This window comes from Sphaerisporangium sp. B11E5, assembly GCF_039871875.1.
Taxonomy (GTDB): Bacteria; Actinomycetota; Actinomycetes; order Streptosporangiales; family Streptosporangiaceae; genus Sphaerisporangium.
This window is the reverse complement of record NZ_JBDPMD010000064.1, coordinates 1-48,368: the sequence shown is the minus strand read 5'-3', so window position 1 is coordinate 48,368 and position 48,368 is coordinate 1. Positions and strand designations below refer to the sequence as shown.

The 48,368-nt window shown below is 70.8% G+C and carries 42 protein-coding genes and 1 tRNA gene; 24 read left to right on the top strand and 19 right to left on the bottom strand.

Annotation, left to right across the window (positions count from 1 at the left end):
* The first annotated feature begins 20 nt into the window (after positions 1 to 20).
* The 3 genes from ABGB17_RS35220 to ABGB17_RS35210 all read left to right on the top strand — a co-directional run bounded on the left by ABGB17_RS35220 (position 21) and on the right by ABGB17_RS35210 (position 7,189).
* Positions 21 to 6,083, top strand: coding sequence for a hypothetical protein (locus tag ABGB17_RS35220; protein WP_347638010.1), 6,063 nt, complete (start codon positions 21 to 23; stop codon positions 6,081 to 6,083).
* Positions 6,084 to 6,128: 45 nt separating this feature from the next.
* Positions 6,129 to 6,575, top strand: a complete 447-nt coding sequence (locus ABGB17_RS35215; RefSeq protein ID WP_347638008.1) for a hypothetical protein — start codon at positions 6,129 to 6,131, stop codon at positions 6,573 to 6,575.
* A 146-nt stretch (positions 6,576 to 6,721) separates the two neighbouring features.
* Complete coding sequence (locus ABGB17_RS35210) at positions 6,722 to 7,189, top strand: helix-turn-helix transcriptional regulator (RefSeq protein WP_347638007.1); 468 nt, start codon at positions 6,722 to 6,724, stop codon at positions 7,187 to 7,189.
* 14 nt (positions 7,190 to 7,203) lie between these two features.
* On the opposite strand, the gene ABGB17_RS35205 is transcribed toward ABGB17_RS35210, so the two are convergent.
* On the bottom strand, positions 7,204 to 7,662 hold the full coding sequence (locus tag ABGB17_RS35205) for a hypothetical protein (protein WP_347638006.1): 459 nt from the start codon (positions 7,660 to 7,662) through the stop codon (positions 7,204 to 7,206).
* Between the two features lie 303 nt (positions 7,663 to 7,965).
* On the opposite strand from ABGB17_RS35205, the gene ABGB17_RS35200 reads away from it, so the two are divergent.
* Both ABGB17_RS35200 and ABGB17_RS35195 read left to right on the top strand, forming a co-directional pair.
* Positions 7,966 to 8,604 (top strand): NAD(P)-binding domain-containing protein, encoded by a 639-nt coding sequence (locus tag ABGB17_RS35200; protein ID WP_347638004.1) that lies wholly within the window; start codon positions 7,966 to 7,968, stop codon positions 8,602 to 8,604.
* A gap of 27 nt (positions 8,605 to 8,631) precedes the next feature.
* Positions 8,632 to 9,666 (top strand): LLM class flavin-dependent oxidoreductase, encoded by a 1,035-nt coding sequence (locus ABGB17_RS35195; RefSeq protein WP_347638002.1) that lies wholly within the window; start codon positions 8,632 to 8,634, stop codon positions 9,664 to 9,666.
* Between the two features lie 38 nt (positions 9,667 to 9,704).
* Here the strand turns inward: ABGB17_RS35195 and ABGB17_RS35190 are convergent, their stop codons facing one another.
* Positions 9,705 to 10,961 (bottom strand): ROK family protein, encoded by a 1,257-nt coding sequence (locus tag ABGB17_RS35190; RefSeq protein ID WP_347638000.1) that lies wholly within the window; start codon positions 10,959 to 10,961, stop codon positions 9,705 to 9,707.
* A gap of 547 nt (positions 10,962 to 11,508) precedes the next feature.
* Here ABGB17_RS35190 and ABGB17_RS35185 point away from each other — a divergent pair.
* The 3 genes from ABGB17_RS35185 (at position 11,509) to ABGB17_RS35175 (ending at position 18,402) form a co-directional block, all read left to right on the top strand.
* Positions 11,509 to 12,678 carry an ROK family transcriptional regulator gene (locus ABGB17_RS35185; protein WP_347637998.1) on the top strand — a complete coding sequence of 390 codons (1,170 nt, stop codon included), beginning with the start codon at positions 11,509 to 11,511 and terminating at the stop codon, positions 12,676 to 12,678.
* Between the two features lie 718 nt (positions 12,679 to 13,396).
* Positions 13,397 to 16,216 carry a PQQ-dependent sugar dehydrogenase gene (locus ABGB17_RS35180; RefSeq protein ID WP_347638012.1) on the top strand — a complete coding sequence of 940 codons (2,820 nt, stop codon included), beginning with the start codon at positions 13,397 to 13,399 and terminating at the stop codon, positions 16,214 to 16,216.
* An 83-nt stretch (positions 16,217 to 16,299) separates the two neighbouring features.
* Positions 16,300 to 18,402 carry a ThuA domain-containing protein gene (locus ABGB17_RS35175; protein WP_347637996.1) on the top strand — a complete coding sequence of 701 codons (2,103 nt, stop codon included), beginning with the start codon at positions 16,300 to 16,302 and terminating at the stop codon, positions 18,400 to 18,402.
* A gap of 155 nt (positions 18,403 to 18,557) precedes the next feature.
* On the opposite strand, the gene ABGB17_RS35170 is transcribed toward ABGB17_RS35175, so the two are convergent.
* Together ABGB17_RS35170 and ABGB17_RS35165 are read right to left on the bottom strand one after the other, a co-directional pair.
* On the bottom strand, positions 18,558 to 19,016 hold the full coding sequence (locus ABGB17_RS35170) for a hypothetical protein (protein WP_347637994.1): 459 nt from the start codon (positions 19,014 to 19,016) through the stop codon (positions 18,558 to 18,560).
* Positions 19,017 to 19,110: 94 nt separating this feature from the next.
* Entirely contained in the window at positions 19,111 to 19,728 is a 618-nt protein-coding gene (locus ABGB17_RS35165) for a hypothetical protein (RefSeq protein WP_347637992.1), read from the bottom strand.
* A gap of 142 nt (positions 19,729 to 19,870) precedes the next feature.
* On the opposite strand from ABGB17_RS35165, the gene ABGB17_RS35160 reads away from it, so the two are divergent.
* Entirely contained in the window at positions 19,871 to 21,217 is a 1,347-nt protein-coding gene (locus tag ABGB17_RS35160; RefSeq protein WP_347637990.1) for a ferredoxin reductase family protein, read from the top strand.
* Positions 21,218 to 21,266: 49 nt separating this feature from the next.
* Here ABGB17_RS35160 and ABGB17_RS35155 read toward each other — a convergent pair whose 3' ends face one another.
* Complete coding sequence (locus tag ABGB17_RS35155; protein WP_347637988.1) at positions 21,267 to 21,923, bottom strand: helix-turn-helix domain-containing protein; 657 nt, start codon at positions 21,921 to 21,923, stop codon at positions 21,267 to 21,269.
* A 106-nt stretch (positions 21,924 to 22,029) separates the two neighbouring features.
* On the opposite strand from ABGB17_RS35155, the gene ABGB17_RS35150 reads away from it, so the two are divergent.
* Complete coding sequence (locus tag ABGB17_RS35150; protein WP_347637986.1) at positions 22,030 to 22,614, top strand: TIGR03086 family metal-binding protein; 585 nt, start codon at positions 22,030 to 22,032, stop codon at positions 22,612 to 22,614.
* An 86-nt stretch (positions 22,615 to 22,700) separates the two neighbouring features.
* On the opposite strand, the gene ABGB17_RS35145 is transcribed toward ABGB17_RS35150, so the two are convergent.
* From ABGB17_RS35145 to ABGB17_RS35135, 3 genes are all read right to left on the bottom strand, one after another.
* Positions 22,701 to 23,462 (bottom strand): antibiotic biosynthesis monooxygenase, encoded by a 762-nt coding sequence (locus tag ABGB17_RS35145; protein ID WP_347637984.1) that lies wholly within the window; start codon positions 23,460 to 23,462, stop codon positions 22,701 to 22,703.
* Between the two features lie 254 nt (positions 23,463 to 23,716).
* Positions 23,717 to 23,790, bottom strand: a tRNA-Pro gene (locus ABGB17_RS35140).
* Between the two features lie 32 nt (positions 23,791 to 23,822).
* Entirely contained in the window at positions 23,823 to 24,758 is a 936-nt protein-coding gene (locus ABGB17_RS35135) for a metallophosphoesterase (protein WP_347637982.1), read from the bottom strand.
* A 108-nt stretch (positions 24,759 to 24,866) separates the two neighbouring features.
* On the opposite strand from ABGB17_RS35135, the gene ABGB17_RS35130 reads away from it, so the two are divergent.
* Positions 24,867 to 25,322 carry a GatB/YqeY domain-containing protein gene (locus ABGB17_RS35130; protein WP_347637980.1) on the top strand — a complete coding sequence of 152 codons (456 nt, stop codon included), beginning with the start codon at positions 24,867 to 24,869 and terminating at the stop codon, positions 25,320 to 25,322.
* Positions 25,323 to 25,433: 111 nt separating this feature from the next.
* Here ABGB17_RS35130 and ABGB17_RS35125 read toward each other — a convergent pair whose 3' ends face one another.
* The gene (locus ABGB17_RS35125; RefSeq protein WP_347637978.1) at positions 25,434 to 27,686 is read right to left on the bottom strand and encodes a transglycosylase domain-containing protein; all 2,253 of its coding nucleotides are present in this window, start codon (positions 27,684 to 27,686) and stop codon (positions 25,434 to 25,436) included.
* Between the two features lie 268 nt (positions 27,687 to 27,954).
* Between ABGB17_RS35125 and ABGB17_RS35120 the strand changes: the two genes are divergently transcribed.
* The gene (locus ABGB17_RS35120) at positions 27,955 to 28,251 is read left to right on the top strand and encodes a WhiB family transcriptional regulator (protein ID WP_184978494.1); all 297 of its coding nucleotides are present in this window, start codon (positions 27,955 to 27,957) and stop codon (positions 28,249 to 28,251) included.
* 89 nt (positions 28,252 to 28,340) lie between these two features.
* Here ABGB17_RS35120 and ABGB17_RS35115 read toward each other — a convergent pair whose 3' ends face one another.
* Entirely contained in the window at positions 28,341 to 29,483 is a 1,143-nt protein-coding gene (locus tag ABGB17_RS35115) for an ArsA family ATPase (protein ID WP_347637976.1), read from the bottom strand.
* A complete protein-coding gene (locus tag ABGB17_RS35110; protein WP_347637974.1) occupies positions 29,480 to 30,484 on the bottom strand; it encodes an ArsA-related P-loop ATPase in 1,005 nt (334 codons plus the stop codon). Before ABGB17_RS35110 ends, ABGB17_RS35115 begins: the two co-directional genes overlap by 4 nt.
* Positions 30,485 to 30,608: 124 nt before the next feature.
* Here ABGB17_RS35110 and ABGB17_RS35105 point away from each other — a divergent pair, with 124 nt between their 5' ends.
* The 4 genes from ABGB17_RS35105 to ABGB17_RS35090 all read left to right on the top strand — a co-directional run bounded on the left by ABGB17_RS35105 (position 30,609) and on the right by ABGB17_RS35090 (position 33,329).
* Positions 30,609 to 30,764, top strand: a complete 156-nt coding sequence (locus ABGB17_RS35105) for a DUF4177 domain-containing protein (RefSeq protein WP_184978497.1) — start codon at positions 30,609 to 30,611, stop codon at positions 30,762 to 30,764.
* Positions 30,761 to 31,222 carry a RidA family protein gene (locus ABGB17_RS35100; protein ID WP_347637972.1) on the top strand — a complete coding sequence of 154 codons (462 nt, stop codon included), beginning with the start codon at positions 30,761 to 30,763 and terminating at the stop codon, positions 31,220 to 31,222. Before ABGB17_RS35105 ends, ABGB17_RS35100 begins: the two co-directional genes overlap by 4 nt.
* Before the next feature lie 254 nt (positions 31,223 to 31,476).
* Entirely contained in the window at positions 31,477 to 32,397 is a 921-nt protein-coding gene (locus ABGB17_RS35095; protein WP_347637970.1) for an NUDIX hydrolase, read from the top strand.
* Positions 32,394 to 33,329, top strand: coding sequence for an MBL fold metallo-hydrolase (locus ABGB17_RS35090; RefSeq protein ID WP_347637968.1), 936 nt, complete (start codon positions 32,394 to 32,396; stop codon positions 33,327 to 33,329). The genes ABGB17_RS35095 and ABGB17_RS35090 overlap by 4 nt, the downstream gene beginning before the upstream one ends.
* A gap of 37 nt (positions 33,330 to 33,366) precedes the next feature.
* Here the strand turns inward: ABGB17_RS35090 and ABGB17_RS35085 are convergent, their stop codons facing one another.
* Positions 33,367 to 34,065: a Crp/Fnr family transcriptional regulator gene (locus ABGB17_RS35085; RefSeq protein WP_347637966.1), complete on the bottom strand. Its 699-nt coding sequence runs from the start codon at positions 34,063 to 34,065 to the stop codon at positions 33,367 to 33,369.
* Between the two features lie 166 nt (positions 34,066 to 34,231).
* Here ABGB17_RS35085 and nth point away from each other — a divergent pair, with 166 nt between their 5' ends.
* Positions 34,232 to 34,888 (top strand): endonuclease III, encoded by a 657-nt coding sequence (gene nth, locus ABGB17_RS35080; protein WP_347637964.1) that lies wholly within the window; start codon positions 34,232 to 34,234, stop codon positions 34,886 to 34,888.
* A gap of 62 nt (positions 34,889 to 34,950) precedes the next feature.
* Positions 34,951 to 35,598 carry a CoA pyrophosphatase gene (locus ABGB17_RS35075; RefSeq protein ID WP_347637962.1) on the top strand — a complete coding sequence of 216 codons (648 nt, stop codon included), beginning with the start codon at positions 34,951 to 34,953 and terminating at the stop codon, positions 35,596 to 35,598.
* Between the two features lie 44 nt (positions 35,599 to 35,642).
* On the opposite strand, the gene ABGB17_RS35070 is transcribed toward ABGB17_RS35075, so the two are convergent.
* On the bottom strand, positions 35,643 to 36,239 hold the full coding sequence (locus tag ABGB17_RS35070) for a HEAT repeat domain-containing protein (RefSeq protein WP_347637960.1): 597 nt from the start codon (positions 36,237 to 36,239) through the stop codon (positions 35,643 to 35,645).
* A gap of 61 nt (positions 36,240 to 36,300) precedes the next feature.
* Here ABGB17_RS35070 and ABGB17_RS35065 point away from each other — a divergent pair, with 61 nt between their 5' ends.
* Complete coding sequence (locus ABGB17_RS35065) at positions 36,301 to 37,491, top strand: MarP family serine protease (RefSeq protein WP_347637958.1); 1,191 nt, start codon at positions 36,301 to 36,303, stop codon at positions 37,489 to 37,491.
* Here the strand turns inward: ABGB17_RS35065 and ABGB17_RS35060 are convergent.
* From ABGB17_RS35060 to acs, 4 genes are all read right to left on the bottom strand, one after another.
* Positions 37,488 to 37,961, bottom strand: a complete 474-nt coding sequence (locus ABGB17_RS35060; protein ID WP_347637956.1) for a DUF309 domain-containing protein — start codon at positions 37,959 to 37,961, stop codon at positions 37,488 to 37,490. The genes ABGB17_RS35065 and ABGB17_RS35060 overlap by 4 nt on opposite strands.
* Positions 37,961 to 38,884 (bottom strand): alpha/beta hydrolase, encoded by a 924-nt coding sequence (locus tag ABGB17_RS35055; RefSeq protein ID WP_347637954.1) that lies wholly within the window; start codon positions 38,882 to 38,884, stop codon positions 37,961 to 37,963. Before ABGB17_RS35055 ends, ABGB17_RS35060 begins: the two co-directional genes overlap by 1 nt.
* Entirely contained in the window at positions 38,881 to 39,348 is a 468-nt protein-coding gene (locus ABGB17_RS35050; RefSeq protein ID WP_347637952.1) for a phage holin family protein, read from the bottom strand. The genes ABGB17_RS35055 and ABGB17_RS35050 overlap by 4 nt, the downstream gene beginning before the upstream one ends.
* Before the next feature lie 164 nt (positions 39,349 to 39,512).
* On the bottom strand, positions 39,513 to 41,489 hold the full coding sequence (acs, locus tag ABGB17_RS35045; RefSeq protein ID WP_347637950.1) for an acetate--CoA ligase: 1,977 nt from the start codon (positions 41,487 to 41,489) through the stop codon (positions 39,513 to 39,515).
* Positions 41,490 to 41,863: 374 nt separating this feature from the next.
* On the opposite strand from acs, the gene ABGB17_RS35040 reads away from it, so the two are divergent.
* The 3 genes from ABGB17_RS35040 (at position 41,864) to ABGB17_RS35030 (ending at position 45,666) form a co-directional block, all read left to right on the top strand.
* Positions 41,864 to 42,676, top strand: coding sequence for an oxidoreductase (locus tag ABGB17_RS35040; RefSeq protein WP_347637948.1), 813 nt, complete (start codon positions 41,864 to 41,866; stop codon positions 42,674 to 42,676).
* A gap of 804 nt (positions 42,677 to 43,480) precedes the next feature.
* The gene (gene ssd, locus ABGB17_RS35035) at positions 43,481 to 44,515 is read left to right on the top strand and encodes a septum site-determining protein Ssd (RefSeq protein WP_347637946.1); all 1,035 of its coding nucleotides are present in this window, start codon (positions 43,481 to 43,483) and stop codon (positions 44,513 to 44,515) included.
* Positions 44,512 to 45,666 (top strand): TadA family conjugal transfer-associated ATPase, encoded by a 1,155-nt coding sequence (locus ABGB17_RS35030; protein ID WP_347637944.1) that lies wholly within the window; start codon positions 44,512 to 44,514, stop codon positions 45,664 to 45,666. The genes ssd and ABGB17_RS35030 overlap by 4 nt, the downstream gene beginning before the upstream one ends.
* A 164-nt stretch (positions 45,667 to 45,830) precedes the next feature.
* Here ABGB17_RS35030 and ABGB17_RS35025 read toward each other — a convergent pair whose 3' ends face one another.
* Positions 45,831 to 46,160, bottom strand: coding sequence for a hypothetical protein (locus tag ABGB17_RS35025; RefSeq protein WP_347637942.1), 330 nt, complete (start codon positions 46,158 to 46,160; stop codon positions 45,831 to 45,833).
* Between the two features lie 171 nt (positions 46,161 to 46,331).
* Between ABGB17_RS35025 and ABGB17_RS35020 the strand changes: the two genes are divergently transcribed.
* Together ABGB17_RS35020 and ABGB17_RS35015 are read left to right on the top strand one after the other, a co-directional pair.
* Positions 46,332 to 47,126 (top strand): type II secretion system F family protein, encoded by a 795-nt coding sequence (locus tag ABGB17_RS35020; protein WP_347637940.1) that lies wholly within the window; start codon positions 46,332 to 46,334, stop codon positions 47,124 to 47,126.
* A 512-nt stretch (positions 47,127 to 47,638) separates the two neighbouring features.
* Complete coding sequence (locus tag ABGB17_RS35015; protein WP_347637938.1) at positions 47,639 to 48,214, top strand: type II secretion system F family protein; 576 nt, start codon at positions 47,639 to 47,641, stop codon at positions 48,212 to 48,214.
* On the opposite strand, the gene ABGB17_RS35010 is transcribed toward ABGB17_RS35015, so the two are convergent.
* The coding region (locus ABGB17_RS35010; protein ID WP_347637936.1) for a hypothetical protein at positions 48,188 to 48,368 on the bottom strand (181 nt) is incomplete at its 5' end. The genes ABGB17_RS35015 and ABGB17_RS35010 overlap by 27 nt on opposite strands.

Sequence of the window (48,368 nt, the reverse complement as noted above, 5' to 3'; positions counted from 1 at the left end):
CGACGTGCACCGGCACCTATGTGGTGACGCAGGCGGACATCGACGCGGGTTCGGTGGTGAACACCGCGGTGGCGTCCGGCACTCCGCCGTCGGGTCCTGCGGTGTCGTCCGCCGCGTCCACCAACACAGTGACGATCACGTCCGCGCCGAGCCTGTCGCTGCTGAAGACCTCGTCTCCCACCACGGTGACGACGGCGGGTCAGACGGTCACGTACTTCTATCAGGTGGTCAACACCGGCAACGCGACGCTGACCGGTGTCTCGGCGGCGGACACCTCGTTCTCCGGTACGGGGACGCCGCCGGTGATCAGTTGCCCGGTGACGACGCTGGAGCCGCAGGAGTCGACCACCTGCACCGGCACCTATGTGGTGACGCAGGCGGACATCGACGGTGGCTCGATCGTCAACACGGCGGTGGCGTCGGGTACGCCGCCGTCGGGTCCTGCGGTGTCGTCGGCTGCTTCGACGAACACGGTGACGAGTGTCCAGGCGCCGAGTCTGTCGCTGCTGAAGACCGCCTCCCCGAGTGCCGTGGTGGCGGCCGGTCGTACCGTCACCTACTCCTACCTGGTGGTCAACACCGGGAACGTGGTGCTGACCGGGGTGGGTGCCACGGACACCTCGTTCTCGGGTACCGGGACGCCTCCGGTGGTCTCGTGCCCGGTGACGACGCTGGCCCCCCAGGAGTCCGCGACGTGCACCGGCACCTATATGGTGACGCAGGCGGACATCGACGCGGGTTCGGTGGTGAACACCGCGGTGGCGTCCGGCACTCCGCCGTCGGGTCCTGCGGTGTCGTCCGCCGCGTCCACCAACACGGTGACGATCATCCCGGCGCCGGGCCTCTCGTTGCTCAAGACGGTCGCGCCGGCCACGGTGGCGGAGGCCGGGGTGACGCTCACCTACTCCTATCAGGTGGTCAACACCGGCAACGCGACACTGACCGGCGTCTCGGCGGCGGACACCTCGTTCTCGGGTACCGGCACGCCTCCGGTGGTCTCGTGCCCGGTGACGACGCTGGAGCCGCAGGAGTCCACGACCTGTACCGGCACGTACGTGGTGACGCAGGCGGACGTGGACGCCGGTTCCGTCGTCAACACGGCGGTGGCGTCCGGCACCCCGCCGTCGGGGCCGGCGGTGTCGTCCGCGCCGTCGTCGGCGACGGTGACCATCGTGTCCGCGCCGAGCCTGTCGCTGCTGAAGACGGCTTCCCCGAGTGCCGTGGGGGCGGCAGGGCGTACGGTCACGTACTCGTACCTGGTGGTCAACACCGGGAACGTGGCCCTGACCGGTGTCTCGGCGGCGGACACGTCGTTCTCGGGTACGGGGACGCCGCCGGTGGTCTCGTGCCCGGTGACGACCCTGGCCCCGCAGGAGTCCACGACCTGCACCGGTACGTATGTGGTGACGCAGGCGGACGTGGACGCGGGTTCGGTGGTGAACACGGCGGTGGCGTCCGGCACGCCGCCGTCGGGTCCTGCGGTGTCGTCCGCCGCTTCGACGGTGACGGTGACGATCGCGTCCGCGCCGAGTGTGTCGTTGCTGAAGACGTCGTCCCCCACCACGGTGGGGGCGGCCGGTCGTACGGTCACCTATTCCTACCTGGTGGTCAACACCGGTAACACGACGCTGACCGGTGTCTCGGCGGCGGACACGTCTTTCTCGGGTTCCGGCGCGCCGCCGGTGATCAGTTGCCCGGTGACGACACTGGCCCCGCAGGAGTCCACTACCTGCACCGGCACGTACGTGGTGACGCAGGCGGATGTGGACGCGGGTTCGGTGGTGAACACGGCGGTGGCGTCGGGTACGCCGCCGTCGGGTCCTGCGGTGTCGTCCGCCGCGTCCACCAACACGGTCACCGTCGCCTCCGCCCCGAGTCTGTCGTTGCTGAAGACGGCGTCGCCGAGCACGGTGGGGGCGGCAGGTCGTACGGTCACGTACTCCTACCTGGTGGTCAACACCGGCAACGCGACGCTGACCGGTGTCACCGCGGCCGACACCGCGTTCTCGGGTACCGGCACGCCGCCAGTGATCTCGTGCCCGGTGACGACGCTGGCCCCGCAGCAGCCCACGACCTGCACCGGCACCTACGTGGTGACGCAGGCGGATGTGGACGCCGGTTCGGTGGTGAACACGGCGGTGGCGTCGGGTACCCCGCCGTCGGGCCCTGCGGTGTCGTCCGCCGCGTCCACCACCACGGTGACCATCGAGCCGGCGCCGGGCCTGTCGCTGCTGAAGACGGTCGCGCCGGCCACGGTGGCGGAGGCCGGGGTGACGCTCACCTACTCCTACCAGGTGATCAACACCGGCAACGCGACCCTGACCGGCGTCACCGCGGCGGACACCGCGTTCTCCGGCACGGGGACGCCGCCGGTGGTGACCTGCCCGGTGACGACCCTGGAGCCGCAGGAGTCCACGACCTGTACCGGCACGTACGTGGTGACGCAGGCGGACGTGGACGCTGGTTCGGTGGTGAACACGGCGGTGGCGTCCGGCACCCCGCCGTCGGGCCCGGCGGTGTCGTCCGCCGCGTCCACCGCCACGGCGACGGTCACCTCGGCGCCGAGCCTGTCGCTGCTGAAGACGGCCTTCCCCGCCACCCTCACGGCGGCCGGCCGGACCGTCACCTACTCCTACCAGGTGGTCAACACCGGCAACGTGGCGTTGACCGCTGTCACCGCCACGGACACGTCCTTCTCCGGGACGGGAACGCCTCCGGTGGTCTCGTGCCCCGTGACGACCCTTGAGCCGCAGCAGTCCACCATCTGCACCGGCACCTACGTGGCGACGCAGGCGGACGTGGACGCCGGTTCGATCGTGAACACCGCGGTGGCGTCCGGCACCCCGCCGTCGGGTCCGGCGGTGTCGTCCGCGGCGTCCACCAACACGGTGGCGATCGAGCCGGCGCCGAGCCTGTCGCTGCTGAAGACGGCATTCCCCGCCACCCTCACGGCGGCCGGACGGACCGTCACCTACTCGTACACGGTCACCAACACCGGGAACGCGACGCTGACCGGCGTCACCGCGACGGACACGGCCTTCTCCGGCACGGGGACCCCTCCGGTGGTCTCGTGCCCGGTGACGACCCTTGAGCCGCAGGAGTCCACGACCTGCACCGGCACGTACGTGGTGACGCAGGCGGACGTGGACGCCGGTTCGGTGGTGAACACGGCGGTGGCGTCGGGTACGCCGCCGTCGGGTCCGGCGGTGTCGTCCGCGGCGTCCACCAACACGGTGGCGATCGAGTCGGCGCCGAGCCTGTCGTTGCTGAAGACGGCGTTCCCCTCCAGCGTGGCGGCGGCGGGCCGTACCGTCACCTACTCCTACCTGGTGGTCAACACCGGCAACGCGACCCTGACCGGCGTCACCGCGACGGACACCGCGTTCTCGGGTACCGGGACCCCTCCGGTGGTCTCGTGCCCGGTGACGACACTGGCTCCCCAGGAGTCCACCACCTGCACCGGCACGTACGTGGTGACGCAGGCGGACGTGGACGCCGGTTCGATCGTCAACACGGCGGTGGCGTCGGGCACGCCGCCGTCGGGTCCTGCGGTGTCGTCCGCGGCGTCCACCAACACGGTGGCGATCGAGCCGGCGCCGAGCCTGTCGCTGCTGAAGACGGCATTCCCCTCCAGCGTGGGGGCGGCGGGCCGTACCGTCACCTACTCCTACCTGGTGGTCAACACCGGCAACGCGACCCTGACCGGCGTCACCGCGACGGACACCGCGTTCTCCGGCACGGGGACCCCTCCGGTGGTCTCGTGCCCGGTGACGACCCTTCAGCCGCAGGAGTCCACGACCTGCACCGGCACCTACGTGGTGACCCAGGCGGACGTGGACGCCGGTTCGGTCGTCAACACGGCGGTGGCGTCGGGTACGCCGCCGTCGGGTCCTGCGGTGTCGTCCGCGGCGTCCACCAACACGGTGGCGATCGAGCCGGCGCCGAGCCTGTCGCTGCTGAAGACGGCCGACCCGGGCACCCTGACGGCCGCCGGCGAGACCATCACCTACTCCTACCTCGTGGTCAACACCGGCAACGCGACCCTGACCGGCGTCACCGCCACCGACACCTCCTTCTCGGGCACGGGCACACCGCCGGTGATCGCCTGTCCGGTGACGACGCTGGCCCCGCAGGCCTCCACGACCTGCACCGGCACGTACGTGGTGACCCAGGCGGACGTCAACAGCGGCGCGCTCGTGAACACCGCGACGGCGTCCGGCACCCCGCCGGCGGGCCCCGCGGTGACGTCCGCCCCGTCGACCAACACGGCGGCGTCCACGGTGATCGCGAACCTGGCGGTGCTGAAGGCGGCGGTGCCGAGCGCGGCGTCGGCGGCCGGTCAGACGATCACCTACCGGCTCGACGTCATCAACACCGGGAACGTCACCCTCACCGGCGTGAGCGCGGCGGACACCGCGTTCTCCGGCACAGGAACGCCGCCGGTGTTCACCTGCCCGGTGACGACACTGGAGCCTCAGCAGGCGATCACCTGCACAGGCGCCTACGTCGTGACGCAGGCCGACGCCGACGCCGGCTCGATCGTCAACACCGCGACCGCGTCGGGCACGCCGCCCGGCGGCCCCGCCGTGACGTCCGCCCCGTCCACCGCGACGGTGGCGATCGACCCGGCGCCTGGCTTGTCGCTGCTGAAGACGGTGACCCCGGCCGAGGTGACGGCGCCCGGGGACAGGCTCACCTACTCCTACCTGCTGACCAACACCGGGAACGTCACCGTGAGCACCGTGAGCGTCACCGACATCTCGTTCACCGGCTCGGGCTCGCCCCCGGTGGTCACCTGCCCGGTGCCGGCACTGGCGCCGCAGGAGTCCACGACCTGTACGGGCACCTACGTGGTGACCCAGGCGGACATCGACGCGGGAACGATCGGCAACATGGCCGCCGCCTCCGCCACGGCCGTGACGGGCCTGCTCGTCACCTCCAACACGTCGATCGCGGTGGTCATCGCCCCGCCCGTCGTGGGGCTGACCCTGCGCAAGACGGTGTCCCCCGACACGGTGACGGAGGCCGGGCAGCGGATCACGTACTCCTACCTGCTGACCAACACCGGGGAGAGCAGCCTCCGCGGCCTGACCGTGGCCGACACCTCGTTCACCGGCACCGGAACCGCCCCGTCGATCACCTGCCCGGTGACGACCCTGGCGGCGCAGGAGTCCATTACCTGCACGGCGACCTACGTGGTGACGCAGGCGGACCTCGACGCCGGTTCCGTCGCGAACACCGCGACCGCGGCCGGGAGCGCGCCGTCGGGGGCGACCGTCAGCTCCAACGCCTCCACCGCGACGGTCGCGACCGCGGGCACGCCGCTGCTGACGCTGGCGAAGACCGCGACCCCGGTCCTCGTCACCGCGGCCGGGCAGAGCATCACGTACCGGCACTTGGTCACCAACGCGGGGAACGTCACCGTGCGCGACGTGCGCGTGGCCGACGTCTTCTTCACGGGTGCCGGGCCCCGCCCGGCCGTCACGTGCCCGGCGACCACCCTGGCGCCCCGGGCGTCCACCGCGTGCACGGCGACCTACGTGGTGACGCAGGCGGACGTGGACGCCGGCGGGGTCTCGAACATGGCGGCCGCGTCGGGCACCGCGCCGTCGGGTGCGGCCGTCAGGTCGAACGACTCCACCGCGACGGTCGCGGCCACGCTGACCGCGTCGTTGTGGCTGCTGAAGACCGCGACGCCGAACAAGGTCCGGTGGCCCGGCAAACAGGTCACCTACCGGTACCTGCTCACCAACACCGGCAACGTCACCCTGAACAAGGTCCACGTGGCCGACAGGACATTCACCGGCAAGGGCCGGCGCCCGGCGGTCACCTGCCCGACGAGAACCCTGGCTCCCCAGGCGTCGGTCGTGTGCACGGCCAGGTACACGGTGACGTGGGCCGACCTCTGGACGGGCTCGATCGTGAACACGGCACGGGCGTGGGGCGTCCTGCGGTCGGGCGGTACCACCGTCTCGAACGCCTCGACCGCGACGGTCCACACCGGCCGGGGCCTGTTGCGAGGAGAACATCGGCCAAGCCGAGGTAATCGATGGACGGTGACCAAGGTCGGCTACTCAGAGTAGCCATATGATCACCGTATCCACCATTGATATCGCGGGAGTCGTCGAGTGAACAGGAAACATGCCGCATCCACCCTGGTGAATGCCGCGACAGTAGCCGTGCTCACCTCAACGGTGGTCGCCGGCTGCTCGTCCGGCAATGAAGCCCCGGAGAAGGCGCCCGCCCGCCCCTCGGTCGCGGCCCCCGCCCCGGACCACCCGGTCCCCACGAAGATCGCCAATGACCCCGACATCCGCGACAACATCACCCAGACCAAGTGCGCCGCCATCCCCGGCGGCTGGTCCGCCCAGGGCACCGCGAAGAACCCCGGCAGAAAAGAGATCACCTACAAGATCATCGTCCACTTCACCACCACCAAGGCGACCACCCTCGACTACGCCCAGACCCGCGTCACCGTCCCCCCGGGCGAGACCACGAAATGGAGCGCGGAGAAACACTTCGCCGCCCAACGGGAAATGCTCTGCCCCATGCCCGGCATCAGCATCGTGAGCTGATCCCCACCTGGTGAACCCCCGGCGCCACCCGGCCCGGGGGTACCGCGCGAACCACGGGTGCGGGGCCCTTTTCATCACTGCGCGGACAGGAGAAAGTCTCCGCGCTGGAACTGGGCCGGGGAGGCGTGGATTCGTACGGTCCAGGCATGCCCAGGGTCAGAGTTCGATCCCACGTGCGCAGGCTGAGCGACGGCAGTGTGACCAGGGTCCGGGAGCATTTCCGGGGAACGCCGTCGCCCGCGGCCATGGTCGGAGCGGGCGGAGCCGCCCTGGTGGTGCTGATCATCGTCGGCCTGATCTTCCTGTGGCCGAACTCCCCGGACCCGCAACCGGCGCTCTCCGCCCAGCGAACCGCCGCACCTCCCACGTATCGCGCGGGAGTGGACCCCCGGCTGGCGACGTCCTTGCGTGAGGTGCGGCGGAGCGCGGGGGTGTCACTGGAGGACGCGGCGGCACGATCAGGTGTCCCGCGGTCGAGGATCACCAGGTTCGAGAGTGGCTCCGCCTTGCCCGACGCACGCGAACTCGACGCGCTCTGCCGCACGTACGACCTCACACCGGAGGTCCGGAACGAACTCATGGACCTTCAGTGGAACGCCGCCAACCGGGGATGACCCCGGCGGCCCTCTCAGAAGAAGTAGCGGTACGTGCCCCAGTCGTAGTGGCCGCGGGTGCCCTCACCGACCCGGATGCGGAACTTGTCGAAGCTGCCCTTGCGGAACTTGCCGAAGAAGTGTGAGGAGCCGAAGCGGTCGCCGCGGTAGGTCTTCTCGTGCCAGCCGCGGTTGTCGTGCCACTGGAAGGAGACGTAGGAGTACTCGCGGTCACGGTCGCGGTCGAACAGGTTGCCGTCGAAGTAGTAGTAGCCGTTCTTGGAGTACCAGTAGCCCTTGAAGTACGACCGGTCGCCGCGGCTCTCGTGGCGGCCGTAGCCGGACCAGACGGGCCCGAAGCCGTGGCGGTCGAACGCGGCCTTGGCGGTGGCGGCGGTCGTGGTGGCGGCGGCCTGGGCGGGGGTGGCGGCGAGGGCTCCGGCGAGGGCTCCGGCGAGGACGGTACCGGTGAGAACGGTGCGGATCTTGCCCATTGTGGTGCTCCTATGGGGAGGTCCCGTGGGGGACGTCGTTGGCTTCCGATGTCCGGGAGAGCGGGTGCTCGTTCCGGACGACGCTTACGTTAGGAGCGGGCCAGGGGCTGTTCTGCGTACGAATGCACACTCGGCGCTGAGCGTGCAATACGCCACAAAACAGACATGAGCCCCGTCGCCAACTCCTTGCGGCTGTCAATATTTGACGTGTCAAGCATATGGGCTATGCTTGACGCGTCAAGTACATGGGGGTGCAAGGTGATGGTGCCGGTGAGCGAGGGGGCAGGACCGGGGGAGGCGTCGATGACGCCGCGGATCGCCGTGCTCGGCGCGGGGCATGCCGGGCCGGCGATCGCGCGGGTCGCGATCGCCGCCGGGTACCCCGTGTCCGTGGCGGCCTCCGGGGACCCCGAGAAGATCGCGCTCATCACGAGCGTGCTCGTGCCGGGGGCCGAGCCGCGGTGGGCGGCCGACGCCGTGCGGGACGCCGGTGTCGTGGTGTTGTCGATACCGCTGCACAGGTTCGCGGCGTTCGATCCCGGCCTGGTGGCGGGCAAGATCGTCATCGACGCCATGAACTACTGGCCTCCGATCGACGGCGTGCAGGAGCTGTTCGACGACCCCCGGTACGGCAGCAGCGAGATCGTCCAGCGCCGGCTGGCCCGCTCGATGGTCGTCAAGACCCTCAACCACATCGGCTATCACGAGCTGGAAGAGGAGCTCCGCCCCGCCGGCGCCCCGGACCGCCGCGCCCTCGGCGTCGCGGGTGACGACCCGGGTGCCGTTGCCGTCGTGGCGGACGTCGTCGAGCGCATCGGTTACGACGCCGTACGGCTGGACGGCCTGCGGGAAGGCCGCCGTCTCCAACCCGGCGGGCCCGTCTTCGGCGTCTCGCTGAGCCGGGGCCAGTTCGAACGCGCGCTTGGCGCGGAAGCTGCCTGAACCCTACACATCAGAAAGCCGGACATCATGACCACGTTCCCTCTCGTGCTCGGCCTCGACACCTTCGGCGACGTCACCGACGACGAGGACGGCCGGCCCCTCTCCCACGCCCAGACCATCAGGAACCTCGTGGAGGAGGGCGTGCTCGCCGACCAGGTCGGGGTGGACTACTTCGGCATCGGCGAGCACCACACCGGCGACTTCCCGTTGTCGGCCGCCGACGTCGTGCTCGGCGCCATCGCCGCCCGCACCACCCGCATCCGGCTCGGTTCCGCGGTGACGGTGCTCAGCTCGGACGACCCGGTGCGCGTGTTCCAGCGGTACTCCACCCTGAACGCCATCTCCTCCGGTCGCGCGGAGGTCATCCTCGGCCGCGGCTCCAGCATCGACTCCTTCCCCCTGTTCGGGTACGACCTCGCCGACTACGAGACCCTCTTCGAGGAGAAGTCCCACCTGTTCGCCGAGCTGCTCAAGGGCGGCCCCGTCACGTGGCGCGGCACGACCCGCGCCGCACTCACCGACCAGGACGTGGTGCCGCACGTCGAGGGCCCGCCGTTCCCGGCGTGGATCGGTGTCGGCGGCAGCCCCCAGTCGGTCATCCGCGCCGCCCGGCACGGCTTCTCGCTGATGCTCGCCATCATCGGCGGCCCGCCCGCCCGGTTCGCCCCGTTCTCTGAGCTCTTCCAGCGGGCCCTGGAGAAGTTCGGCCGTCCCGCCCTGCCGGTCGGCGTGCACTCGCCCGGCCACGTGGCCGCCACCGACGAGCAGGCGCTCGAGGAGTTCTGGCCGCACTACCTGGACGTCTTCGGCCGCGTCGGCAAGGCCCGCGGCTTCGCCATGCCGACCAAGGAGTCCTTCCTCCGCGAGACCGGCCCGCACGGCGCCCTGTACGTCGGTTCCCCGGAGACCGTCGCGCGGAAGATCGTCACCAACCTCAAGCTGCTGGGGGCCACCCGGTTCGACCTGAAGTACGCCATGGGCGGCCTGTCCCACAAGGCCCTCATGACCAACATCGAGCTCTACGGCACCGACGTCATCCCCCGGGTCCGCGACCTCATGTGATCATTCGCCGGGGGGATCTCGGCGTTGTTCACCGCGTTTCAGGTGGAGTAGACGTGGTCGCTGATCAGGCGGGCCGCCCCCACGATGCCGGCGGTGTCCTCCAGTTCCGAGAGCACGATGGGCAGGTTGCCGGTCGCCAGGGGCAGTGACCGGCGGTAGACGACGCTCCTGATCTCCGCCAGGAGCACGTGGCCCAGCCGGGCCACCCCGCCCGCGATGATCACGAGCCCGGGGTTGAAGAAGCTGACCAGGCCCGCGAGGACCTGGCCGACGCGGCGCCCGCCGTCGCGGATGAGCTGGACGGCGGCCGCGTCGCCCTGCGTGGCCGCCGCGGCGACGTCCTCGGCGGTGAGCGTGCCGGTGGCCACCAGTCGTTCGGCCAGGTAGGGCGAGGCGCCGGAGCGTGCCGCGATGTGAGCCTGGGCGGCGAGGGCGGCGCCGCCGAAGTAGGCCTCCAAGCAGCCGGTGTTGCCGCAGGCGCACTGCGGGCCGAGCTCGTCGACGCGGATGTGGCCGATGTCCCCTGCGCTGCCGGAGACGCCGCGGTAGATCTTGCCGTCGACCACGATGCCGCAGCCGATGCCGGTGCCGATCTTGACGAGCAGGAAGTCGTCGACCTGCCGGGCGAGGCCGGCGTGCAGCTCGCCGAGGGCCATGATGTTGACGTCGTTGTCGAGCATGGCGGGGCAGCTCAGTTCCTGGCTGATCATCTCCCGCAACGGGTAGCGGTCCCAGCCCGGCATGATCGGCGGCACGACGGGGACGCCCTCGGCGAAACTGACCGGGCCTGGCACACCGATCCCGGCGCCGTGGAGCTGGGTGAACAGCCCTTGCTCGCGCAGCTTGCCGGTGAGGGTGAGCACACGGTCCAGCACGTGGGCCGGGCCGCGTTTGATGTCGCACGGCTCGCTGATGTGCCCGAGCACGGTGAGTTCGCCGTCGGTCACCGCGATGTCCACCGAGGTGGCCCCGATGTCGATCCCGGCGAAACGGATGTCGCGCGCCAGGCGTACCCGGCCCGAACGGCGCCCGCCACGTGAGGCCGCCAGCCCGTCGGTCTCGACCAGCCCGAGCTCCACGAGCCGGTCCAGCTCGGCGTTGAGCTTGGACCGGGACATCCGCCAGGGGGCTTTCCGCCAGGGATAGGGGTACGCGGCCCCGGGCGGCAGCACGGGGGAGACCGCGGTGACGGGCTCGGCGGTGATGTCCGCCAGCGCGGCCCGCGAGCGTGGCCCCTCCTGCAACAGGCGCAGCAGGGCCGCTTGATGCGGGGTCTCCGGCCGGTTGCTCTTCACCCACCACTCCCTCGATGCGGCGCTTGATCGGTTAAGCCGTTTGGCGTGGACCGTACCGTGCCCTGGACGCCCTGGGAAGAGCTTCTGACTATTTTCGCCGTCATTTTGTTGAAATCACGAAAAGTGGGAAGTAACGAGGTCGGACGTAGATCCCTGCCGCCCGTGTGCTCGCCACGCTGTCTCCCCAGGTAGACGCCCATGCTACTGGACCCTCCCCGGCCCGCCGGGCGCCGCGGTCGGGCCCGCGTGAGCCGGTCCCGTTTCGCCGCGATGATCAAAAGTGCCGGTCAGGCCCACGGGAGCGGTCATGCCTGCGGCCTGGCAGCGGAGATGCGGGTGAGGCGACGGCTGCGGTCGCGGCCCGCTGGCGCCGGCGGACCCGTCATACGACGCGTTGTCGGCGAAACCGGACAAATTTCAACTTTCGCCTAGATAAGACAAAAGTTAAGACTGCCTTGCCGTAACATCTAGACAGCCCGTTCGTAACATTCTACTGTTCGATCACAACTAGCCGCACATCTGGCGAAAGTGCAGGAGGTGCAGCGATTTGACCCCCAAGCACCGCATACTCCGCCTCCTGCGCGACGAAGGGCCGCTGTCAAGGGCGGAGCTGGGCGACCGGCTCGAACTCCCCCGCACGCGCGTGGCCGTCGAGCTGGAGCGCCTGATGGCCGTTCCGCTGGTCCACGAGGCCGGTCCCGCCGCCTCCCGCGGCGGACGGCGCTCCACCCTCGTCGAGCTGCACCCCGGCATCCGGTTCGCCGGCATCGACCTCGGTGTCACCTCGATCGACGTCGAGATCACCGACGGCCGGCTGGAGCCGGTCGCCGCCTTCAGCGAGGCCTCCGACATCAGGTCCGGCCCGAAGACCGTGCTGAGCCGGGTCGGCGAGATCCTGGTCAAGCTCAAGGACGAGGGGGCGTACGAGCGCCTGAACGGCATCGGCATCGGCGTGCCCGGGCCGGTGAGCTTCCGTGACGGCGTGCCGGTGTCGCCGCCGATCATGCCGGGCTGGGACCGTTATCCGGTCCGCGAGCTGCTGACTCGGGAGTACGGCTGCCCGGTGGTGGTGGACAACGACGTGAACATCATGGCCATGGGCGAACGGTGCGCCGGCGTCGCACGCTCGGCCGAGAACGTGCTGTTCGTGAAGATCGGCAGCGGTGTCGGGTGCGGCATCTTCATCGGCGGCGAGCTGTACCGGGGCCCGGACGGTTGCGCCGGCGACATCGGCCACATCCAGGTCGAGCCGGACGACCCGATCTGCACGTGCGGGAACATCGGCTGCCTTGAGGCGCTGTTCAGCGGAATCGCCCTGGAGCGGGACGCCACCGCGGCCGGCCGCTCGGGCACCTCGCTCGCCCTGGCGCAGCGGCTGGCCGCCCAGGGTTCGGTCACCGCCAAGGACGTGGCCGAGTGCGCGGCCGATGGCGACACCACCGCCACCCGCCTCATCCGGGACGGCGGCGGCCGTCTCGGCGGCGTGCTCGCCGGCCTGGTCAGCTTCATCAACCCCTCGATGATCGTGATCGGCGGCGGCCTGGCGGGCCTCGGGCACGTGCTGCTCGGCGAGGTCCGCAGCGCGGTGTACCGGCGCTCGCTGCCGCTGGCCACCGGAAACCTCCCGGTCGTGCTCTCCGAGCTCGGCGCACGCGCCGGCGTCGCGGGCGCGAGTTTCCTCGCGAGCGATTTCGCCTTCGCCGAGGCGGCGTCATGACCGGCCGTATGTCTCTCCACCACCGGACGCGGGCGCGTCGATTCGACGCCGAATATGACGATCCGCGGCGGCCCTACAGAAACGCGGGGTGAATCGGCGAGGACTAATTCACTGCGCACCTTTGGACGACCCCGGTGACCGGAGCCGATCGGTTCCGCGTTCTGGGGGAGAGCGGGGCCGGCTGGGCGGACGCCGACCACCCTGCCGGCCCGGCCCCGCTCGCCACGTCGGCGGAGGCCGTCGGGCGCTGACGGTACCGGCGCCCGGCGGGTACCGACTCCGCAGGCGGGTGAGCGGGGTGCCCCCCCGGTGCATTCATGGTCACTCATGAAACCCGCGGCGGCCATACCGAAACAGCGAGTGAATCGACGACAACCCCATATCAGTGGCGAACCCCGCCCTCGTACGGGTCGCGGGGTCATCGGCATTGGCGCGCTTTTCCCTTTCTGGATGCCGGCGCAGAAGTATTGGTAATCACACCAAAAGTATGGACAGTCCGATCTGAAGCTCTTACTGTGTCGCTCATCACAGCAAGTGTTTCATTCACGTTTCCAATCGGCGTGGAGACGGGGATGGCGACCGTGATCGCCCGTGGCACCCCCCATGGCTCCGGCGCGACGGCGCGCGCCCTGCCTGGCATGTTCAGTCAGGAAGGGACACGATGGATTCACAACGCTCCACACGTCGATGGCGGACGATCGGAGCAGCCTTGTTGCTCGTGGCGGCGAGCCTCACCGCCGCCACCGCTTCGATCGTCACGACGGCCGGGCCCGCACAGGCACACCCGATCGTCGCCACCCAGTTCCAGCAGGTCACCCTCGCCAAGGGTGTGGCCGACACGGGCGAGCCGATCTCGATGGCGGTTCTGCCCGACCGGTCCGCCCTGCACACCTCCCGCGACGGGGCGCTGAAGCGTACCGACGTCAACGGCAACACGACGCAGATCGCGAAGCTCGCCGTCTACACACACGACGAAGAAGGACTGCAGGGCGTCGGAGTGGACCCGGGCTTCGCCACGAACCGGTACATCTACCTCTACTACGCGCCGCCCCTGAACACCCCCGCCGGCGACGCGCCCGCGTCCGGCACCGCCGCCACCTGGGCCACCTGGACCGGCGTGAACCGGCTGTCCCGCTTCACCCTCAACGCCGACTACACGGTCAACATGGCCAGCCAGGTCAACATCCTGGACGTGCCGGCCAACCGCGGCATGTGCTGCCACGTCGGCGGCGACATCGACTTCGACGCGGCCGGCAACCTGTACCTGTCGACCGGCGACGACACCAACCCGTTCGAGTCCGCCGGCTACTCCCCGCTGGACGAGCGCACGGAGCGCAACCCGGCCTACGACGCGCAGCGGAGCGCGGGCAACACCAACGACCTGCGCGGCAAGATCCTGCGGATCAAGGTCAACGCCAACGGGACCTACTCCATCCCCGCGGGCAACCTCTTCGCGCCGGGCACCGCGAACACGCGGCCCGAGATCTACGCGATGGGCTTCCGTAACCCGTACCGGATCAGCGTCGACAAGGCGACCGGTGTCGTCTACGTGGGTGACTACGGTCCCGACGCGGGCACCACCAGCGCGACCCGCGGCCCGTCCGGGCAGGTCGAGTTCAACCGCGTCACGAGCCCAGGCAACTACGGATGGCCGTACTGCACGGGCTCCAACAGCACCGCCGAGACCTACAACGAGTGGAACTTCGCGACCAACGCCACCGGGCCGAAGTACAACTGCGCCGGCGGCCCGACGAACAACTCGTTCCGCAACACCGGTCTGCAGACGCTGCCCGCGGCGCGGGCGGCCTGGATCCGCTACGCCGGCGACGCCGGTTCCCCGCCGGAGTTCGGCGGCGGCAGCGAGTCGCCGATGGGCGGCCCGGTGTACCGGTACGACGCCGCCAACCCCTCGACCAGCAAGTGGCCGGCGGAGTTCAACGGCATGTTCTTCGCCGGTGAGTTCGGCCGCGGCTGGATCAAGCCGATCCACCTCAACACCGACGGCTCCCCGGGCACGATCGACACGTTCCCGTGGAACGGCAAGCAGGTCATGGACATGGCCTTCGGACCCGACGGCTCGCTGTACGTGCTCGACTACGGCACCGGTTACTTCAACGGCGACGCCAACTCGGCGCTGTACCGCTACGACTACGTGGGCGGCGGGAACCGCGCCCCGATCGCCGTCGCGGCCGCCAACAGGACGTCGGGCGCGGCGCCGCTCGCGGTGACCTTCTCGTCGGCGGGCTCCAACGACCCCGACGGCGACCCCATCACGTACTCGTGGGCCTTCGGCGACGGCACCACGTCGACGGCCGCCAACCCGACGAAGACGTACTCCGCCAACGGCAACTACACCGCGGTCCTGACCGTGCGCGACAACAGGGGCGGCGTGGGCACCGCGAACGTCACCATCACGGTCGGCAACACGGTGCCGACGGTGACGATCAACTCGCCGCCGGCGGGGCAGCTCGTCTCGTTCGGCGACAGCGTGCCGTGGAGCGTGACCGTCACCGACCCTGAGGACGGCACGATCGCCTGCTCGCGCGTCACCATGTCGTACGTGATCGGCCACGACCAGCACGCGCACCACATCACGTCGCAGAACGGCTGCTCGGGCACGATCACGATCCCGCCGGACGGCGAGCACGACGACGCGGCGAACCTCTTCCCGGTCTTCGACGCGAGCTACACCGACAACGGCGGCCTGGTCGGCAGGTCGCAGCACCTCCTGCAGCTCAAGAAGCGCCAGGCCGAGCACTACCGCACCTCCTCCGGCGTCGGGCTCTTCAGCAAGACGACGGCCGAGGGCGGCAGGACCGTCGGTGAGATCAACAACGGCGACTGGATCCAGTTCGACCCCTACCGGATCAACAACGTGACGTCGTTCACCGCACGGGTCTCCTCGGCCGGCTCGGGCGGCACGGTGCAGATCCGCACCGGCTCGCCGACGGGCACGGTGCTCGGCTCCGCGACGGTGACACCCACCGGCTCGTGGGAGACGTTCACCAACGTCACCGGCACGGTCAACGGCGCGGCCGCCTCCAGCACCTCGCTGTACATCACCTTCGCCGGCACGGGAACGGGCGCGCTGTTCGACCTGGACAGCTTCACGTTCACCACGGGCACCACGCCGACACCCACCCCCACCCCGACCTCTTCCACCCCCGGGACGATCAAGGGGCTCGGCGGCAAGTGCCTGGACGTGCGGGGCGCGTCCGCCGCCGACGGCACCCAGGTCCAGATCTACACCTGCAACGGCACGGCCGCCCAGAACTGGACCCGCACCGGCCAGACGTTCCGGGCCCTCGGCAAGTGCCTGGACGTCTCCGGCGCCAGCGCCGCCGACGGCGCCAAGGTCCAGATCTACACGTGCAACGGCACGGGCGCCCAGAACTGGACGGTCAACGCCGACGGCACGATTCGCAACGCGAACTCCGGAAAGTGTCTTGAAGTGACAGGGAGCAACACCGCGGACAGCACGCCCGTGCAGCAGTGGACGTGCACCGCGGCCGCCAACCAGAAGTGGACCGTGTCCTGACCCTCGCTACGGTGGGCGCCCGTGCCCGCACGGACGCCCGCCCCCACAGCACCCCCCAGTGCTGCCGTAACCGGAGAGGTTCCATGCGCAGACTCCTGGCGGGCGTGGGCGCCGTCATCGCCCTCACCGTCCCCATGCTCCAGGCGTCCGCGGCCCAGGCCGCCGACGCTCCCTACGACGTCCTCGTGTTCTCCAAGACCGCCGGGTTCCGTCACGACTCGATCCCCGTCGGCATCCAGACGATCCAGCAACTCGGCGCGGCCAACAGCTTCACCGTCACCGCGACCGAGGACGCCGCCGCGTTCACCACGGCCAACCTCGCGCAGTACGAGGCCGTGGTCTTCCTCAGCACCACCGGTGACGTGCTCAACGCGACCCAGCAGACCGCGTTCGAGTCCTACATCCGCGGCGGTGGCGGCTACGTCGGCGTGCACGCCGCCGCCGACACCGAGTACGCCTGGCCCTTCTACGGCCAGCTCGTCGGCGCCTACTTCGCCAGCCACCCCGCGATCCAGCAGGTCACGTCGAGGACCGAGAACCGGGCCCACCCGGCGACGGCGCACCTCGGGCAGACCTGGACCCGCACCGACGAGCTGTACAACTACCAGACCAACCCGCGCTCCACGGCCAGGGTGCTCGCGACGCTCGACGAGTCGACCTACTCCGGCGGCTCGATGGGCGGCGACCACCCGATCACCTGGTGCAAGACGATCGACAGCGGGCGGTCGTTCTACACCGGGTTCGGCCACACCCAGTCCTCCTACTCCGAGGCCGCCTTCCGCAGCCAGCTCCTCGGGGGCATCCGGTACGCGGCCAAGCGCGCCAAGGCCGACTGCCGTCCCGAGAGCGGCTACACCACGCTCTACAACGGCTCCACCACCGGCTGGTCGCAGGCCGGCCCGGGTGGCTTCACCAGCACCGACGCCACGCTGAACTCCACCGGCGGCATGGGCCTGTACTGGTACAGCACCAAGCAGTACACAGGCGGGTACTCGCTGAAGGCGGACTGGAAGCTCACCGGGGACAGCAACTCCGGCATCTTCGTCGGCTTCCCCAACCCCGGCACCGACCCCAACGTCGCGATCAACCAGGGTTACGAGGTCCAGATCGACGCCAGCGACACCGCCGACCGCACCACGGGCTCGATCTACTCGTTCAAGTCGGCCGACATCGCCGCGCGTGACGCCGCGCTCAACCCGCCAGGCGAGTGGAACACCTACGAGATCCTGGTGGAGGGCCAGCGCATCCGTGTCTACCTCAACGGCTCGCTGATCAACGACTTCACCAACACCGACCCGGCCCGCAACCTGGACGGCTACATCGGACTGCAGAACCACGGCACCGCCGACCAGGCCGCGTTCCGCAACGTCCGCATCAAGGAGCTCGGCACGCAGCCCGGCGCCGGCCTCGTCCAGGCCGAGTCGTTCAGCTCCGTCAACGGCGCGCAGGCGTTCACCAAGGCCGGTGCCAACGGCGGCCAGACCCTCGGCTACATCGACCCCGGCGACTGGGCCGGCTACACCAACGTCAACGTCGGCGGCGCCACCTCGCTGCGGGCGCGGGTCGTCTCCGGCGGGCCGGGCGGCCAGATCCAGGTCCGCACCGGCTCGCAGACCGGCCCCGTGCTCGGCACCGTCAACGTGCCGAACACCGGAAGCTGGGACACGTTCGCCAACGTGACGGCGCCGCTCAGCAACGTCCCGGCCGGCAACGCCACCGTGTTCCTCACCTTCACCGGCACGGGAACCGGCCTGTTCGACGTCGACGAGTTCGAGTTCGTCACCACCCAGCAACCGTCCACGAACCTGGCCCTGAACAAGCCCGCCACGGCCTCCAGCACCGAATCGGGCGCCTACCCCGCCTCCAACGCGGTGGACGCCTCGACGACGACCCGCTGGTCGAGCGCCTTCTCCGACCCGCAATGGATCCAGGTGGACCTCGGCGCCACCTACACCGTGAACCGGGTGCGCCTGGTCTGGGAGGCCGCGTACGCCACGGCCTACCAGATCCAGACCTCCCCCAACGGTTCCACGTGGAGCACGGCCCGGTCCGTCACCGGCGGAAACGGCGGTGAGGACAACAACACCGGCCTGAGCGCCTCCACCCGCTACGTCCGCATCTACGGCACGACCAGAGCCACCCCGTACGGCTATTCGCTGTTCACCTTCGAGGTCTACGGAAGCTGACATGCCAAGGCCGGCCGGGAGCACGAACTCCCGGCCGGCCGCACTCATCGGGAATCCGGCAGCGAGACCCCGCGCCGCCGTGCCCGCCTCGCCCGGCGGGACACGTGAAATTTCCTGCACCGGAGCCGCCCGCCCCCGGGCGGCGCCTCAGCCGTTCACGGCGACGTCGCGCGGGCACTCGCCCGCGCATGCTGCTCGCCGGTCATGCCGCCGCCCGCGTCCGGGTGGTTCCGATGCAGGTCGTAGCGATCGTCCGCCCACTCCTGGTACTCCCGGCGCACGTCCCGCTCGTCCCGCCCGGTCGCCGCGGCCACCTGCCGCCAGGTCACCCCCGCCTGCAGCGCCCGGTCGACGTGGCCGGGGTTGCGTACACTCCGCGCGATGGACTCCCCGAGCGCCAGCAACTCGACATACTCGTCCACGGTCAGCGGCGGGTACCCGCCGGCGTCGCCGTACCGCCCGGGGTCGTAGTCGCCCCGCGCTTTCAACGTCTCGATCGCCTGCACGTGCAGGTCACGCCCGGTCAGTTCGAGCCAGCGCTCCACCCGCGCCGACACCGGCACATCGGACAACTCATGCGGACCGGCGGGGCCGCCGGGGAAGGGGGTGGACATCTGGTCTCTCCTGACCGGGGAATGTGCTGACTCGGTATGGCCGATGGCCCGGCACCAGTATGTCGGCCGCCGTCCCCTGACCCGCGGCGGGCATTCACTCAGAGAACCCGCCGTCCCTGCTCCACCGCAACGTGAACGAGTTCCGCCGGAAGGTGACCGTCTTCCCGCCGTCACTGGACGAGACCCGCCCCCAGCCGTCGAAGCTCCTCGTCAGATGGTGGTCCCACCTGCTCAGGTCGCCCACCCCCACAGCGGCGATCGACTCCATGGGCGGCTCGCCGTCCGCGCAGTAGCGGCCGAAGTCCGCGATGGCCGTGACGGTCCCCCCGAACGCCCGCAGATGGACCCCCTGACACGCCTCGGTCTTCGTGCCGTAGATCAGCCTCGGCCTCGTCCACCCCTCGGCCTGTGAATCGGAGTGCTGCTCGTACAGCCCTTCGCCCCGCCGGTAGTGCATGGCCACCCGCCGCCCGTCCTTCAGCACGACCAGCGCGTTGAACGGATCCCCGCCGCCGTTCCAGGAGATGTCGCTCCTGCGCGGCTCGCGCGCGTCGTCCTCCGTGGGGGTCGGTGACGCGGGAGTCGCCGGCGCCGCGGCCGTCGCGGGCGCCGGAGAACCGGGAGTCGCCCGCACGGCCGCCGGCCCGCCGCACCCCGCCACCGTCACGAACAGCACCATCCCGAACGGCCCCGCCGGCCACTTCATCCGCATGACGGCATTCTCGCTCTACAAGGCGCGTTTCGCTGCGATTGACGTCTTGACTACGCAAGGATGAACCACCACAAACGGCCCGCCACGCGGACAAGACGATCACCGTGGCGTGACCATTATTCGATAGTGGCTGGAGGTTCGGATGACGGCTGCTGTCGAGCGCCGGCCGGGACGCGCGGTCGTACCACCCGGCACGGTGGCGCGGTCGGTGCTGGCGGCCGTCGTGGTGGTGAACCTCCTGATCGTGGAGGTGCTGTTCCTCACGTCAGGGGGCGGGAAGAACTCGTTGTTGTCCGTCGCCAAGTTCTTCGGGCTGCACGTCGCCTTGATCATGATGCTGCAACTGACCCTGGTGGCGCGCCTGCCGTGGCTGGACCGGCGGATCGGCATGGACCGGCTCACCTCCTGGCATCGCTGGGTCGGCTTCTCGCTGCTCTGGACGGTCGTGCTGCACGCGACCTTCGTCGTCGCCGGGTACGCGACCCTCGACGGACGGCCGATGGCGCGGACGTTCCTGAGCCTCGCCGCCGTGCCCGCCTCGCTGCTCGGCATGTGCGCCGCCGCCGTCATCATCGCGATGGCCACCGTGTCGGTGCGCTACATCCGGCGCCGGCTGCGGTACGAGACCTGGCACGCGCTCCACATGCTGATGTACCTCGCCCTCCTGCTCGGCCTGGTGCACCAGTTCCTGGAAGGCACCACCTTCACCTCCTCCGCCCTGTCGACCGCCTACTGGTGGACGTTGTGGGCACTCGTCGTCACCGCCCTGATCGCCGGCCGGGTCATCGTGCCGCTGCGGCGCAACGCCTACCACCGGTTCCGCGTGGCCGCCGTCGTGCCGGAATCGGGCGACGTCGTATCGGTCCACGTCACCGGCCGCCACCTCGACCGCCTGCCTGCCCGGGCCGGTCAGTTCTTCATCTGGCGCTTCCCCGGCCACAACCACTGGACGCACGCGAACCCCTTCTCCCTGTCGGCCGCACCCGACGGCCGTTCGCTGCGCCTGACCGCGAAGGCCGTCGGCGACACCAGTGCCGGCCTGCGCCACCTCCCCGTCGGGAGCCCGGTCTTCGCCGAGGGCCCGTACGGCGCCTTCACCACCCTTCACCAGGTCAAGGACGCCACGCTTCTCATCGCGGGCGGCGTCGGCGTCACCCCCGTCCGGGCGCTGCTGGAGGAATCGGCAGGCTCGGTCGTCGTGCTCTACCGCGTCCACACCCTCGAGGACGCCGTCCTCCTCTCGGAGTTGCGCACGCTGGCACAGGCCCGAGGCGCCCGGCTCCACGTCCTGACCGGACGCACCGGCGCCGGCTCCCCACCCAACACACCGTTCGCCCCGGCCGGCCTCATCGGCCTCGTCCCCGACATCCGCGACCGGGACGTCTACGTCTGCGGGCCCCCGGCCATGACCTCGGCCGTACTGAGAAGCCTCCGTGCCCTGGAGGTGCCCCGTTCCCAGATCCACGCCGAGAGGTTCAGCCTCGCCTGACCCGGACCATGACGGCGGGGTCCGGCACGGAAGCGGCCCGCAGCGCCGGTCAGCGGCGCGGCGGGGGCTGCGGGGAGCGGGGTGACTCGGTCTGCCGCCAGCGCCGGCCGAGCTCCTCGCCGGTCGGCGGGGAGGCGGGGAGCGCGGTGACCTGCGCGCCGGCGCGCAGGCCGTCCAGCAGCAGGGTCAGGTAGCGGTGCCGCAGCTCGGCGGTGCGACCGGCGTCGCCGGCACGGATGGCGGTGATCTGATCGAAGATCATCGTCAGGTCCTCGGCCTCCACGTCCGGCCGCAGCGCGCCGGCGTCCTTGGCGTGGCGCACGACGCGCGCGGCGAGCGACCCCGAGTGCGCGGCCAGGTCGTGCATCTGCGGCGTGGGGGTGAACGTGCCGGCCAGGTGCACGGTCAGCGAGTGCACGTCCGAGTCGATGACCTCACGCAAGAACGTGGCGAAAGCCTCCCAGGGCTCACCGTGCCTCGCCAGCGCGGATTCGGCGATGGCCGTGAACCGGCGCAGACCGTCCTCGCACAGGGTGCGCAGCAGTTCCTCCTTGCCGGTGTAGCGCCGGTACAGTGCGCCGACACCCACACCCGCCTCCTGCGCCACCGCCGAGATCGGTGCCTTGGGGTCGGCGATGAACACCGCTCGGGCCGCGTCGAGGATCGTCCGGTCGTTACGCGCGGCCTCGGCCTGACGTCCTCTCATGGACGCTGTCCTGGGCTCCATGTTCCCCATCATAGCTTGAACGGAAGGCTCTGTTCCGATATAGTTTGAACAGAACGATCCGTTCCGCTCTAACCCGGAGGCTCTCATGTCCGTCACGTCCTGGTCGCTGCTGGAGCAGGCCCACAACGCCCTGCGCACGTCCGTCGCCGAGATCACCGACGCCGACTGGTCCGCCAAGACCCCGTGCGAGCAGTGGAACGTCGCGCAGGTCCTGCGCCACGCCGCAGGCGACCAGCGCGCCTACGCCGCCACGATCACCGGCACCGGCGGCCCCGAGGAGAACCCGTTCGACCCGACGGCGCAAGCCCCCGCCGACCCCAGGGACCTGCTCGAGAGCGCCCTGACCGCCTCAGCGCAGGCCTTCGCCACCGTGCCCCCCGACGCGTCCGCCGTCCCGACCCCCCTGCCCCAGGGCGAACTGCCCGCCGAGATCGCCGTCGGCGCCGCCGCCCTCGACGCCGCCGTACACGCCTGGGACATAGCGGTCGCCACCGGCCACCCCTCCCCCCTGACCACCGACCTCTCCGAACACCTGCTCCCGACAGCCCGCACCCTCGCCGACCCCCTCCGCGGCTTCGCCTACGCCCCCGCCCTCACCCCCCACCCGACCGACGACGCCACCGCCACCCTCCTGCGCTACCTCGGCCGCGACCCCGAGTGGACCCGCTGACCCTGCCCCCCCGCAGCGAAACGGCCGCCCCTCGCGCACGCGAGGAACGGCCGTCGAGCGGCTGACCGCCGGCATGGACGTCGTGCTCAGCCGCTGAAGGGAGGGGCCACACCCCAACCCCAGCGCGGCACAGGAGCCTCCCCCATGGGCTCCGCGTCCGGCTGTGAATTCGCCAAAGCCAAACGCGTCCCCCACTCGATGTAGCCCGTGAACGCGGCACGGAACTCGGGGTCGGCGGGCAGCCCGACATCGTCCGCCGCGTCCATCAGCAGACCCACCCACCGCCGCCGCATGGGTTCTGTGATGGCCCTGCCGAGGTGCATCGAAAGCATGTGCGCGTAACCGCCCCGCTCGTCGGTGTACCGCGGCGACCCTCCCAGGACCTCTCCCAGCCACATCGCCACATAGCGCGGGTGATCAGGATCCATGCCGCTGAACAGGGGCCCGATCAGGTCATCTCCCGCGACGAGCTCGTAGAACCTCTCCGTGAGCCTCTCGAGCGCCTCGGTGCCGCCGACCCAGTCGTACAGCGAAGGAACCGAACCCCCCGCACCGCGCACCGCTGTGCGCTCGTAGTGACTCATCTCTTCGATGTCACGCACGAACGGACCGATCGCCGCGAAGAACTCCTTGAACAGCTCGCTGCGCCGAAACCCCTCCAGGTGATCCTTCGCCGACGTCCACGTGATCCGCAGAATGTAGGACCCGGCCTGTTCGGCGCCGCGGGCCAACTCGTAGTCGACACACTGCGGAGCACGTGCCAGACAGCCGGCAGCCTTGCGACAAGCCGCCTCGAAATCCTCGCCACGCTCGCCCGGGATGCGATAGCGGACATACTCCACGATCACAAGTGATCACTCCAGCTCGCGAGACGACGTGGTTGTAGGCTCTCAGGCATCCTGTCATGCGTGTAATCAAGTAATCAATGAGCAACCAGGTCGCCGAGCACCGCCTGGGAAGCCGTTTCGCACTGTTCGTTCGAGGCCATGAACCTCAGCTCGAACCCAGGCCTCGTACTCCTGGCCTGCACCCGTCGAAGCCGACGGCCCAAACAGCGAAAAGGCCGCTTCTCGTCCTAGCGAGAAACGGCCCTTCAATTGGGTCGGGGTGGCGGGATTTGAACCCACGGCCTCTTCGTCCCGAACGAAGCGCGCTGCCAAGCTGCGCTACACCCCGGAGCACAGGCGGTTGCTTGTGCTTCGCTGAGTCTAGCGGACTTTGGGGGTTGGCGCGTACGGCTGCTTGGGGGTGGGGCGGCGGGGGAGGAGGGTGAGGAGGGTGGCTTCGGGGGGGCAGGAGAAGCGGACGGGGGCGGTGGGGGAGGTGCCTAGGCCGGCGGAGACGTGGAGCCAGGCTGAGTCGTGGCGGTTCAGGCCTTTTACGCGTTTGCGGTCTATGCCGCAGTTCGTCACCAGGGCGCCGTAGAAGGGGACGCAGAGCTGGCCGCCGTGGGTGTGGCCCGCGAGCAGCAGTTGGTAGCCGTCCTCGGCGAAACGGGTCAGGTTTCTCGGCTCGGGGGAGTGCATGACGCCGAGGCGGAGGTCGGCGTCCGAGGGGGCGGGGCCGGCGATCTCGTCGTAGCGGTCGCGGTTGATGTGGGAGTCGTGGAGGCCGCCCACGTGGACGTCGAGGTCGCCGACCTTGAGGCGGGTGGTGGCGTTGTTCACGTCGTGCCAGCCGGCGGCCGTCATGCTCTCGCCGAGCTCGGTCCAGGGAAGGTTCGGGATGTGCTGGCGCCGGTCCGTCTTCGAGGTGCGCCAGAGGTACCTGGCCGGGTTCTTGAAGGTGGGGGCGTACATGTCGTTGGAGCCGTAGACGAACAGCCCGGGGCGGGCCAGGAGGGGCTCCACGGCGCGCAGGTACGCGGGAATGGCGTCGGGGTGGGCGATGGTGTCGCCGGTGTTCACGACGAGATCGGGGTTGAGCGCGTCCAGGGAGCGAACCCAGTTGATCAGGCGGGTCCGGCCCGGTGTCAGGTGAAGGTCGGAAATGTGGAGGATGCGGACAGGCCGCTGCCCCGGGTCGAGCACCGGCACGTCGAAGCGTCGCAGTCGAAACCAGTTGCGCTCGATCACCGATGCGTAACCAAGCCCGGCCACGCCGAGGCCGAGCAGGGACAGGGGTACCGCGGCAGCTTTCCTCACCTGTTCATCATGCCCGAGGGAGGCCCCTTACGCCTCCTGGCGTCCGCATCCGGGTGTCCTGTGGACGTCCGGTCACTCCGCCTCCGGCGGGGCGGCAAGATGGGGTTCATGACTTCTCTGAAGGACAAGTTGAAGGCGGACCTGACGACCGCCATGAAGGCGCGCGACGAGATCCGCACCCGCACACTGCGAATGGCCCTGGCCGCGGTCAGCACCGAGGAGGTGGCAGGCAAGGAGGCCCGCGCCCTGTCCGACGACGAGATCGTCAAGGTGCTGACCAAGGAGGCCAAGAAGCGCCGCGAGGCCTCGGAAGCCTTCGCCGGAGCCGGCCGCGCCGAGCAGGCCCAGGCGGAGCTGGACGAGCAGGCGGTCCTGGAGGAGTACCTCCCCGCCCAGCTCAGCGACGAGGAACTGGACCGCCTCGTGGCCGAAGCCATCGCCGAGAGCGGCGCCGAAGGCCCCAAGGCCATGGGCCAGGTCATGAAGATCCTCAACCCCAAGATCGCCGGCCGCGCCGAGGGCGGCCGCGTAGCCCAGGTGGTCCGCGGACGCCTCTCGGGCTGAGACCGTCCGGGCGGGCCGCGCCGCACCCCGTCGCGCCGTACCGGCGCCGGAGAGGCCCTTCAGCGGGGTCTGGAACGGGACGGGGCCGCCGGTGAGGGCGGCCCCTGGGGGTCAGTTGGTGGGGTGGACCAGGGGGATGGCGGGGGTGCCGGTGGTGTCGCCTTCGCCTTGGTCGGGGCCGGGCGGGGGGTTGCCGCGGGGGTTGTCGGGGCCTCGGGGGTCGTCGGGGGAGAAGGGGCCGCCGTCGGGGCCCTTCTCCTTGGGGGGTTTGGGGGCGCAGCCGGTGCTGCAGCCGCCGAAGCGGCTCATGTCGGGGGCGACGAAGGAGGTCGGGTCGATGTCGGCCAGGGCCTTGAGCATCGTCGCCTTCCAGATCTGGCCGGAGATGGTGGCGCCGAAGACCTCGCCGTAGTACCTGCCGCCGATCGTCACGCCGCGCAGCGGGTGGGTGGCCGAGCCGCGCGGGTCGCCGAGGCTGACGGCGGAGGCGAGGTCGGGGGTGTAGCCGGCGAACCACGCGGTCATCGAGCCGTCCGTGGTGCCGGTCTTGCCCGCCGCGTCCCGCCCGATGCCGCCGACGCCGCTCATGGTGCCCTTGGTGAACACCCCGGAGAGGATGTCGTTGACCGCGTCCGCGACCTCCTCCTCGAGCGCCTGCTTGCAGCTCGGCTTGAAGCTCGTGACCTTGCCGTCCCGGTCGGTGATCTGGGTGATCGCCATCGGCGCGCAGTACTGGCCGCGGGCGGCGAGGGTGGCGTACGCGCTGGCGACCGTCACCGGGTCCATCTCGTTGACGCCGAGGGTGAAGGTCTCCACCTCACGGAGCTTCTGCCCGTCGGCCCGCTTGATGCCCATGTCCTTGGCGGTCTTCACGACGTCGCAGAGCCCGACCTTCTGCTCCAGCCGCAGGAAGAAGGTGTTCACCGAGCCCCACGTGCCGGTCTGCAGGGTCTTGAAGCCGCCGCTGCTCTCGGAGGAGTTGTGCACGTCCCATCCGGGGTCGCCGACGCCCTGGCCCTTGCAGTTCTTGAAGTCGCCGTAGCCGCCGGCCCGGAAGGTCGCGCCGGACGAGATGCCGTCCCCGAACTTCATGCCTTCCTTCAGCGCCGTGGTGAGCGTGAAGACCTTGAAGGTGGACCCGGCCTGGAACCCGGCCCCGCCGCCGTGCGCGACGTCGGCCACGAGGTTGTAGTTCGACTCGTTCTTCTTCTTGCTGCTGCCGAACTTGCGGCTGGCGGCCATGGCCTTGATGGCGCCGGTGCCGGGCTCGACGAGCGCCTGCGACGCGACGGGCTTGTCGGAGGCCTTGACCCACTTCTTGATGGCCTGGTCCGCGGCTTTCTGCATCTTGGTGTCGAGCGTGGTCCTGATGACCAGACCGCCGCGGTTGAGGAACTCCCGCCGGGCTTTCTGGGTCTTGCCGAACTGCTTGTCGTTCAGGATCTCGTGCTGGACGTACAGGCAGAAGTACGGGTAGTCGCTCTGCTCGCAACCACCCGGGATCGGGATGTCCTTGTAAACGAGCTTCTTGGCCTTCGCCTCCGCCGCCTGCTGCGGGGTGATCTTCTTGAGCTCGGCCATGCGGTCCAGCACGATGTTGCGCCGGGACAGCAGGGAGGCCCGGTACTTCTTCCCGAGGTTGGGGTCGGTGGCGTTGGGGTTCTGCACGGCGCCGGCCAGCGTGGCGGCCTCTTCGAGGTTGAGCTCGGAGGCCGGCTTGTCGAAGAAGCGCTTGGCCGCGGCCTGGATGCCGTACGCGCTCGCGCCGAAGTAGGCGATGTTGAGGTACCGCTCCAGGATCTGGTCCTTGGTGTACTTCTCTTCGATCGCCATGGCGTACCGCAGCTCGTTGAGCTTGCGGGGCAGGGTGGGCGCGAGGGCCGCCTGGCGTTCCTCGTCCGTCTCCGCCTTGTTCAGCAGCACCTGCTTGACGTACTGCTGGGTGATCGACGAGCCGCCCTGGGAGACGCCGCCCGACTGGAAGTTCGTCATGGCGGCGCGCACAGTGCCTTCGAGATCAAGCGCGCCGTGCTGGTAAAAGCGATAGTCCTCGATGGCGATGATCGCTTCACGCATGATCGGCGCGACCTTCGTCAAGGGCACTGACTCGCGATTCTGGTAGTAGAACTGCGCGATCAGCTTGTTCTTCGCGTCGCGGATCTCGGTGACCTCCGGCAGAGGTGGTTCCTGGAGATCTTCCGGCTTCAGGTTCAGCGCGTCGGTGGCGCCTTTGACACCGACGCCCGCGCCGCCTACGGCAGGCAACGCGATGGCCGCCATCAGCACACCCGCCGCGAGGGCGGCACCGATGAGGCGCACGAGGTTGAAGATGACCGACACCGGGCCTTTGCCGTGAGCTTGCACATGACCAGGGTATGCCGAACCGCTGACGTAATAGGTACCCAAAGTCCAATTCTGCGTGACTCGCTCGCGACTCCGGCGGGGGAGGACTAGTCATTCCCGGCCACATGGCCTGACATGACCATGCGGGAAATTGACCCGCCCGGGGTCTGTCGGTTCGATCGTCTGGTTGCGTACGTTCTCCTCTGCGGCAACTGAATAAGGAGGCTCGACGCCCGCGCCCGTCGGCCGCCAAGTGACGACTGACCACCTATAGGGGAGTGGGGTCGAAATGTGGATCACGGATTGGACCTCCCGTGCCGCCTGTCGAGGTGCGGATCCTGACGCGTTGTTCGTGCAGGGTGCCGCGCAGAACAGGGCGAAGCTCATCTGCCGAGGATGCCCGGTCCGTACGGAGTGCCTCGCGGATGCTCTGGACAATCGCATCGAGTTCGGAGTCTGGGGCGGCATGACCGAGCGTGAGCGGCGTGCGCTGCTCAGGCGCAGGCCGGATGTCACGTCGTGGCGAGACCTGTTGGAGCTCGCCAAAGAAGAGTACGAGCGGACCAACGAGTTGATCGCCGGCTGAGTCCGGCGGGCGGAGGCAGGGTGGCCTCGCGCCCGTAGCCATCGTGACGCCAGGCGTCACCGTCTTCCTGTGACGATCATCGTGGATCGTCACGCCGTGAGGAGTTCGCCGATCCTGCGCAGCCCGTTCAGGTCGTGCACGTCCTCCGGCATCGCCAGCACCTGCGCGATCGGCACAGTGGGGTGTGCCGTCGCGAAGTGCTCCTGTTCCCGGTGCTCTCGTGCGGCGAGTTGCATACGGCCGGCGTGCAGCCGCAGCACGGCGGCCGTGAGCTCGTGGCCGCCGCGCGACTCCAGGTCCTCGGCGGCCGCGGCGCTACGGGCGGCCGAGAGAGCGGGCGCCGGGGACGTGTGCACCCGGTTGATCACCAGCCCGGCCAGAGGCATGCCCTCCTCGGCCAGGCGTTCCACGAAGTACGACGCCTCGCGCATGGCGTCCCGCTCGGGCGCGGCGACCACCACGAAGGCCGTGCCGGGTGCCTGGAGCAGTTTGTACGTCTGCTCGGCCCGCTGGCGGAACCCGCCGAAGACCGCGTCCAGGGCGCCGACGAACATCTGGATGTCCTTGAGGAACTGCGCCCCGAGGATCTTCGTCATCGCGCCCGCGACGAACCCGAACCCGGCGTTGAGCAGTTTGAACGCGCTGCGCCCCCCCGCCTTGGCCGGGGCCATCAGGATCCTGATGAGGCGGCCGTCCAGGAACCTGCCGAGGCGTTCCGGCGCGTCGAGGAAGTCCAGCGCCGACCGGGACGGCGGCGTGTCGACGATGATCAGGTCCCACTCGCCGGCCCGCCGGAGCTGGCCGAGCTTCTCCATCGCCATGTACTCCTGCGTGCCGGAGAAGCTGGACGACAGCGACTGGTAGAACGGGTTCTCCAGGATCTGCCGGGCGCGCACCGGGTCGGCGTGCGCCTCGATGATCTCGTCGAAGGTCCGCTTCATGTCGAGCATCATGGCGTGCAGCTCGCCGGGCCCGTCCACGCCGACGACCGGCCGCGGGGTGTTGTCCAGCTCGGTCAGGCCCATCGACTGGGCGAGGCGCCGCGCCGGGTCCACGGTGAGCACGACCACCCGGCGTCCCCGCTCGGCGGCGCGCACCCCGAGGGCGGCGGCCGTGGTGGTCTTGCCGACGCCGCCCGAGCCGCAGCACACGATGATGCGGATGCCGGGGTCGTCCAGCACGGCGTCCATGTCGAGGGCCGGTGAGGTGCGCTGTGATCTGCGTGATGTCATGCCGCCCCCTGGGCACGGATGGCTTCGGCGAGTTCGTACAGCCCGGCGAGGTCGGCGCCGTCGGCCAGCAGCGGCAGCTCGTACCGGGGGACGGCGGCCTCGTTGAGGGTTTCGCGCTCGCGCCGCTCCAGCATGGTGCGGCGGGCGTGCTCCTCGATCTCTCCGGCGAGGGCCTCGGCGATGGACGTGGCGTCCGCCGTGCCGTCCGCGAGCCCGGCGGCCTTGAGGCCGAGCGCCAGCTCGCCGGGGTCGAAGTCGTCGCGGGCGGCGGCGTCCAGCGTGGCCTCGGGCAGCAGCTCGGGGCGCACCATGTTGATGAAGACGCCGCCGACGGGCAGGCGGGCCTCACGCAGGCTCGCGATGCCGTCCAGCGTCTCCTGCACCGGCATCTCCTCCAGCAGGCTGACGAAGTGGACGGCGGTCTCCGGAGAGGCGACGACGCCGCGCACGAGGTCGGCGTGGTGCTTGACCGGCCCGATCCTGGCCAGGCCCGCGACCTCGTTGGTGACGTTGAGGAAGCGGGTGATCCGGCCGGTGGGCGGGGCGTCCATCACCACGGCGTCGTACACGCGTCTGCCCGACTTGTCGCGGCGGCGCACCGCCTCGGTGGTCTTGCCGGTGACCAGCACGTCGCGCAGGCCGGGGGCGATCGTGGTGGCGAAGTCCATTACGCCGATCTTGGTGAGGGCTTTGCCGGCCCGCTTGAGCCCGTAGAACATCTCGATGTACTCGAGCATGGCCTCTTCGGGGTCGATGGCCAGGGCGTACACGTCGCCGCCGTCGGGCGCGACGGCGATCTTGCGCTCCTCGTACGGCAGCGGCGGGGTGTCGAACACCTGCGCGATGCCTTGGCGTCCCTCGACCTCGACCAGCAGGACCTTGCGCCCGCCCGCCGCGAGGGCCAGCGCCAGCGCGGCGGCCACCGTGGTCTTCCCGGTGCCGCCCTTGCCGGTGACGACGTGGAGTCGTACTCCGTCCCAGTCGGTGTCGAGAGCGCTCACGTCAGGAAGGCTACCCAACGGTCACTTGGCGATTCCCCGGCGGCCGTCACCTCGTGTCCCCAGGTTTTCCACAGCACCGGCAGGCACGGGGATGCGGGCCCGTACCCGCCGCTACAGTGCCACCATGAAGCGCTTCGAATACGTCACGGTGCCGTTGCTCACCCACGCGACCAAGCAGATCCTCGACAACTGGGGGCAGGACGGCTGGGAGCTCGTCTCGGTGATCCCCGGGCCGAACCCCGAGCAGCTCGTCGCCTACATGAAGCGGGAGAAGCAGTGAGCACTCCCGAGGAGCGGCTGGCCGAGCTCGGGCTGACGCTGCCCGAGGTGGTGGCGCCGCTGGCGGCGTACGTGCCGGCGGTGCGCACCGGGAACCACGTGTACGTCTCCGGGCAGTTGCCCATGGTCGGGGGCGAGCTGCTGCTCACGGGCAAGGTCGGGGCCGAGGTCGATCCCGACGAGGCCAAGCGGGCGGCCCGCGTCTGCGCGCTCAACGGTCTCGCGGCGGCGGCGTCCGTCGTGGGCGGTTTGTCGGGCATAGCGCGCATCGTCAAGGTGGTCGGGTTCGTGGCCAGCGCCCCGGGTTTCACCGGGCAGCCGCAGGTCGTGAACGGCGCCAGCGAGCTGTTCGCCGAGGTCTTCGGCGAGGCGGGCCGCCACGCCCGCAGCGCCGTCGGGGTTTCCGAGCTGCCGCTGAACACCCCCGTGGAGGTGGAGCTCATCGCCGAGGTCCACTGACCCCACACCGGCAACAACCGCGTTCCGGTCGCTGCGTTCCGGTCGCTGCGTTCCGGTCGCTGCGTTCCGGTCGCTGCGTACCGCCCGCCGCGCCTTCGTCGGCGCCGGTACGGCGGGGTCCATCTGTGGTGAATCCGGCGCCGTCGTACGGCGGAGCACCGGCACACCTCCGATGGTGGAGCTCGTCGCCGAGGTTCAGTGATCCGTGACACCATGGTCCGGCCGAGCGTGGTTCGGTCGTACGTGGAGGTGGTATGGACTTCATTCCGCTGCCCGGAGAGTTCGGCGAACGCGCTCGCGCGATCCTCGCGGGCGAGATCGCGCCTGTCCCGGCCCGGGACGCCGCCACGGTGGTCCTGCTTCGCGACGCCGCCCCGGAGCTTGGTGCCGCGTCCGTCGCCACCGGTGGCGTCTCCTCGCACCCTGGTGCCGCGTCCGCCACCGCTGGCGTCTTCCCGGAGCCCGGGGTCGAGGTGTACATGATCCGGCGGAAGGCGAGCATGGCCTTCGCCGCGGGGGCGTACGTGTTCCCCGGCGGGTCGGTCGACCCGCGGGACGCCGATCACGACGTGGCGTGGGCGGGGCCTGAGCCGCGGGAGTGGGCCGGGGCGCTCGGCGCGGACGTCGTGACGGCGCGGGGGCTGGTGTGCGCGGCGGTGCGGGAGACGTTCGAGGAGTCGGGGGTGCTCCTGGCGGGGCCGAGCGCGGGCACCGTGGTGGCGGACACCACGGGGGACGACTGGGAGGCCGACCGGGAGGCGCTGATCGATCGCCGCCTGTCCATGGCCGGGTTCCTGGCCAAGCGCGGGCTGGTGCTCCGGGCGGACCTGCTGCGGCCGTGGGGGCACTGGATCACGCCCGAGGTCGAGTTCAAGCGGTTCGACACCCGGTTCTTCGCGGCCGCCCTTCCCCCGGGCCAGCTCACCAGGGACGTCGGCGGCGAGGCCGACCAGGTGGAGTGGCTGCGCCCCGCGCAGGCCATCGAGCGGGCCGGGAAGGGGGAGATCAATCTGATGCCCCCGACGTACCGTACGCTGACCGAGATGGCCGATTTCGCCGACGTCTCCGCCGTCCTCGCCAGCGACCGCAAGGTGGAGACCTTCCAGCCGCACGCCGCCGAGGTGGACGGCGAGATGCGCCTGATCCTCCCCGGCCACGACTACCGCATGCCATGAGCGGCCTGCGGATCCCCCTCGGCGGCCCGGACGGCGCCGGCCACGGCGCCGTGGACCACCCGCCCGGCCCGGAGCGTCCGGGTGCCTCCGGCACGGCTCAGGGGCCGGAGCGTCCCGGCGCCTTCGACGGGGCGCGGGGCGAGCTGCGTATCCCGGCGGGTGGCCCCGACGGCGCGGGGACGGTGCGGGCGTACAACGTGCTGGCGCCCAACGCCTCGCCGATGACGCTGGACGGGACCAACACCTGGGTGCTCGCGGAACCCGGGGCGGACGCGGTCGTGGTGGTGGATCCGGGGCCGGACGACGAAGGGCACCTGCGGCGGGTGGCCGGGCGGCTCGGGGAGCGGCGGGTCGAGACGGTCCTGCTGACCCATGGGCACCCCGACCACAGCGCTGGGGCCAAGCGGTTCGCCGCCATGGTGGGCGCCCCGGTGCGGGCACTCGACCCCCGGCACGTGCTCGGCGACGAGGGGCTCGGCGACGGCGACGCCCTGACCGTGGCGGGGCTGGAGGTGCGGGTGGTCGGCACCCCGGGTCACTCGTTCGACTCGCTGTGCTTCTGGCTGCCCGCCGACGGCGCCCTGCTGACCGGCGACACCGTGCTCGGCCGGGGCACCACCGTCATCGCGCCCGACGGCGACCTCGCCGACTACCTGCGCAGCCTCGACCGCCTGCGGGCCGACGCCGAGATCACCGAGGCCACGGCCCTGCTGCCCGGCCACGGCCCGGTGCTGCCCGACCCGGTGGCCGTGCTCGACGCCTACATCGCCCACCGCCGCGAGCGGCTCGACCAGATCCGCGAGGCGCGCGAGGGAGGCGCCGTCACCCCCGCCGAGATCGTCGAGGTGGTCTACGCCGGCCTCGCCGAGGACCTCAAGCCGGCGGCCGAGATGTCGGTGCGCGCCCAGCTCGCGTACCTTGACCAAACCTGAGGCAGCTCGCCTACCTTTACCGAGCTTGTAGAAAGTTTTACCTGGAACGTGCCTGCAGGCGGTCGGCGTCCATGATGACGACCGCCTTGGCCTCGATGCGCAGCCACCCGCGTTGCGCGAAGTCGGCGAGGGCCTTGTTGACCGTCTCCCGGGACGCGCCGACGTACTGCGCCAGCTCCTCCTGGGTGAGGTCGTGGTGGACCCTCAGCCCCTCGTCGGTGCGCTCCCCGAAGCGTTCGGCGAGGTCGAGCAGGGCCTTGCCGACCCGTCCAGGGACGTCGGTGAAGACCAGGTCGGCCATCACGTCGTTGGTGCGGCGCAGCCGCTGGGCGAGCGCCCGCAGCAGGTGGAGCGCGACCTCGGGACGGCCGGTCAGCCAGGGCCGCAGGTCGTCGTGGCCGAGCCCGGCCAGCCGGGCGTCGGTGAGCGCGATGGCGCTGGCCGTGCGGGGCCGGGGGTCGAAGAGCGAGAGCTCGCCGAACATCTCGCCGGGCCCGAGCACGCTGAGCAGGTTCTCGCGGCCGTCGGAGGCGGTGCGGATCAGCTTGATCTTGCCGTCCAGCACGACGTACAAGCGGTCGCCGGTCTCTCCCTCGCTGAACAGGATCTGCCCCTTGTGCAGTTCCATCTCGGAGATCCCGGTACGGAGCGCCGCCGCGCCCTCACGGTCCAGCGCGGCGAACAAAGGGGCCTTTCCCAGCACGTCGTCGGTGTTCACGGTGCCTCCTCGCTCCATGGCCGCCTCCGGTGGCCGCGCGCCGCGCCTGGGGTCGCGCTCGCTGCTAGACATTGTGACGTACCGCACCAAGGGGGTCGCCGCTAGCCCGTAGGCTGTCGGGGTGCCCCGCAAAGTGACATCCGCTGGGGAGTCCCGGCTCGCCTTGGTCCGACGAGCCCGGCGAATGACCCGAATCTTGGCGGAAACCTATCCAGACGCTCACTGCGAACTCGACTTCACCAACCCGCTCGAGCTGGCGGTCGCGACCATCCTCTCAGCGCAGTGTACGGACAAAAGGGTCAACCTCGTTACTCCTACTCTTTTTGCTAAATACCGGACGGCCGCCGACTACGCGGGCGCCGACCGCGCCGAGCTGGAAGAGATCATCAAGTCCACGGGCTTCTTCCGCGCCAAGGCCAACAGCATCATCGGCATGGCCCAGGGCCTGTGCGAGCGCTACGGCGGCGAGGTACCCGGCAAGCTCAAGGACCTCGTCACCCTGCCCGGCATCGGCCGCAAGACGGCGAACGTCGTGCTCGGGAACGCCTTCGGGGTGCCCGGCATCACGGTCGACACCCACTTCGGGCGGCTCGCCCGGCGTTTCGGGTGGACCGAGGAGACCGACCCGGTCAAGGTCGAGCACATCGTGGGCGATCTGATTCCCAAGAGCGAGTGGACCATGCTGTCCCACTACCTGATCTGGCACGGCCGCCGGGTCTGCCACGCGCGCAAGCCCGCCTGCGGTGTCTGCCCGCTGGCCGACCTGTGCCCGTCGTTCGGTGAGGGGCCCACCGACCCCGCCCAGGCCGCCAAGCTGGTCCGTCCCGGGCCCTTCTCCTGACCGCGGCCGGCACGGGAAGCAGCGGGGATCCGGCGATGTTGACTCCCCGCAGGAGGTAACGCATGACTGCTCCCGTGCCCGGCTGGCTCAGCGACCTGGCCACGGACCCCGACCGCCATCCCCTGCCCCCCTGGATGCGGCCGCTGGACGGCCGGGGGCGCGCCGCGGCGGTCCTGCTGCTGTTCGGGGAGTCGGCCGGGGGCCCGGACGTCCTGCTCATCCAGCGCAGCGCCAACGGCCGCAACCACGCCGGCCAGCCCGCGTTCCCGGGCGGGGGCATCGACCCCGAGGACGGCGGCCCGATCGGCGCGGCGCTGCGCGAGGCCGAGGAGGAGACCGGCCTCGACCCGCGCGGGGTCCACGTCGTGGGCACACTGCCGGAGCTGTACCTCGGGCGCAGCGACAACCGGGTGACGCCCGTGCTCGGCTGGTGGCACACCCCCTGCACCGTGCACGCCGCTTCGCCGGACGAGGTGGAGTCGGTGGCCCGCGTGCCCGTCGCCGAGCTGGTCGACCCGGCCAACCGCCTGCGCCTGCGCTTCCCCGGTGGCGACGCCGGGCCCGCGTTCCGGGTGCGCGGCATGCTCGTGTGGGGCTTCACCGCGGGCATCCTGGACATCGTGCTCACCGCCACCGGTTTCGCCCAGCCGTGGGACGCCTCTCAGGTGCAGGACCTGCCACCCGAGGTGATCAGACTGGCCCGCCGTTAGGCCTGTTGGTCGTCGAGGGCGATGTGCGGAGAACGGGGCCAGGCCTAGGGCAGGATCAGCCCGAGGGCCGCCCAGTCGGCGACGTCCTCGTCCGGGTCGCGGGCGAGGCGCTGCAGGGCCGCGAGCCCCGCCGGGTCCGGGGGACGGCCGAGCACCCGCGACAGGGCGTACGCCGCGCCGTACCGCACCGACGGGTCGTGGTGCTCCGCCAGGTCGATCACCGACGGCATGGCCCGGGGGTCGCGCAGATGGCCGAACGCGATCAGCACCGCGTGCAGCACCCGCAGGTCGGTGTCGCAGGCCGCGAGGTAGCGCAGCAGCGACAGGGTCTTGTCGGCGAACGGCCGCCGCGGCCCGCCGAGCTCGCCGAGGATGTCCACGCCGAGGACCCGCTCGGCGGCGACGTCGCTCGCGCACAGCCGCCGCGCGGCGGTGAAGGTCTCGATGTCCCCCCGCGTGTGCAGACGGCTCACCGCGGCCCAGCGGGCCTGCCCGCCGGGGTCGTCGTCGGCGAGGGCCTGCGCGATGAGATCATCGACATCGTCGGTGGCCGTCTCGGTGGCCGGAGGGCCCGCGGGCCGGCGGTCCGGGCCGGGGTGCCCGTCCGCGCGTGATCCGCCCGGCCCCCCGATCGATACCATGTCGCAACGATATCGAGCCATCGGGTGCACGGCGTGTGGCCGCGCTGGATACCGTTGAAGCGTGAGCGGCGATCTCCTCGATATCATCCTGATTGTCCTAGTGATTGCCTTTGCTGTGTCCGGTTACCGCCAGGGCTTCATCATTGGGGCATTCAGCTTCCTCGGTTTCGTCGGGGGAGGTTTCCTCGGGGTGATGATCGCCCCGCCGATCGCGCACGCGGTCGTCAGCCAGGCCACCGAGCAGGCGCTGCTCGCCATCGTGATCGTGTTCCTCACGGCGGTCATCGGCCAGTTCGCGTTCTCCACCATCGGTGCCGTCGTGCGCAGCCACGTCACGTGGGAACCGGCGCGCACGGTGGACGCGCTCGGCGGCACGTTCACCAGTGCGTTATCGGTCCTGGTCATCGCATGGCTGATCGGTTCGCTGCTGTCGGTGGCGCCGTTCCCGTGGCTGCGCCAGCAGACCAACGGCTCGCTGCTGCTGCAGACCGTGGACGCCGCGATGCCCGACACGGCCAAGGACTGGCGGCTCTCGTTCAAGAAGTTCGTGGACACCTCGGAGTTCCCCCAGGTGTTCAACGCCATCGGCGGCGGCCAGTTCGTGGACGTCCCCCCGCCCGACGCCAGCGTCGTCAAGAGTCCGCAGCTCCAGCGGGCCCGCCGCGCGATCGTCAAGGTGCAGGGCACCGCCCCCGCCTGCCGCAAGCGCATCGAGGGCACCGGCTTCGTGTACGCCCCGGGCCGCGTCATGACCAACGCCCACGTGGTCGCCGGCGTCACCCAGGACCTCCGGGTGACCGACGAGAACCGCGTCGGCCACGACGCCCGGGTGGTCCACTACAACCCCGACCGTGACATCGCCATCCTGTACGTCCCCGACCTGGACGTCGCCCCGTTGAAGTTCGACTACACCGCCGAGGGCCAGGACGACGCCATCATCGCCGGCTTCCCGAAGGGCAAGGGCTTCACCATCAAGCCGGCCCGCATCCGCCTGAAGCAGAACGCCAAGGCCGCCGACATCTACTCGCGCAAGACCGTCACCCGCGAGGTCTACTCCATCCGAGGCCTGGTCCAGCCCGGCAACTCCGGCGGCCCCCTCCTCACCACCACCGGCCAGGTCTACGGCGTGATCTTCGCCGCCGCCACCGACCAGCCGGAGACCGGCTTCGCCCTCACCGCCGCCGAGGTCCGTCCCGACGCCGACGAGGGCAGCGGCGCCGTCGGCCGGGTGGACACCCAGGACTGCGACTAGCCCTCCGGGGCGAGCAGAGCGGCCAGCTCGTCCAGCGCGTCCGCGAGGTCCGGCGCGCCGGGTCCGGTGAGCGCGCCGGCCAGCCGCACCACCCGGGCGGCGTCGATGGGCGCGCCCGGGTACTTGGCGACGCGGTCGGCGCCCCGGCTCAGCAACGCCGCCGCGCCGCGCGCGTTGCCTCGTTGCAGATGGGTGAGCCCCACACAGATCTGCGCCAGCCCCTGCCACAGGTCGCGCTCTTCCCCCGGCCCGGTCTTCCAGCGTGCCTCCAGCACCTCGTGCGCGTGGAACGGCCGCCCGTCCGTCAGATAGCGGGCCGCGGACGCCAGCGCCTCCTCAGGCCCCGGCGCGTAGTCGTCCGGCACCCGCTCGACCCCAGGGGAACCTTTGGGCAGCGGCCGTCCCAGGGCGTCCCGCGGCCGGGCGCTCCGGGGCCGCCCGGCGGGGTCGCGGTCGCGTCCGGCAGGCATCAGCGGTCCGGCTCGGGATCGTCGAGCCACCCGAGCAGCTCCGCGTCGAACACCTCGGGCCGCTCCTCGTGCGGGAAGTGCCCGACCCCCTCGATCAGCCGCCACCGGTAGGGAGCCGCCACGTACCGGCTGGATCCCTGGGCGGTCCGCGGCAACGTGCACGTGTCGAGCGCTCCGTGCATCTGCAACGTGGGCATCTCGATCTCCGAGCGCATCAGCCTGCGGTACCGCACCCCGTCCGGCCGGGGCTGCGAGCGCACGAACCACCGGTGGTACTCCAGCGCGCAGTGCGCCACCGTGGGGATCCTGAAGACATCACGGTACGTACGGGACGTCTCCTCGTCCGGCCACCCCGGTCCCGCCCACTCCTCCAGCAGCCGCCCCACCCGGGCGGCGCCGTCCGCGGTGAGACGCCGCTCAGGCAGCAGAGGAAGCTGGAACCCCAGGAAGTGTCCGCTGGCCTTGAGCTGCCCCAGCGGCTCGCTGAGCATCGCCTGCCGCAGCCGCAGCGGATGCGGCGCCGACACCGTGACCAGCCGCCGCACCACCTTGGGATCCATCACCCCCATGGTCCACGCGACCAGGCCCCCCCAGTCGTGCCCCACCACGATCGCGCACGTCTCACCGAGGGCCCTGATCAGCCCGGCCACGTTCCCCGCGACCGTCGGCAGGTCGTACCCCCGCGGGGGCTTGTCGCTCGCCCCGTACCCCCGCAGGTCGGCCGCCACGACGCGGTACCCCGCCGCGGGCAGCGTGACGAGCTGGCGCCGCCACGTCCACCAGAACTGCGGGAACCCGTGCAGCAGCAGCACCAGCGGCCCCTCGCCCGCCTCCACCACGTGGAACATGCCGTTCCCCGCGTGGACGGACCGGTGCAGCCATGGCCCGTCGATGCGGGCCGCGGACTCGTCGGGCGCGCTCACGGCCGGGTGCGCCCGACGTCCGACGGCACCGGCGCGCGGTGGCCGCCGAGCTGCCCGGCGGTCTCAGGCGGCGCCAGGGCCTCCTCCGGCGTGCCGTCCTTCAACGTGCGCAGGCTGCGGGCCGTGCGCTTCATGCCGGTGAGCCCTTTCAGCCTGCGCCAGCCGATCAGCGCGAGCAGGCCCGCCACCACGACGTACAGCACCGTCACGATGAGGAAGGCCAGCCAGGTCATCATGCCGAGCTGGACCAGGCCGTAGGCCAGGGCGAACGACAGAAGGATCAGGCACAGGTGCAGCATGAACGCCGCCGCCGCGAACAGCGCGGCGGCCGTCCCCACCCGGGTAGCGTTGAACTTCAGCTCTGACTTCGCCAGCTCGATCTCGGCGCGGATCAGCGTGGACACGTGCTGGCTCGCCTGGGCGACGAGCGCGCCGAGGGACTCCTCCTCGGGTGGACCGGCCATCTGGTCTTCTCCTATCGGGACTTCGGGACACATTCATCCTGTGTGACGATGCTTATCGTCGCGCCTATCCGGCACGCGCGTGTACCGGCCGTGCCGAACGGAAAGCGCGAAGGGCGCGGATCGCCGGCGATCCGCGCCCTGTGTGACGCTTGTACGGGCCCGCGTCAGTCGTCGGAGGCGGCCGACGGCAGCTTGGCCGAGATCAGGTCCATCACCGCGCTGTCGGCGAGCGTGGTGACGTCACCGATGCTGCGGTTCTCCGCGACGTCACGCAGCAGACGGCGCATGATCTTGCCGGAGCGGGTCTTCGGCAGCTCGGGCACCACCAGGATCTGCCGCGGCTTGGCGATCGGGCCGAGGGCCTTGGCCACGTGGTCGCGCAGCTCCTTGGCGATGTCGGGGCTCTCCTCCGCGCCGCCGCGCAGGATCGTGAACGCCACGATGGCCTGACCGGTGATCGGGTCGGTCGCGCCGACCACGGCGGCCTCGGCGACCTTCGGGTGGGACACCAGCGCCGACTCCACCTCGGTGGTGGAGATGTTGTGACCGGACACCAGCATGACGTCGTCCACCCGGCCGAGCAGCCACAGGTCGCCGTCGTCGTCCTTCTTGGCGCCGTCCCCAGGGAAGTACATGCCCTCGAAGCGCGACCAGTAGGTGTCGGTGTACCGCTTCTCGTCGCCCCAGATGCCGCGCAGCATGGACGGCCACGGCTCGCGCACCACGAGGAAGCCGCCGCCGCCGTCCGGCACCGGATTGCCCTGGTCGTCCACGACGTCGGCGACGATGCCGGGCAGCGGGCGCATCGCGGCGCCGGGCTTGGCGGCGGTCACGCCCGGCAGCGGGCTGATCATGATGGCGCCGGTCTCGGTCTGCCACCAGGTGTCCACGACCGGGCAGCGGCTGCCGCCGATGTGCTCGCGGTACCAGACGTACGCCTCGGGGTTGATCGGCTCGCCCACCGAGCCCAGCACCCGCAGGGACGACATGTCGTACTTGGCGGGGATGTCGTCGCCCCACTTCATGAACGTGCGGATCGCGGTGGGGGCGGTGTACAGGATGGTCACCCCGTACTTCTGCACGATCTCCCAGAAACGGCCGCGGTGCGGGGTGTCCGGAGTGCCCTCGTAGATGACGCTCGTGGCGCCGTTGGCCAGCGGGCCGTACACGATGTACGAGTGGCCGGTGACCCAGCCGATGTCGGCGGTGCACCAGTAGATGTCGGTGTCCGGCTTGAGGTCGAACACCACGTCGTGGGTCCAGGCGGCCTGGGTCAGGTAGCCGCCGGTGGTGTGCAGGATGCCCTTCGGCTTCCCGGTGGTGCCGCTGGTGTACAGGATGTACAGGGGGTCCTCGGCGTCGTGCGGCACGGCCTCGTGCCGGTCGCTCTGCCGGTCCACCAGGTCGTGCCACCAGACGTCCTTGCCGGACTCCGAGACCTTCTCGCCGGTGCGGCGGACCACCAGCACGTGCTCCACGCCGGGGCACTCGGCGACCGCCTCGTCCACGGTGGGCTTCAGGGCACTCGGCGCGCCGCGGCGGTAGCCGCCGTCGGCCGTGATGACGAGCTTGGCGTCGGCGTCCTGGATGCGGCCGCTCAGCGCGGTCGCCGAGAAGCCGCCGAACACCACCGAGTGGATCGCGCCGATGCGGGCGCAGGCCAGCATGGCGATCGGCAGCTCGGGGATCATCGGCATGTAGATGGCGACGCGGTCGCCCTTGCCCACGCCGAGCTCGGCCAGGGCGTTGGCGGCCTTGCTGACCTCGCGCAGCAGGTCGGAGTACGTCAGCGTGCGGGTGTCGCCGTCCGGCTCGCCCTCCCAGTGGTACGCCACCTTGTCACCGCGGCCCGCCTCCACGTGACGGTCGACGCAGTTGTAGGCGACGTTCAGCGTGCCGCCGACGAACCACTTGGCGAACGGCGCGTTCCACTCCAGGGCGGTGTCCCAGCGGCGTCCCCAGGTGAGGCGCTCGGCCGCCCGCTCCCAGAAACCTATGCGGTCGGCCGCGGCCTCGTCGTAGGCGTCGGCGGTGATGTTCGCGGCCGACGCCAGCTCGGCCGGGGGCTCGAAGCGGCGGTTCTCCTGCAGCAGGTTCGACAGCGTCTCCTGGGTCTCGCGACCAGGGGTATCCGGGGCCACTACGTACTCCTTCACATGGCCTGGCTCGACTGGTACGGGTCCCACTTCACCAGGCTTCGGGCGGCGGGGACAAGAGGTCCCGGCGCCGGCGGGGCGGGGCCGGGAGGGCTCTGGCGTTGTTCACAAAGGTATTAACAGACAGTCACAAAAGCTGCGGATTCGTTGCGGAAATGATATCGGACGATAAATACGCAGAGTGCAAGCGTCGTATTCCTCGGCTCCGTTGAACGGTATGAACGGCGCGCCGAACGGGCGCTTGGATTGGCGCGCCCGCGCCCCCCTCTTGACCGTCCACTCGACGGGGCCGCTCCCGTGCCCCCCTCAAGTGTGCACCCGTGAGGTCCGTGCTCTACCCGCCGGTAGGGTCGGGAGACGTGAACGACCCATTGGCCGCCGTCGCCGCCCTCCCCGGCGTGGCCGAAGCCGTCCAGGCCGCCCGCGCCGCCGTGGACCGCCTTTACGGCCACCGTGTGCTCCGCCGCCGCGGCCCCGAGGTGTCCACCGAGTCCGCCCTGCGCGGCGCCCGCGCCTCGGCGTCCCTGGAAGGCGCCGACGTGCCGCTCCCCGACCTGCGGGCCGGCACCACCACCGCCCCCGCCGCCCTGGGCGCCCTCCGGGCCTCCGCCGAAGTAGGCAGACTCGGCCCCGCCTGGCGCACCACCCCCCGCCAGGCCCTGGCCCGCCTCCACGCCCTCGCCGCCCTGGACCTCGTCGACGACGCCGCACTGCTCGGCCGCCCGAGAACCTCCCCGGCCCCCGAGGCGCCTGCCCGCGGCCCCGGGGACCTTCTGGACCTGCCGCCCGCGCCCTCCCCGGAGGCCGTTGCCACACGTCTCGCCATGCTGGCGGACCTCGTCACCGCCACCACGTCCGCGACCCCCGCCCTGGTCCTCGCCGCCGTCGTGCACGCCGAACTGCTGGTGCTCCGCCCCTTCGGCGCCGCCGACGGCCTGGTGGCCCGCGCCGCCGAGCGGCTCACGCTGGTCGAGTTCGGCCTGGACCCCAAGTCCCTGGTGGCCGTGGAGGTAGGCCACGCCGAGCTCGCGGACACGTACGCGAAGACCCTGCGGGACTATCTGGAAGGCGGCCCGCCGGGTGTCGCGGCCTGGGTGCGCCACTGCGCCGCCGCCGTCGAACTGGGCGCCCGCGAGGCCACCGCCATCTGCGAAGCGCTCCAGCGCGGCTGAGCCCTGAGCGAAATCCCCTCACATGCGAACGGCGTCCCTGGGATGGGACGCCGCCGCCCGTACGCCCCACCGGGTTACCAAGCGTGCACCTCAATTTCGTCGGAGCGGGTCAAGCCCGTCTCGACGCGCCTCCCGCGGCTGGTCGCGCGTGGGTACCCGGCGGACGTACAAGGACACTCGGTCCGTGCCTTCTTTCTACGACCGATCCGCCCAGATGGGAACCCCCCAGACCAAGACCTTTACCGATTCCCACCCCCTGGATCCCCCCGCACCAGCCCCTTACCGGCACCCCTCACTCCGCCCGCCCCACCCACTCGCCCCGCCCCGCGCCCGGTCACCCTGGGTGAACACAGCCGTCTCGTCCGTTTTCCGCGCACTTCGAGTAGCCGCGCCGCTACCGCAGAAAAAAACCCCTGAAAATCAGAGATTGCTTCTCGACGGAAGTTGAGTTCATCGGGCACCATACGTTGGTGTCCACCTGACTGAGGCGTCGGCGTCCGGGTAATGATTTTGCCCTTAGTCGCCACCCCCACTGAAAGCTTTCTTCGGAAACGGGCCCGGCTCTACCCCCCCGGAGCCGGACCGCAAGGCGACCCCCGCTCTCCCCCCCGGCGGGGGTCGCCCTTTTTCTCCCCTTGCCGGCCGCCGGCCCTCCCGTGGCCCAGCCGCACCGGCCCTCCCGCAGCCTGGCCCTCCATGGGCGATGGCCGTCTGCGGACGAGTTATCCACAGAACTCCGTTCGGCTGAAGTGCCGCCGCCGCGCTCACGGCAAAGTCGCGGGCATGAACACCCACCGTCCCTTGGTGATCACTGACGATCAGGATCTCCTCGACGACCTCCTGCGGGTCGCCGCAGCCGCCGGAGTCGAGATCGACGTAGCGCACGCGGCCGCGCACGCCCGGCCGTTCTGGCCGAGAGCGCCCATCGTCGTCGTGGGGGTGGACGTCGCGGACGCCCTGGCCGCCACCGGTCCGCCGCCCCGGCAGGGAGTGTTGCTCGTCACCCGCGGCGCCGACGATCCGTCCGTCTGGCGCCGATGTGTCGCCGTCGGGGCGGCCGCCGTCCTCACCCTCCCGCAGGCGGAACGGCAACTGGTGGAGGAGTTCGCCGAGGCGTCCGAGCCGGAGACCCGCTCCGGTGAGACGGTTTGCGTCATCGGCGGCCGAGGCGGCGCGGGGGCCAGCGTGCTCGCCACCTGCCTGGCCCTGGTCGCCTCGCGCCGGAAGACGCGCACCCTGCTCGTGGACGCCGACCCCCTCGGCGGTGGCATCGACGTGCTCCTCGGCCAGGAGCACGCCGTAGGGGCCCGCTGGCCCGACATCGCCGAACGCGAGGGCAGAGTCAGCTACGCCGCCCTGCGGGACGCCCTCCCGACCTTCGGCGACCTCACCGTTCTCTCCGGTCACCGAGGTGAACCCTCCGCCATCCCTCCGGAGGCCATGCGCGCCGTCCTCGGCGCGGCCCACCGCGGCTGCGACCTCATCGTCGTCGACCTCCCCCGCCACGTGACCCCGGCCGCCGCAGAAGCCCTCTCCCGCGCCGCCATGACCCTCCTCCTCGTCCCCTCCGACCTCCGCGGGGTGCTCTCCGCTGCCCAGGTCCTCCCCGAACTCCACAAACACACCCAGTGCATCCGCACGGTGACCCGCCCCGGCCCGCTGGCCCCTGACGTCGTCACCCGGTCCCTCGACACCCCCCACCTCGGCTTCCTCCCCGACCAGCGCAACCTCGCCGATCACCTCGACCGCGGCGCCGCCTCGCCGCTCGGCCCGCAGACCCCCCTGGCCCGCTTCTGCCACGACTTCCTGACCGGCCGCCTTCCCGAGGAGACCCGATGAGACGCATGACAGTGCCGGCGGACCTCGTGGAGGCCGTGCGGCTCCGCCTCGCCAAAGAGGGAGGCGAACCCACGGCCGCACAGGTGGCGGCCGCCCTCCGCGCCGAGCAGGCCGTCCTCGGCGACGCGGAGGTCCTCGCCGTCGCGCGAGCGCTCAGGGCCGACCTGATCGGCGCGGGCCCGCTGGAACCCCTGCTCGCCGAGCCGGACGTCACCGACGTGCTGGTGAACGGCCCGAGCGAGGTGTGGGTGGACGACGGGCTGGGGCTCAGACGCACCCCGGTGACGTTCACAGACGACGGCGAAGTACGCCGCCTGGCCCAGCGCCTGGCCGGCGCCGCCGGCCGCCGCCTCGACGACGCCTCCCCGTACGTCGACGCCCGCCTGTCGGGAGGCGTACGGCTGCACGCGATCCTGCCCCCCGTCGCCCCCGACGGCACCTGCCTGTCCCTGCGTCTGCCGCCCCGCCGCTCCTTCACCCTGGAGGACCTGGTGCCCGGCCCCGGGGCCGCCGCCCTGAGAGCCGTGGTCACGTCCCGCCTGGCCTTCCTGGTCACCGGCGGCACCGGAACCGGAAAGACGACCCTCCTGTCCGCCCTGCTCTCAGCCGCAGACCCAAGAGAACGACTGATCCTGGCAGAGGACTCCGCCGAACTGCGCCCCGTCCACCCCCACGTGGTCCGCCTGGAGACCAGACCCCCCAACCTCGAAGGCGCCGGCGGCGTCACACTCCGCGACCTGGTCCGCCAAGCCCTCCGCATGCGCCCCGACCGCCTGGTCGTCGGCGAGGTCCGAGGCGCCGAGGTGATCGACCTCCTGAACGCCATGAACACCGGCCACGACGGCGGCTGCGGCACCCTGCACGCCAACACCCCCGAGGACGTCCCCGCACGCCTGGAGGCCCTGGCAAGCACCGCCGGCCTGCCCCGCATGGCCGTGCACAGCCAAATGGCCGCCGCCCTGGACGCAGTCATCCACCTCGTCCGCGCCCCCGCCGGCGGCCGACGCCGCCTGTCCGAGATCTGCCTCCTGCGACGCCACCCCTCCGGCCTGGTGGAAACCATCCCCGCCCTCACCTTCCCCACCCACGGCCCACCCGTCCCAGGCCCCGCCCACGAGGCCTTCCAAGCACGCGTGGCGGGACAGAGGTGACGTACGTGGACAAGGCCCGAGATCTGCCCGCCGGAACGTTCACCCGTCCGGCCGTGGGAGCCCCCGCCCTCCACCTCGCCGTCGGTAGCCGTCACGTACGGCGCTCCACATCCTTCACGGCCACCTCAGTGATTTCGACGCGGGTGAGCGGATTGCGGCCGCGGTCACGGACGCAGTCCGACCGTGGCGAGAAACGGGTTGGGGTCCCTGTCGATGATCTCCACCGCCGCGCCGCCGCTCACCGGACGCTCGACGCGGATGGTGGTGGTCTCGCGGAAGGTGACGTCCAGGGCGGACGGCTCGACACGCTGGCGAACGCGGCCGGGGTCATGCTCAACGGGCCGTCGGAGTCCTCGCCGCTGCAGGAGTGGGACCAGATGGTCGACATCGACCTGCGCGGGCTGATGTACGTGACGAAGACCGCGCCGGACACGGACGCGGACGCGGCTGGTGTTGACGTCGTGCCGGGCGGCGGTGGGGAACGTCTGTCTCATGTCCCGTGTGGCGTCTGGAGCGCCACGTTCGCCGACCACGACCCGCTTTCCCGAGGCCCCGCCCAAGGCTTTCTGAAGCACGGATGGCGGGACAGATGTGACGCATGTGGCCAGTGAGTTGTCCCTGTTTTTGGAGGGACCGAAAAGGGGGTCGTCGTGCTTTGGTTGTCGATGGCATTCATCGCGGCGGCGGTGCTTCTGTGGAGCGCCGCTGACGAAGCGACCGCTCGTCTGTCCGCGCTCACCCGGTCCCATCGGGGCGTGCCGGCGGCATCCCCGTGGCGAGATCCTGGTCCGCACCTGTCATCGCTTCTGCGCCGATGGCCCGCTGGAAGATGGATCAACGCTCGATGGGAGCAAGCGGCCGAACGGTTCCGCGGAGCCCGCCGGGCCGCGGCGTGGCGCAAGGCTTCGATCGCCCTGTGCCAAGGCATCGTCGCCGAACTCGCCACCGGCCGACCTCCGGGAGAGGCCCTTGCTCGTACAGCCGCCACCCTCGACTGTCCCGCCCCCGGCCTCCTCCGCCCTGTGATCGCCGCTGCCCGCGACGGCGGGGACGTTCCTCACGCGCTGGCCGGCGCCGCCCCGGCCCAAGGCGGCGAAGGACTCCTCCGCCTGGCCGCCTGCTGGCACGTAGGGCCCGCCGTAGGTACCGGCCTGACTCCGCTGCTCGAACGCGTCACCGCCGCCCTTCGCGACTCCGAGTCCCACAGATCCGAAGTGACCGCCCAACTGGCCGCCCCCCGCGCCACCGCCCGCCTTCTGGCCGCCCTCCCCGCCCTGGGCCTCCTCCTGGGTACAGCTTTGGGCCTCCACCCCCTTGGTTTCCTGCTGGGCACCCCCGCGGGCCTGACCTGCCTGGCCCTGGGAGTGACCCTCACCATCACGGGCCTCATGTGGACCCACCGCTTGACGCTTCGCGCGCTCCCCACGGATACCCCCACCCGCCAGTGGAGGACCGAATGACCGCCGTAGCGGCAGCCGTCCTCGCCGCCGTGGCCGTCTGGACGTGGTCGATGCCACCCACCGCCCAGACACGCCTGGCCCGCATGACGCGTGCCACTCCCACTCGACCAGGCCGACGATCCCCGCCCGTCAGCCGTGTCCCGTGGCATGGTCGCGCCAAAGGAAGTGCGCCCGTCACGTGGAGTGACCCCGCCGGCCCGGCCGGTCACGCCCCGTCGAGCGGTCGGTTGGACGCGTCGGCCGAGCCGGCCTTTCCCAGTGCCGATGGCCGGGACCTTCGCGGTGAATCGGTGCACGGAGGAGGTCCATCCGGTGGCCGTGCCCCGGTGAGGGCCGACGAGTTTGTCCTCGGCGGGTCGCGCGGGGTGGTGTGGACGAGGCGGCGTGACGCGCGTGGCCGGCCGGTCGGTGGGATCACCCCGCCTCATGGGCCCGCCACGCCGAGTGACGGCGGTGGCCAGGTGGCCTCTGGGGCGGTGTCGAGACCCCCGTGGCGCCGGGAGGTGATGGTGGTGGCAGGAGCAGTGCTGTCCGGGGTGTTGCTGGTGGGAGGGGTTCCGGGAGTACTGATCGGGGCGTGTGCCGGGGTCTCCAGAGTTGTGACGGTGAGGCGAAGGAAGTCCCCGGAGGAAAGGCGGAGACGGGAGCGGATGGCGGAAGATCTGCCGTTCACGGTGGATCTCATGGTGGCGTGCCTGCGGGCGGGCTTACCGGTGAGCGGTGCCGTGGAGATCGCGGCCGAGGCGGTCGGAGGCCCGCTCGGTGCCCTCCTTTCCACAGTGAACGCGAGGCTCCGGCTAGGCGCGGCCCCCGAGGAGCCGTGGGCGGTCCTCCGGGACGACCCGCTCCTGTCGGCTCTGGCACAGGACATGACACGCGCCGCGGTGAACGGTGCCCCCGTGGCAGACGCCCTGACCAGACTGGCTGCCGACGCCACCCGCGAGACCCGCGCCGCCGCCTCAGCCGCCGCCCGACGCGCAGGAGTACAAGTCATCGCTCCCTTGGGCCTGTGCTTCCTGCCCGCTTTCGTCTTCCTGGGCATCATCCCCGTCGTCGCCGGCCTAGCCTCCCAGGCCTTCGGCAAGTAACCTCCCACAGTCCCCGGACACGGTGCGGTCCCCGGACACGGTGCGGTCCCCGGACACGGTGCGGTCCCCGGACACGGTGCGGTCCCCGGACACGGTGCGGTCCCCGGACACGGTGCGGTCCCCGGACACGGTGCGGTCCCCGGACACGGTGCGG

Coding starts and splice junctions, on each gene's coding strand:
- ABGB17_RS35210 (WP_347638007.1), top strand. CDS start 6,722: ATGCCCAGGGTCAGAGTTCGATCCCACGTGCGCAGGCTGAGCGACGGC.
- ABGB17_RS35205 (WP_347638006.1), bottom strand. CDS start 7,662: ATGGGCAAGATCCGCACCGTTCTCACCGGTACCGTCCTCGCCGGAGCC.
- ABGB17_RS35200 (WP_347638004.1), top strand. CDS start 7,966: ATGACGCCGCGGATCGCCGTGCTCGGCGCGGGGCATGCCGGGCCGGCG.
- ABGB17_RS35195 (WP_347638002.1), top strand. CDS start 8,632: ATGACCACGTTCCCTCTCGTGCTCGGCCTCGACACCTTCGGCGACGTC.
- ABGB17_RS35175 (WP_347637996.1), top strand. CDS start 16,300: ATGCGCAGACTCCTGGCGGGCGTGGGCGCCGTCATCGCCCTCACCGTC.
- ABGB17_RS35170 (WP_347637994.1), bottom strand. CDS start 19,016: ATGTCCACCCCCTTCCCCGGCGGCCCCGCCGGTCCGCATGAGTTGTCC.
- ABGB17_RS35165 (WP_347637992.1), bottom strand. CDS start 19,728: ATGCGGATGAAGTGGCCGGCGGGGCCGTTCGGGATGGTGCTGTTCGTG.
- ABGB17_RS35160 (WP_347637990.1), top strand. CDS start 19,871: ATGACGGCTGCTGTCGAGCGCCGGCCGGGACGCGCGGTCGTACCACCC.
- ABGB17_RS35155 (WP_347637988.1), bottom strand. CDS start 21,923: ATGAGAGGACGTCAGGCCGAGGCCGCGCGTAACGACCGGACGATCCTC.
- ABGB17_RS35150 (WP_347637986.1), top strand. CDS start 22,030: ATGTCCGTCACGTCCTGGTCGCTGCTGGAGCAGGCCCACAACGCCCTG.
- ABGB17_RS35130 (WP_347637980.1), top strand. CDS start 24,867: ATGACTTCTCTGAAGGACAAGTTGAAGGCGGACCTGACGACCGCCATG.
- ABGB17_RS35120 (WP_184978494.1), top strand. CDS start 27,955: ATGTGGATCACGGATTGGACCTCCCGTGCCGCCTGTCGAGGTGCGGAT.
- ABGB17_RS35115 (WP_347637976.1), bottom strand. CDS start 29,483: ATGACATCACGCAGATCACAGCGCACCTCACCGGCCCTCGACATGGAC.
- ABGB17_RS35105 (WP_184978497.1), top strand. CDS start 30,609: ATGAAGCGCTTCGAATACGTCACGGTGCCGTTGCTCACCCACGCGACC.
- ABGB17_RS35095 (WP_347637970.1), top strand. CDS start 31,477: ATGGACTTCATTCCGCTGCCCGGAGAGTTCGGCGAACGCGCTCGCGCG.
- ABGB17_RS35090 (WP_347637968.1), top strand. CDS start 32,394: ATGAGCGGCCTGCGGATCCCCCTCGGCGGCCCGGACGGCGCCGGCCAC.
- ABGB17_RS35085 (WP_347637966.1), bottom strand. CDS start 34,065: ATGGAGCGAGGAGGCACCGTGAACACCGACGACGTGCTGGGAAAGGCC.
- nth (WP_347637964.1), top strand. CDS start 34,232: ATGACCCGAATCTTGGCGGAAACCTATCCAGACGCTCACTGCGAACTC.
- ABGB17_RS35075 (WP_347637962.1), top strand. CDS start 34,951: ATGACTGCTCCCGTGCCCGGCTGGCTCAGCGACCTGGCCACGGACCCC.
- ABGB17_RS35070 (WP_347637960.1), bottom strand. CDS start 36,239: ATGGTATCGATCGGGGGGCCGGGCGGATCACGCGCGGACGGGCACCCC.
- ABGB17_RS35060 (WP_347637956.1), bottom strand. CDS start 37,961: ATGCCTGCCGGACGCGACCGCGACCCCGCCGGGCGGCCCCGGAGCGCC.
- ABGB17_RS35050 (WP_347637952.1), bottom strand. CDS start 39,348: ATGGCCGGTCCACCCGAGGAGGAGTCCCTCGGCGCGCTCGTCGCCCAG.
- ABGB17_RS35030 (WP_347637944.1), top strand. CDS start 44,512: ATGAGACGCATGACAGTGCCGGCGGACCTCGTGGAGGCCGTGCGGCTC.
- ABGB17_RS35025 (WP_347637942.1), bottom strand. CDS start 46,160: ATGAGACAGACGTTCCCCACCGCCGCCCGGCACGACGTCAACACCAGC.
- ABGB17_RS35020 (WP_347637940.1), top strand. CDS start 46,332: ATGGCATTCATCGCGGCGGCGGTGCTTCTGTGGAGCGCCGCTGACGAA.